51 protein-coding genes and 1 pseudogene (2 of these 52 running past the window's edge) are annotated in these 57,671 nt (G+C 41.3%); 35 read left to right on the top strand and 17 right to left on the bottom strand.

Going from position 1 to position 57,671, the window contains the following annotated elements; all coding sequences use genetic code 11:
• From MHZ95_RS05220 to MHZ95_RS05210, 3 genes are all read left to right on the top strand, one after another.
• A protein-coding gene (locus MHZ95_RS05220) for an AAA domain-containing protein (protein WP_239389466.1) crosses the window boundary here: on the top strand, window positions 1-601 show its end. The gene continues 3,260 nt to the left of window position 1, outside the view; only the last 601 of its 3,861 coding nucleotides appear in the window; its start codon lies beyond the left edge, outside the window; it ends in the stop codon at window positions 599-601.
• Between the two features lie 8 nt (window positions 602-609).
• Complete coding sequence (locus MHZ95_RS05215; RefSeq protein WP_239389465.1) at window positions 610-1,371, top strand: hypothetical protein; 762 nt, start codon at window positions 610-612, stop codon at window positions 1,369-1,371.
• 202 nt (window positions 1,372-1,573) lie between these two features.
• Entirely contained in the window at window positions 1,574-3,160 is a 1,587-nt protein-coding gene (locus MHZ95_RS05210) for a hypothetical protein (RefSeq protein ID WP_239389464.1), read from the top strand.
• Window positions 3,161-3,224: 64 nt separating this feature from the next.
• Here the strand turns inward: MHZ95_RS05210 and MHZ95_RS05205 are convergent, their stop codons facing one another.
• A complete protein-coding gene (locus MHZ95_RS05205; protein WP_239389463.1) occupies window positions 3,225-3,434 on the bottom strand; it encodes a small, acid-soluble spore protein tlp in 210 nt (69 codons plus the stop codon).
• A gap of 221 nt (window positions 3,435-3,655) precedes the next feature.
• Between MHZ95_RS05205 and MHZ95_RS05200 the strand changes: the two genes are divergently transcribed.
• Window positions 3,656-4,468, top strand: coding sequence for an alpha/beta hydrolase (locus MHZ95_RS05200; protein WP_239389462.1), 813 nt, complete (start codon window positions 3,656-3,658; stop codon window positions 4,466-4,468).
• 472 nt (window positions 4,469-4,940) lie between these two features.
• Window positions 4,941-6,293 carry an amino acid permease gene (locus MHZ95_RS05195; RefSeq protein ID WP_239389461.1) on the top strand — a complete coding sequence of 451 codons (1,353 nt, stop codon included), beginning with the start codon at window positions 4,941-4,943 and terminating at the stop codon, window positions 6,291-6,293.
• Here MHZ95_RS05195 and MHZ95_RS05190 read toward each other — a convergent pair.
• The 4 genes from MHZ95_RS05190 to shc form a co-directional block, all read right to left on the bottom strand.
• A complete protein-coding gene (locus MHZ95_RS05190) occupies window positions 6,278-6,904 on the bottom strand; it encodes a LysE family transporter (RefSeq protein ID WP_239389460.1) in 627 nt (208 codons plus the stop codon). The genes MHZ95_RS05195 and MHZ95_RS05190 overlap by 16 nt on opposite strands.
• Window positions 6,905-7,034: 130 nt before the next feature.
• Complete coding sequence (locus MHZ95_RS05185; protein WP_239389459.1) at window positions 7,035-8,267, bottom strand: MFS transporter; 1,233 nt, start codon at window positions 8,265-8,267, stop codon at window positions 7,035-7,037.
• Window positions 8,268-8,388: 121 nt separating this feature from the next.
• Entirely contained in the window at window positions 8,389-9,015 is a 627-nt protein-coding gene (locus MHZ95_RS05180) for a LysE family transporter (RefSeq protein WP_239389458.1), read from the bottom strand.
• 257 nt (window positions 9,016-9,272) lie between these two features.
• The gene (gene shc / locus MHZ95_RS05175; protein WP_239389570.1) at window positions 9,273-11,126 is read right to left on the bottom strand and encodes a squalene--hopene cyclase; all 1,854 of its coding nucleotides are present in this window, start codon (window positions 11,124-11,126) and stop codon (window positions 9,273-9,275) included.
• 119 nt (window positions 11,127-11,245) lie between these two features.
• On the opposite strand from shc, the gene MHZ95_RS05170 reads away from it, so the two are divergent.
• The 3 genes from MHZ95_RS05170 to MHZ95_RS05160 all read left to right on the top strand — a co-directional run bounded on the left by MHZ95_RS05170 (window position 11,246) and on the right by MHZ95_RS05160 (window position 14,301).
• Window positions 11,246-12,403: a DUF2515 domain-containing protein gene (locus tag MHZ95_RS05170; RefSeq protein WP_239389457.1), complete on the top strand. Its 1,158-nt coding sequence runs from the start codon at window positions 11,246-11,248 to the stop codon at window positions 12,401-12,403.
• A complete protein-coding gene (locus tag MHZ95_RS05165; RefSeq protein WP_239389456.1) occupies window positions 12,345-12,791 on the top strand; it encodes a CBO0543 family protein in 447 nt (148 codons plus the stop codon). Before MHZ95_RS05170 ends, MHZ95_RS05165 begins: the two co-directional genes overlap by 59 nt.
• Window positions 12,792-12,936: 145 nt before the next feature.
• On the top strand, window positions 12,937-14,301 hold the full coding sequence (locus MHZ95_RS05160; RefSeq protein WP_239389455.1) for an MATE family efflux transporter: 1,365 nt from the start codon (window positions 12,937-12,939) through the stop codon (window positions 14,299-14,301).
• 54 nt (window positions 14,302-14,355) lie between these two features.
• On the opposite strand, the gene MHZ95_RS05155 is transcribed toward MHZ95_RS05160, so the two are convergent.
• Both MHZ95_RS05155 and MHZ95_RS05150 read right to left on the bottom strand, forming a co-directional pair.
• Window positions 14,356-14,652: a YxcD family protein gene (locus MHZ95_RS05155; protein WP_239389454.1), complete on the bottom strand. Its 297-nt coding sequence runs from the start codon at window positions 14,650-14,652 to the stop codon at window positions 14,356-14,358.
• Entirely contained in the window at window positions 14,640-15,101 is a 462-nt protein-coding gene (locus MHZ95_RS05150) for a hypothetical protein (RefSeq protein WP_239389453.1), read from the bottom strand. The genes MHZ95_RS05155 and MHZ95_RS05150 overlap by 13 nt, the downstream gene beginning before the upstream one ends.
• Window positions 15,102-15,298: 197 nt before the next feature.
• Between MHZ95_RS05150 and MHZ95_RS05145 the strand changes: the two genes are divergently transcribed.
• From MHZ95_RS05145 to MHZ95_RS05135, 3 genes are all read left to right on the top strand, one after another.
• Window positions 15,299-17,410 (top strand): transglycosylase domain-containing protein, encoded by a 2,112-nt coding sequence (locus MHZ95_RS05145; protein WP_239389569.1) that lies wholly within the window; start codon window positions 15,299-15,301, stop codon window positions 17,408-17,410.
• A gap of 89 nt (window positions 17,411-17,499) precedes the next feature.
• On the top strand, window positions 17,500-17,802 hold the full coding sequence (locus tag MHZ95_RS05140; RefSeq protein WP_239389452.1) for a YunC family protein: 303 nt from the start codon (window positions 17,500-17,502) through the stop codon (window positions 17,800-17,802).
• A 214-nt stretch (window positions 17,803-18,016) separates the two neighbouring features.
• On the top strand, window positions 18,017-18,874 hold the full coding sequence (locus MHZ95_RS05135; RefSeq protein ID WP_239389451.1) for a YitT family protein: 858 nt from the start codon (window positions 18,017-18,019) through the stop codon (window positions 18,872-18,874).
• 123 nt (window positions 18,875-18,997) lie between these two features.
• Here the strand turns inward: MHZ95_RS05135 and MHZ95_RS05130 are convergent, their stop codons facing one another.
• Window positions 18,998-20,182 (bottom strand): IS110 family RNA-guided transposase, encoded by a 1,185-nt coding sequence (locus MHZ95_RS05130; protein WP_239389450.1) that lies wholly within the window; start codon window positions 20,180-20,182, stop codon window positions 18,998-19,000.
• A 441-nt stretch (window positions 20,183-20,623) separates the two neighbouring features.
• Between MHZ95_RS05130 and MHZ95_RS05125 the strand changes: the two genes are divergently transcribed.
• From MHZ95_RS05125 to MHZ95_RS05105, 5 genes are all read left to right on the top strand, one after another.
• Entirely contained in the window at window positions 20,624-21,574 is a 951-nt protein-coding gene (locus MHZ95_RS05125; protein WP_239389449.1) for an MBL fold metallo-hydrolase, read from the top strand.
• Window positions 21,575-21,714: 140 nt separating this feature from the next.
• Window positions 21,715-22,704 carry an SEC-C metal-binding domain-containing protein gene (locus MHZ95_RS05120; protein WP_239389448.1) on the top strand — a complete coding sequence of 330 codons (990 nt, stop codon included), beginning with the start codon at window positions 21,715-21,717 and terminating at the stop codon, window positions 22,702-22,704.
• A 398-nt stretch (window positions 22,705-23,102) separates the two neighbouring features.
• Window positions 23,103-24,551 (top strand): purine-cytosine permease family protein, encoded by a 1,449-nt coding sequence (locus tag MHZ95_RS05115; protein ID WP_239389447.1) that lies wholly within the window; start codon window positions 23,103-23,105, stop codon window positions 24,549-24,551.
• Between the two features lie 168 nt (window positions 24,552-24,719).
• Window positions 24,720-25,286: an RNA polymerase sigma factor gene (locus MHZ95_RS05110; RefSeq protein ID WP_239389446.1), complete on the top strand. Its 567-nt coding sequence runs from the start codon at window positions 24,720-24,722 to the stop codon at window positions 25,284-25,286.
• Window positions 25,264-26,910: a DUF4179 domain-containing protein gene (locus tag MHZ95_RS05105; protein WP_239389445.1), complete on the top strand. Its 1,647-nt coding sequence runs from the start codon at window positions 25,264-25,266 to the stop codon at window positions 26,908-26,910. The genes MHZ95_RS05110 and MHZ95_RS05105 overlap by 23 nt, the downstream gene beginning before the upstream one ends.
• A gap of 80 nt (window positions 26,911-26,990) precedes the next feature.
• On the opposite strand, the gene MHZ95_RS05100 is transcribed toward MHZ95_RS05105, so the two are convergent.
• On the bottom strand, window positions 26,991-27,890 hold the full coding sequence (locus MHZ95_RS05100; protein WP_239389444.1) for a LysR family transcriptional regulator: 900 nt from the start codon (window positions 27,888-27,890) through the stop codon (window positions 26,991-26,993).
• A 119-nt stretch (window positions 27,891-28,009) separates the two neighbouring features.
• On the opposite strand from MHZ95_RS05100, the gene MHZ95_RS05095 reads away from it, so the two are divergent.
• Window positions 28,010-28,555, top strand: coding sequence for a flavodoxin family protein (locus MHZ95_RS05095; protein WP_239389443.1), 546 nt, complete (start codon window positions 28,010-28,012; stop codon window positions 28,553-28,555).
• A 376-nt stretch (window positions 28,556-28,931) separates the two neighbouring features.
• Window positions 28,932-29,096 carry a hypothetical protein gene (locus MHZ95_RS05090; protein WP_239389442.1) on the top strand — a complete coding sequence of 55 codons (165 nt, stop codon included), beginning with the start codon at window positions 28,932-28,934 and terminating at the stop codon, window positions 29,094-29,096.
• Between the two features lie 331 nt (window positions 29,097-29,427).
• Here the strand turns inward: MHZ95_RS05090 and MHZ95_RS05085 are convergent, their stop codons facing one another.
• Window positions 29,428-30,051, bottom strand: coding sequence for a LysE family translocator (locus MHZ95_RS05085; RefSeq protein ID WP_239389441.1), 624 nt, complete (start codon window positions 30,049-30,051; stop codon window positions 29,428-29,430).
• A gap of 298 nt (window positions 30,052-30,349) precedes the next feature.
• On the opposite strand from MHZ95_RS05085, the gene MHZ95_RS05080 reads away from it, so the two are divergent.
• From MHZ95_RS05080 to MHZ95_RS05065, 4 genes and pseudogenes are all read left to right on the top strand, one after another.
• Window positions 30,350-30,748: a VOC family protein gene (locus MHZ95_RS05080; protein ID WP_239389440.1), complete on the top strand. Its 399-nt coding sequence runs from the start codon at window positions 30,350-30,352 to the stop codon at window positions 30,746-30,748.
• Between the two features lie 42 nt (window positions 30,749-30,790).
• Window positions 30,791-31,372, top strand: a complete 582-nt coding sequence (locus MHZ95_RS05075) for a DUF4256 domain-containing protein (protein WP_239389439.1) — start codon at window positions 30,791-30,793, stop codon at window positions 31,370-31,372.
• A gap of 811 nt (window positions 31,373-32,183) precedes the next feature.
• Window positions 32,184-33,371 (top strand): RNA-guided endonuclease InsQ/TnpB family protein, encoded by a 1,188-nt coding sequence (locus MHZ95_RS05070; protein WP_239389438.1) that lies wholly within the window; start codon window positions 32,184-32,186, stop codon window positions 33,369-33,371.
• 176 nt (window positions 33,372-33,547) lie between these two features.
• A pseudogene (locus MHZ95_RS05065) lies at window positions 33,548-34,228 on the top strand (NAD(P)-binding domain-containing protein); the annotation flags it as partial.
• A gap of 126 nt (window positions 34,229-34,354) precedes the next feature.
• On the opposite strand, the gene MHZ95_RS05060 reads toward MHZ95_RS05065, so the two are convergent.
• Window positions 34,355-35,563: a YhgE/Pip domain-containing protein gene (locus MHZ95_RS05060; RefSeq protein ID WP_239389437.1), complete on the bottom strand. Its 1,209-nt coding sequence runs from the start codon at window positions 35,561-35,563 to the stop codon at window positions 34,355-34,357.
• A 178-nt stretch (window positions 35,564-35,741) separates the two neighbouring features.
• On the bottom strand, window positions 35,742-36,956 hold the full coding sequence (locus MHZ95_RS05055; RefSeq protein WP_239389436.1) for an MFS transporter: 1,215 nt from the start codon (window positions 36,954-36,956) through the stop codon (window positions 35,742-35,744).
• A 143-nt stretch (window positions 36,957-37,099) separates the two neighbouring features.
• Between MHZ95_RS05055 and MHZ95_RS05050 the strand changes: the two genes are divergently transcribed.
• Together MHZ95_RS05050 and adhP are read left to right on the top strand one after the other, a co-directional pair.
• Entirely contained in the window at window positions 37,100-37,657 is a 558-nt protein-coding gene (locus MHZ95_RS05050; RefSeq protein ID WP_239389435.1) for a helix-turn-helix domain-containing protein, read from the top strand.
• Between the two features lie 317 nt (window positions 37,658-37,974).
• Window positions 37,975-38,985, top strand: a complete 1,011-nt coding sequence (adhP, locus tag MHZ95_RS05045) for an alcohol dehydrogenase AdhP (protein WP_239389568.1) — start codon at window positions 37,975-37,977, stop codon at window positions 38,983-38,985.
• A 119-nt stretch (window positions 38,986-39,104) separates the two neighbouring features.
• On the opposite strand, the gene MHZ95_RS05040 is transcribed toward adhP, so the two are convergent.
• The 4 genes from MHZ95_RS05040 to MHZ95_RS05025 all read right to left on the bottom strand — a co-directional run bounded on the left by MHZ95_RS05040 (window position 39,105) and on the right by MHZ95_RS05025 (window position 44,946).
• Window positions 39,105-40,526, bottom strand: a complete 1,422-nt coding sequence (locus MHZ95_RS05040) for a sigma-54-dependent transcriptional regulator (protein WP_239389434.1) — start codon at window positions 40,524-40,526, stop codon at window positions 39,105-39,107.
• A gap of 4 nt (window positions 40,527-40,530) precedes the next feature.
• Window positions 40,531-42,165 (bottom strand): GAF domain-containing sensor histidine kinase, encoded by a 1,635-nt coding sequence (locus MHZ95_RS05035; RefSeq protein WP_239389433.1) that lies wholly within the window; start codon window positions 42,163-42,165, stop codon window positions 40,531-40,533.
• Between the two features lie 8 nt (window positions 42,166-42,173).
• Window positions 42,174-43,316, bottom strand: a complete 1,143-nt coding sequence (locus tag MHZ95_RS05030; RefSeq protein ID WP_239389432.1) for an iron-containing alcohol dehydrogenase — start codon at window positions 43,314-43,316, stop codon at window positions 42,174-42,176.
• Window positions 43,317-43,590: 274 nt separating this feature from the next.
• Window positions 43,591-44,946 (bottom strand): D-serine ammonia-lyase, encoded by a 1,356-nt coding sequence (locus MHZ95_RS05025; protein WP_239389431.1) that lies wholly within the window; start codon window positions 44,944-44,946, stop codon window positions 43,591-43,593.
• Between the two features lie 149 nt (window positions 44,947-45,095).
• Here MHZ95_RS05025 and MHZ95_RS05020 point away from each other — a divergent pair, with 149 nt between their 5' ends.
• Window positions 45,096-45,641 carry a helix-turn-helix domain-containing protein gene (locus tag MHZ95_RS05020; protein ID WP_239389430.1) on the top strand — a complete coding sequence of 182 codons (546 nt, stop codon included), beginning with the start codon at window positions 45,096-45,098 and terminating at the stop codon, window positions 45,639-45,641.
• 99 nt (window positions 45,642-45,740) lie between these two features.
• On the opposite strand, the gene helD is transcribed toward MHZ95_RS05020, so the two are convergent.
• The gene (gene helD, locus MHZ95_RS05015) at window positions 45,741-48,077 is read right to left on the bottom strand and encodes an RNA polymerase recycling motor HelD (protein WP_239389429.1); all 2,337 of its coding nucleotides are present in this window, start codon (window positions 48,075-48,077) and stop codon (window positions 45,741-45,743) included.
• 229 nt (window positions 48,078-48,306) lie between these two features.
• On the opposite strand from helD, the gene MHZ95_RS20970 reads away from it, so the two are divergent.
• The 10 genes from MHZ95_RS20970 to MHZ95_RS04970 all read left to right on the top strand — a co-directional run.
• Entirely contained in the window at window positions 48,307-48,351 is a 45-nt protein-coding gene (locus tag MHZ95_RS20970; protein ID WP_156177705.1) for an erythromycin resistance leader peptide, read from the top strand.
• 330 nt (window positions 48,352-48,681) lie between these two features.
• A complete protein-coding gene (locus MHZ95_RS05010) occupies window positions 48,682-50,136 on the top strand; it encodes an Msr family ABC-F type ribosomal protection protein (RefSeq protein ID WP_239389428.1) in 1,455 nt (484 codons plus the stop codon).
• A 300-nt stretch (window positions 50,137-50,436) separates the two neighbouring features.
• Entirely contained in the window at window positions 50,437-51,693 is a 1,257-nt protein-coding gene (locus tag MHZ95_RS05005) for a benzoate/H(+) symporter BenE family transporter (protein WP_239389427.1), read from the top strand.
• 189 nt (window positions 51,694-51,882) lie between these two features.
• Window positions 51,883-52,218, top strand: a complete 336-nt coding sequence (locus MHZ95_RS05000) for an ArsR/SmtB family transcription factor (RefSeq protein WP_239389426.1) — start codon at window positions 51,883-51,885, stop codon at window positions 52,216-52,218.
• A 44-nt stretch (window positions 52,219-52,262) separates the two neighbouring features.
• A complete protein-coding gene (locus tag MHZ95_RS04995) occupies window positions 52,263-53,204 on the top strand; it encodes a cation diffusion facilitator family transporter (protein WP_239389425.1) in 942 nt (313 codons plus the stop codon).
• 270 nt (window positions 53,205-53,474) lie between these two features.
• Window positions 53,475-54,116: an NAD(P)/FAD-dependent oxidoreductase gene (locus MHZ95_RS04990; protein WP_239389424.1), complete on the top strand. Its 642-nt coding sequence runs from the start codon at window positions 53,475-53,477 to the stop codon at window positions 54,114-54,116.
• A gap of 121 nt (window positions 54,117-54,237) precedes the next feature.
• Window positions 54,238-54,525, top strand: a complete 288-nt coding sequence (locus MHZ95_RS04985; RefSeq protein ID WP_239389423.1) for a metal-sensitive transcriptional regulator — start codon at window positions 54,238-54,240, stop codon at window positions 54,523-54,525.
• Between the two features lie 80 nt (window positions 54,526-54,605).
• Window positions 54,606-54,806: a copper chaperone CopZ gene (gene copZ / locus MHZ95_RS04980; protein ID WP_239389422.1), complete on the top strand. Its 201-nt coding sequence runs from the start codon at window positions 54,606-54,608 to the stop codon at window positions 54,804-54,806.
• A 280-nt stretch (window positions 54,807-55,086) separates the two neighbouring features.
• Complete coding sequence (gene copZ, locus MHZ95_RS04975; protein ID WP_239389421.1) at window positions 55,087-55,293, top strand: copper chaperone CopZ; 207 nt, start codon at window positions 55,087-55,089, stop codon at window positions 55,291-55,293.
• Window positions 55,294-55,366: 73 nt separating this feature from the next.
• Window positions 55,367-57,671 carry the 5' portion of a heavy metal translocating P-type ATPase gene (locus tag MHZ95_RS04970; RefSeq protein ID WP_239389420.1) on the top strand. Its footprint extends 113 nt past the window's final position, so 2,305 of the gene's 2,418 nt are visible here — the first part of the coding sequence; it begins with the start codon at window positions 55,367-55,369; the stop codon falls past the right edge of the window.

The following is a 57,671-nucleotide window of genomic DNA, read 5'->3' as shown; positions in this document are numbered from 1 at the left end:
AATGCGTGATCATTTGTTGGAATCCCGTTATGTAAAGCGGAATGACCATTTACTGTGGTTCGATATGCCAAATGAACCTGAATTCTTCGAAGAGAAGATGAAAGGCGGCACAAGCCGTTTCAACCAGTCCGAATTGAGTCGGATCCGAGATCTTCTACAGGATTTGGATATTGCCACTGAACGGGCAAAGGCAGCAGGTAGAATGGCGCCAGAAGCACAAAAGAGCGTAGGGGTCATCAGCTTTTATGGCGAACAGGTCAAGCGGATCGATCGGTTGATTCATCAAGAACTACTGCCGCAGCATCTGCATTGCAGAACGGGATCTGTGGACAAGTTTCAAGGGATGGAAATGGACGTCATCATTTTAAGTTTTGTACGGAATCATTCCGATAAGAGCGGAGACATCGGTTTTGCAAAAGACTATCGAAGGCTCAATGTCGCTTTATCCCGTGCGCGGGAATTACTCATCATTGTCGGGAGCTCGGAAATGTTCACCGAGCGGACAAAACATATCGGTTCGAGGGAAATGTATGGCCGTTTACTAAATGATGTGCAAAAGAAAAATGGCTTAAGGAATGTAGAAGGGAATGTGCAAGGATAATGGATGATTTGAAAAGGCAGTTAACAAGGGAACTTCAACAGGATTTGAATGTGACACTCGTCAGGTCTTTGACATGGCGTTTACCTGTCCATTCCATTGAAATTGCATTCCAAACAGTGAAGCGGACGAAGATGGATATTTTGATGAAAATGATGCTCATCGCTTTCCAAAAGGGGACTATTGAAACTGCTGAGGAGCTAAGTGAACTTCTACTTGTGGATCCCCTTTTTATCAACGATTTGATCAGCCTGATGACAAGAACGAAAATCATTGAAAAAAAAGGACTGACATTTGGATTGACGGAGAAAGGTGTTCAGCAACTTGCAACGGGTATTTTTGTCCATGAACCGGAAAGCGCCACGAAAAAGGCGCTTTTCAGTCCTTGCCATCAAAACTTGCTGCAAGGAGATATAAAGCCGGATCCTTTAAAAGAACTCGAAGTGTATCGCTGGAATGATGAATTCAACAATTGGGAAATCGACTCGCTAGAAGATTCAGCACTGCGTAATGCACTTCAAGCGATGGATGTGGAATCTGACGAAGGCAATACCCAAATTGTCGTATCAGATATTACATCCGCAACAGCCGAACAAACCGTTCATATACCTTGTCTTGAATTTCAATTGTATGACAAATCCGAGGACTTATTTTATGTCCGTGTTTGGAATACGCTTTTGCAGCGTTGGGATGAAACGCTTGAAACCCAGTTGAATGACAAAGAACGGAAACAGTGGCGGGCGGATTATCTAGAGAAGTATGATAAAAAGTGAAAAGTCACCGTAAAATTTACATGAAAATAAACTCCACCCATCCAGCAATTGCTGAATAGGTGGAGTTTATTTGTTTGAATAGAAAGATAGTTGCTTGACTAGTGAGAACATATGTTCCGCTATGAGGGGAGAGTAAATGTTGTTGTCTGTTGTAGAGGTTGAGAAATCCATTTTGAAAATTCAGTAAGGGAGGAAATCTCAAATGGGTGTCATGATTTTTCTAGATATTATGCCGGATCATATTGACGCATCAGAGTGGGAAAAGGTGTATGAAGAAACGCTTGAAATCATAAATGGCTATCCATTTTTGGACAGTATTTTTGATGATCAAACCTATCATTGTAATTGGCAGTATGTTACGCGGACTGAAGAAAGAGCGATACCGTTTGCAGATAATCAGATCGGGTGGCATACAATTGGCGATGAACAATCACTAAAAATAGCAGAATCATTTGTGCTTGTAAAAGATCTTCAATATTATCGGGAGTATTGTGGACGAGGTGGGAATTGTGAGGATATCTTGTTTTCATCCATCTATGATTATCCTGGGATAAATGAGCAGCTGAAACAGTTAAAGGTAAATAAGGTTCATGTATTTGACGCAAAAACGCAAGGCGAGCCTTTTCATATTCCACTGCTTGCCATCGCTTGTCTGATTGAAAGTCGGTTTCCGCAACATGCGATGGTATACGGGGATATCTCGATTGGTCAGATGGAAAAAGCGTTGAAATGGGCAAATTCGATTCTGAAAAAACCGATCGAGTTGACCGAGCGTGCCAATAATGGAAAGCTATTGATGAGAATAAAGCAAGAACTAAAAGATGAAGCCGCTGCATTGGAAGTTTTCATGGATTTGACAATGCGGGAACAAGATAGGGAACTTGGTGAGTTGGTCCGAATGCACTTCAGCTATGAAACGATTGCTACTTATTATCTTTCCCAGTTTAAAAAATACAAGATCGGAACATTTGGATTCGCAACAGAGCTTTCCAATTATCTCGATCAAGGATTCCGTTTAGAGGATGCCTGTGAATTATGTGTACTTGATCCCGCTGGCTGTAACTATGACGCCCAAAAGTTTGCAAAATCAGTATTGTCGATGGAGTGGCCAACAAACGATAGAAGTCTAACTGACTTGATACCTACAAAGATTAACGCTCCAAATTCGGACGAGCCTGAAACCGTCAATTCTATGTTAGGGAAGACACTGTTACAAATGTCAGGTTTTCGAGAAGAGATGAAATCTAATTTAACCTTCGAAGAGGTGGTCTGTATTTTGCGTGATCAGCTAGGGCACCTTTGTAATATAGATCTGCTCATTGATAAAGTAATTGAGAAAGATAGAGATTTAACTACTTTGTTAGAAGATTTCCATGCAAAGTTTGATAAGGATTCAGAGGATGAAGAGGTGAAAAGGATTCACTATGCGATAACAGCTGTAGAGGATTTGATCTTGTGGAAACATGGGGACAAGATTCATCCGAATTTGGAAGATGGAATCGTAATGGTAAAAGAATTTGTTGAAAAATTACTGGAAAGAGATAAAGAGTTTTTCGCCGCTTTTCAGAATATGACTGCAAAAGAGAAGATGAGGAAATTGATACAATTCAATCAGTTTTTCTATATTCATAAAAGAGTTTGGGATGAAATTGTAATAAATCTTAATGATTCAGAAAGAACAAATAAGATTCTAGGTGTATTATTGATTCAAGCTGATGAAATAACTATCAATAAGTTATGTAAATATTCCGTTAATAATCAAGCGTTATTTAAAGCTTATTTTTTGTGACTTCGGTATAAGTTTTGTGCCAGGTACCTGCACAATTCGAGATTGTCTTGGTACCCGGCAAGTTTTATTTCAGGGAATCCTTTTCCTCACGAATCTCTTCTTGCATCCCTTCGATGCTCTCTTTCCGTCGTTCGTTTTTCGCTTTGATGGCGGCGCGTTCTGTCCCTTCCGCAAATTCCATCGCTGCTTCTGCAGCTTCCATATTACTGATTGTTTTCTTCATCCGATTGACAGTCGTGTCCGTATCGTTCGGTCTTGGGGTAAATTTAGGCATTGTTGTCCTCCTTCATTTTTTTAGGAAACCTTCATGAGATAGCATTCCCGAATTTATATGAACTATTTGTTACAATGGAAACAGATGATGACACCCAAAATGGAACCGCATTTTGTTCATCAAACACAATTTGATTGACGGTTCGGTTATCATTACGTATAATACCTAGTAAATAGATATGTTTAATTTAAATTGAAGATAATATTGAAAGGAAGTTGAATATGATCAATCAATCCGTTTCAATTAACCATAATCATCTACAGTTATCTGGTGTGCTTCATCTGCCGGAAAGAAAACAGCATGAAAAGGTGCCGCTCATTGTTCTATTGCACGGGTTTATTGGGAGTAAGGTTGGAGAACATCGGTTATTTGTCAAAGCAGCGCGTTATTTCACGGGAAAAGGATTTGGGGTTTTCCGTTTTGATTTTAGCGGCTGTGGGGAAAGTGACGGTGATTATGTCGATGTGACGGTCACGAATCAGTTGGATGAAGTACAAACGGTTTTGAATTATGTATCGAAATTGAACGCGATCGATGAGCAGAACATCATTTTGATCGGTCATAGTCTTGGCGGAGCGGTCGCTGCGTTAACGGCTTCTCGGGATCGACGGATTCGCAAACTTGTTTTATGGTCCGCTGTCGGTATTCCATACGAAGATATTACAGAGATTTTAGGTGAACGGGCAGTGAGCATTGCAAATAGAAGCGGGAAAGTGGATTATCAAGGCTTCTATGTCAGCCGTTCCTTTTTAAATGATTTGAAAAACCATCAACCTCTTGAGGCAATCCGTTCTTATGATGGCGAGGCATTGATCATCCATGCAAAAGAAGATGAAGATATCCCGAAAGAACATACTGTCCGTTATTTGAAATCCTTACAACAAAGAGGACAATCCAAAGAAGTGAGCACACATTATATTGAAAATGCTGATCATACATTTTCAAGTTACCGATTCGAGGACGAGTTATTCGCACAATCCGCCGAATGGTTGGAAAAATGGCAAAGACAACTTAATTTAAAATCCGTACTTTAATCCATAATAAAAAATCAATTACGCATCGGCGTAATTGCGTCCAGATTTTGAATTGCGCTTATCTAAGTGCCTTAATTTCTCCAAAAAACACAGAAATACGGCAAATCGAACCCTTCGTTGTTCGATTCGCAATTAACTCCTTTCAAAATCTGTGGCATCCGCCGGAGGCTTGGGCCAACAGGATGTTAGTCACTCAGGCGTTGCCGCAGGACGCGGCGACCTTAGCCTGAGTTCCTCTATTCAGCAAATCCTTTTGTACTGTAAGCGAAGCGTCAGCTACAGGGAGTTTGGACTCCCTCTGATTAAAATGCCTTCTGGCATTCATCCCGCCACTTATGGAAATGGGGAACTTCTGCTGAATCAAGTTAAAAAACACTGGAATCCAATCGTCGGGTTTCCAGTGTTTTTGTCGTTGCACTCACACATAAATCCATTTGCTTGTGGAAGGCTACTTTTATGTGGAGGTGTAGGAATGGGGAAAAAAACGGCAGATGGTCAAGACGAAACAGCAAGTCTTGCCTGGTGGCAATTATCCCTTATTGGTGTAGGTTGCATTATTGGTACAGGGTTTTTCCTAGCTTCAAGTATCGCGATTAAAATGACGGGACCTTCTGTCATACTTGCCTTCATCCTGGCTGCAAGTGCAACGTATATTGTGTTTGAAGCATTGGCGAAAATGTCCGCGAATGACCCGCAGAAGGGATCCTTTCGCACATATGCCAAAAAAGCGTATGGACGTTGGGCCGGCTTTAGCAGTGGGTGGGTATACTGGTGTTCTGAAATATTGATCATTGGCAGTCAGCTTACTGCAATTTCACTTTTGTCTAAATTTTGGTTTCCTGATGTAAAATTATGGATTTTTGCATGCATATATGCCGTGTGCGGCCTCATTGTTCTGTTTATCGGTGCAAAAGCATTCGGGAAGTTGGAAAGCGTCTATGCGGTGATGAAAATTGCCGCCATTTTTATGTTTATTGTCATTGCCATTTTAGCGCTGACCGGGGTGCTTGATGGTAATCCGAAGGAAGGGATCCCTCGGTCTGTCGATGAATTTTTTCCAAAGGGAATCATCGGTTTTTGGAGTGCCCTCATTTTCGCCTTTTATGCACATGGTGGAATCGAAGTGATGGGTGTCATGGCCATCCATTTGAAAAAGAAGGAAGATGCCCCTAAATCGGGAAAAGTCATGTTAGGTTTGCTTGCGATCATTTACGTTACCGCACTGTCATTGGCGTTATTGCTGTTGCCTTTTGATCAGTTCAGGGAGAATAAGAGTCCTTTTGTCGAGGCTTTGTCAGGTGTAAATGATATCAGTTTTTTTCCCCATGTATTCACGGCTGCCATCATTATTGCCGGATTTTCAACGATGTCTGCATCCCTTTTTTCGGTTACGACGATACTTGTAACCATATCGGAAGATGGAGATGCCCCTAAAATATTCAGTAAACAAATGAAAAAGAAACTTAAAATGCCGTTACCGGCGATTGCACTAACTTCAATCGGGCTTGTTCTATCCATTGTCACTTCCTTATTATTGCCTGACAAAGTGTACGAATATATAACGACTGCAGCAGCATTAATGCTTCTTTATAATTGGCTGTTCATTTTAGTCATGTATCACAGGTTGATCGAACCAACGACGGTAGATAAAGTGAAAAGAGTCATTGGAGTGCTGTTGGTGCTAGCAGCGGTCAGCGGAACATTGCTCCATAAAACAAGTCGACCAGGATTTTTTATTAGCCTAATATTCCTGGCGATTATTGGGGGTATTGTTTTAATTTTAAAGAAAAAATGGAAGAAAGAAGAGACTCAAAAAAGTGCATGAAATGCCTGAATGCCAAAGTATATTCCGAACCCGATAATAGATAGGGAAGAAATGACAGAGATGATTTTCAGGAACTTGGTGGACAGTACTTTACGGGCACCACTCGATATCGTGGCCATTATGGTATCCCATAGAATGATACCGACTATAATGGCCACGCTATTCATGAGGATTTGATTGCCAGAAAAGGTTACCGTTGCTTCTGCAAGCACCGATCCATAAATCCCAAGCCAAAAGAGAATCGTCAAAGGATTTAAGAGCGACATGAAAAATCCCGCTGTAAATGAACGCTTTAGCTGAACCTTTTTACCGAATCCGACATCCAGCTCGATTTTATGTAGCGAAAGTAAACTTTCAATGCCTGTATATGTAAGTACAAAGCAGCCGAATGACCAAAGAATGATTTGAACAAGGGGATACTCAATGACTTGACCGATCCCGAAATATACCATCATCATATACAATACGTCCGCGGTTAAAGCGCCAATGCCAAAAATCCAAGCATGAAAAAACCCGTTCTTAATGCCTGTATCTAACTGTGCAGCGTTAACAGGACCAATGGGCGCAGCTAACGATACGCCCAAAAAGATGTAGGCGGCTATTGAATGCATAAAAGTCCTCCTTTAAAATGACGTCTTTGCATCATATTCAAAGGGGGTTACTTGTACAACTGCATGAAGGAAAAGATTGGAGAATTTCACAAAGATAAAAAGACCAGTTCAGCATTGAACTGGTTCTTTTTTAGGTGGTTTTATTTGTTTTTTCGATTTCATCGACTTTGATGCATTTAAAAACAATAAATAATAATATTGCGCCGAGGACACCTGCTAGGATATAGCTGGCATTCAAAAAATTCTTCATGGCGAGTGACATGATAGGGGGACCGGCTGCTACGCCGATAAATCTTGCCGAACTATAAAAGGAAGAGATTGTGCCTCTTAATTCCTTTTCGATATTCTCTGTTATGATGGCGTCAAGCGCAGGTAGTAATGCACCAATCGCTATTCCCACAATGCTCGTTACGACTAATAGAAGGATCAGTTTTTTGCTCGTAAATCCGACGAAGATGACGCTAATGGACATACCGATCAAGCAAAAGACCATGTACTTTTTAATCGTCTTCAGATTGCCTTTAATTTTCCGACCGGAAATAAAAGAAGCAATACAAAGTAACAACAGCGGAATGGCTAGAACAAACCCTTTTTTAATGCCTTTAATATCATGAGCACTTTCAAGATTTTCCGATAAAAAAAATAGCATGCTGAATAAAATCAGCATAACAAGGACTCCATTTAGAAATACGGTATACAACCATTTACCTTCCACTTTGAATACTTTTTTTGTGTTACTTAAAAACTCCTTAAACTTTACGGGCTCATCTTCTTCTTTGGGTGCTTTTACAAAGAAAAAGATGAGTGCAATGGAAATTAAACTGAGTGCCGAGATGGAGAAGAAAGGCAGAAACCATAGAAAAGCGGCAAATACTGAACCCAGTATGGGGGCTAACACTTTTCCAAAGGTATTCGATGTCTCAATAATCCCTAAACAGGAACTCGTTTTTTCATCATCATCTTTGTAGAGATCTCCCACGAGCGGCAAAACGATGGGCATGGCACCAGCCGCCCCAATACCCTGAAGAATCCTTCCGACGATGATCATCATGTAGGGCTCATCCATTTTCCAGGAAGCAAACCCGGCAATGAGCCCCCCGATCAAAGCGAAGATCAGGCTCGGCAAGATCACTTTTTTTCGCCCGAACCGGTCCGATAAATAACCGGCAACTGGTATAAGAAAAATAGCTGCAACTGAATAGCTCGTAATGATCATACTCGATTGGAAGGAAGTGATTCCGACTTTATCTTCGAGTATTGGTAGAACAGGGATAAGCATGGAGTTCCCAAGTGTCATGATGAGAGGGATTGAAGCCAAACTCACGATACACCATACACTGACTTTATTAACGCTTTTTTCCATTAATACACCACACCTCGACTCACCCTCATTTTGACGATCAAAGGTATGGTTTCCTTGCTTAGACTTTTTATGCATTCAATGTGATAGTGCAACTCTCTTCTTTTCGCAGTTTGCCGGCATATCAAAATAACGCCTGAAATGCCTGGATGCCAAAGTAAATTCCGAATCCGATCATGGAAACGGATGAAATAATGGAGACCCATTTCAAAAGCTTGGTGGATAATAATTTTCTCGCTCCACCGGATAGAAAAGACATGGTGAGATCAACGATACTAATGCCAAACAATATCGCGGCACTGATCAAAATAATTTCAAAGCCCGTAGCGACTCCAGCATTTTTCGCGAGGATGGACCCATAGATCCCCAGCCAAAAAAGGATAGTCAATGGATTTAATAAAGACATTAAGAAACCGGACAAAATGGATTGTCTAAGCCGGACTCTTTTTCGGGATTTCGATATCATGTCGATTTTTTGTTCGGAAAGTAAATTTTCTATGCCTGTATACAAAAGTACAAAACAGCCGAATGACCAAAGAATGATTTTTAATAAAGGTGATTCGATAAATTGGCCTACGCCAAAATAGACAATGAGCATATACATGATGTCTGTTGTGATTGCCCCAAGACTAAAAAACCAAGCATGAAAAAAACCATGCTTCAACCCCTTGTTTAATAGGACACTCTTAACGGGGCCAATCGGCGCAGCCATCGATACCCCTAAAAAGATATAGGCAAATATAGAACTCATGTATTGTCCTCCGCTCGTATGACGTCCATGCATTTTATCTTTATTCAGCAGAAAAATCCCATCTCTATAGGTGGCGAGATGAATGCAGTTTTGTTTCCTGTTCAGCGGGTTTCTAAACGCCGCTGAACAAAGATAAAGCCTCCGGCGGATGTCACAGATTTTGAAAGGAGTTAATCGAGCAAGCTCGATTCAAAATCTGGACGCAATTACGCCGAGGCGTAATTGATTCACCACAACCAACTTATACGACTTGCAGGCTAATACTCTTGGAATTTCTTTTGATAACGAGCAAGCGCAAGCAAAGGAAAAATAATGTGATAGCTATGATAGTGGATATAGAAAGCGCCTCCCATCCCTTGCCCAACCGGATAGGAAAGGGTCCAATCGTTTTTATGAATGGACTCTAGAAGATAGGCGATCCCTGCATTTATTTCCGGTGTGATCTGTTCTGAAACAGCCATAAGTGCGTCTAATGCCCAAGCTGTTTGAGTGGTATTGCTGGAACCAAGCGGCACGTATGAAAAGGCGATATCGCTTTTACAAGATTCGCCCCATCCACCGTCGGGGTTTTGGATGGCAAGAAGCCAGCGGACAGCTTTTTGGATCACTGGATTTTCTTTGCTTACGCCTGAAGCAATAAGCCCGGTAATGGCTGCCCATGTGCCGTATATATAACAAATTCCCCAGCGGCCGTACCATGATCCGTCTTTTTCTTGGTGATGCGCGAGCCATTCAATTCCATTTTTCATAATTCCATGATTGTGAGGCAAATTCGTGTACCCACCTAGGAATTCAAGTGTTCTGCCGGTTAAATCGGCACTGCTAGGATCGGTCAATAAAAATTGTCCACCTTCGATCGGCAGTAAGTTTAAGAAGGGAAGGTCCACATTTTTTTCAAAAGAAGACCATCCACCGTCCTTGTTTTGCATCGAAATGATCCAATGGACACCTCTGTTCCATGCTTGATGAAAGTGGGGATCCGATTGGGCCAGTCGGACAATCGCCCTAAGCGAAGCGGTTGTGTCGTCTACATCCGGGTTCATCGTATTACTGGCTGAGAATCCCCATCCTCCGGGAAGTACACCGGGATTGTGAATCGCCCAGTCACCATAGTTAGACTGCTGCCGATGGATTAAGTATTGATTTGCCTTTTGGATGACCGATGCAGAAGCAGGAACGTTTGCAAATTGAAGGACGTGGCTGATTAAAGCGGTATTCCACACTGTAGCAGTTGTATATTGCATATGCGTATGTCCCTGAATCGTACATTTCATGGCTTTCAATCCTTGGACAGCTTTAACAATGATCGGATCTTTAGTGGAATGCCCAAGAGAGAGCAGCGCAAAGATCATCAGGAATGTAGAACTGAAATAACTGTAAAGGGTTCCGTCCGGCTCGATATGCCGGAGCATATATTGTTTGGTCCGACGGATGGCGAGCGATTGGATCATGTGAGGCAGGCCGAGTAACTGTTTAAGACCTTGATCAATCAACGAAAAAATTTCTTCGATGTCTTTCTTGTCAAAGAACTCATCGGTTTCATTTGAAAGGAGAAGGTCAGATAAATCGGGACTTCGTTTAGTTGTTTTGATGTATTTCTTATTTGCCAATATCATGATCGGCGCGATGTTCGCCCTTCCATACACGGAAAAATCATAGAAATTGATCGGGAAGTGAAGGGGCAGAAGAATCATCTCAATTGGTATCGGAAAATAAGCGGGCCACGGATATTGGCCGGTTAACGCCAGCATGATTTTTGTGAACAGATGCGATTTTTCAAGACCGCCGTTTGCTAGGATGAACTCTTTTGCGGCTACAATTCGATTGTCTTCTTTGCTCACATAGCCAGAGTAGAGAAGGGAATAGTAGGCTTCCACCGTCGCAGAGACGTTTCCTCTATCTTCATCGTAAAAAAGTTTCCACGCACCGTTTATCTCCTGTTTGTTAAAAATTCTTTCTGTCAATTGGACAATTAAGTCTTCGTCATTTATTTCCAACGTTCTCAATAAGATAATCATATAGGCATCTGTAGAGATACCGGTTTCAAAGGGGTAATCCCATGAGCCGTCTGCTTGCTGCTCATGAATCAGTTGTTGTATCAATCGGCTCATAACGGGTTTCGTATCGTATTTCAACGCATCCTCATCTCCCTCTGTCAAGATCGTTCATATACATATATACAGCTGTTCATTAGGATGTATGACGGTATAACGCGGGGCGGAGGAGACCGATGTTTACAAGTTTTAAAAGGATAGGTGGAAAATGGAGGCTCCCGGAAAAATATCTTGCCATTAAAGCGGATTTAAAGAATGACAAACGTCAACCACTTCGAGATGAACAAGACTTGTCCCGTGACGATCGGTCGCTTCTTCAATCGATTCGTTTCCAAACGGAGCGGCTGAATAGCAATAATAAGACAAGAACGAAAGCTTATCTTGATTTCTATTCGCTTCATCCGGAAATTCACTGGGCATTTCTCGGTCATATGGTATCCAGGAATGGCGGATGGAATATGACGGATTTAAATGGAGAGTTCCTTTCCAAGCTTATGCAGAAACAGACGAAACGAGATTTTTTCTCTTTTTTGGAGCGGGGGAACTGGCTGATATTCCAAGATGCTTACCCTCAATTTTTACTCTATGCCGAAAGTAAATCCCGAAATCGGAATTTGTTTTATTTGTTGCCTTATTTGCATGTCTCTCGATTTATGGAAGTGATTTGGAATCATTTTTGGAGAGAAAGAGATTGTTATTTGCTTGCGATTGCTCTTGTGATTAATGAACAAAATTATTTGGAAAACAGGATCATTCAAAATCCTTTATACAAGAAAAATGTTTTTCAGACATTGGAGTTCGTGTTACAAGATTTTCTATCTGTTAATCATATTTTGTTTCCATACCATGATCATCGTGAGCCGGAAGGAAGGGCTTCGCTTATTGGGCTGACGCTCCATCATTTCGGTTCCCTTCATGAGCGGATTATGCTAGGAAAGAGGCTCTATCAATTGTTGTTTGGCGAAAGGGATTTGTTTGAGGCCGTTTATCGCTGGGCAATCGCTCATCCACATACAGGTTCGCGGAAGGATTATTGGCCGGAAGTCTTTAATGATTTAAACGAGGGAGTACCTGGAGCTTCTCTATCAAGAAGGATAAAATCTTGCCAAATAAAAAAAGGCGCGCTTCGTTTATTCAGCCCGAAGCTTGAGTATGCATGGAAGAATGTCAACCACACCGAGGCCGAACAGGGTGATTGGTATGAACACTGGTATATGATTGAATATCTGAGGGAAGAAAAAATAGCGGTGAAGGGCAAGATAGAGGGGGAGTATTGTGAAACACTTGAAAAGCTCGAACTTGCGGCAATCGCCAAAACGACGATTTTCCCGTAATGTCCTTTTATACTTGCCTGCTTTGGTCGTTGCTTGTTTGCTAGGAACCTATTTAGATTTAATTTTTGTTGGGATAAATATGTATAGCTTTCCGGTACGTCCTTTTCCAGATATTTTTTCGATTAATATCGCCTTTACATTATTGATACTTCCTTTTTATACGTGGTTATTCCTTTTCATTATCGACAACATGCCGAAATGGGGCAGACTTGTTTTTATTTTCCTTCTTGCAATCTTCGCGGCAATCATTGAGAAACTTGCGGTGCAATGGGGCTTTTTCAGCCATACCGATCAATGGAACTCTAGCTATTCGCTTGTAGGCTATTTTTTGTTTCTTATTTTAATGTGGAAGATTTTCAACTGGAGTAAAGGAAGAATAGGAAACTAAGTTTACCCGAACGATTGTGATTTTTACTGTGGAGATTTTAGTTAGAAAAAGGAAGTGCCTCCATCTAAATTTTTTATAGTCGCTGTTCAAATTCTATGGTAAGATATTTTTATTTGAATACGGATTGGAAAAAGAAGGAGTTAGTATGGCAGCGACTGCAGGAAAACAAGACATCGGCCAAAAGTTAAATTTATTTCATTTGACGTGGCCGATCTTTTTGGAAGTTTTTCTTTTTATGTTAATGGGCATCGCGGATACATTCATGTTGAGTGCATTGTCTGATGATGCGGTGTCGGGTGTGGGAGCGGCGAATCAGTATATCCATATTGCCATTCTCGTGCTTGAAGTGGTCGGGAATGGGGCGGCGATTGTCGTCTCACAATACTTGGGATCGAAAAGATTTATCGAAGCATCCAAAATTTCAGCACTGGCAGTTACATTGAATTTGATTGTTGGGCTTTTGATGAGTGTACTTTTTGTTATCTTTTCAAGACATATTATGATCGCCATGAATTTGCAAGGTGATGTGCTGGACTATGCCACCAAATATCTGATCATTGTAGGTGGGGCGATTTTCCTGCAAGCCATCATCAATTCATTGGCTGCGATCATTCGTGTCCATGGCTTTACGAAGCAGACGATGCTTGTTTCGTTAGGGATGAATATTTTTCACGTCGTGGGGAATTATTTGCTCATTTTTGGGAAGTTCGGGTTTCCGGAACTAGGTGTGCAAGGGGCAGCGATTTCTTCGGTCGTTAGCCGTTTACTCGCGATGATTGTGTTTTTCTGGCTGCTTTATCGAGTGATGGAGTACCGTGTGGAGTTGCGCTATTATATTACGTTGTCAAAAGAATATATAGGGAAAATATTACAGATCGGCATACCATCCGCGTTTGAACAAATTATGTACCAAGGCTGTCAAATTGTCTTTTTGTATTACGTCACTTATTTAGGGGCGGAATCATTGGCAGCTAGGCAGTATGCCGTGAATATCTCGATGTTTACGTATTTATTTGCTATTGCAATCGGGATGGGTACTGCCATTATTGTCGGACGTCTAGTGGGCGGTGATGAAAAGGAAGAGGCATACAAAAGTGTCTGGAAGAGTGTGAAGTGGGCATTGCTATTCACACTATGTATGGTCGCACTTGTCATGATTTTCCGCTATCCGTTATTGAAACTGTTTACGGATAATTCGACCGTCGTTGAAATAGGAGCGACCGTCTTGTTGCTCAGTATTGTACTGGAAACGGGGCGGACGATGAATATCGTCATTATTAATTCATTACGTGCAGCGGGGGATGCAAAATACCCTGTCATCATCGGAGCTTTTTCGATGGTCGCCATGAGTTTACCATTAGGTTATCTGTTAGTTTTCCAATTGGACCTTGGACTCGTTGGTGTATGGCTCGCCATTGCGGCAGATGAATGGGTACGCGCAACCATTATGTACTTCCGATGGAAAAGTAGACGATGGGAAAGATATGCGCTCGTTTCACCAAATAAGTGATAAAGAAAAACAGCCATGCAAATTGAATGGCTGTTTTTTTCTATGGAAGTCGCTTTAATCGATTGCTGCGACAATCCCTTCTTCTTCATCGAATTGTAGATCGATGCTTGTTGCGAAAGGATCTTTGTTCATATATTCCTCAATCCATAAACGTAATGCCGCAATGATGTCCGAAGTCATGAACACTTGTTGCTGTCCGTTTACCGTAGCTTCTGCAGAGAAGGGTTGTGCGTCCTCATCATCGTAGAAAAGCTCCACTTCCACATCTTCAGGTAGGGCATATTTTTTACGGGCGTAATAAAGGCAAATGGCATTGATAATGTCTTGTTCCGGAATCATTAGCTGTTCCATGGGTTAACTTCCTCTTTTTTCTTTTTAGCTTTCATCAGGTCAAAGATTTTCTTGATGATGACGACAATCAGGATAATCGCGATGGCATTGATTGCAAAGCCAAGGATCGATCCGAGCATGCCCATATTGGCAAAAAGACCACCGAATAGCAAGCCGGCAAGACCACCGATGAATAGGCCTTTCATCAGACCGCCATTCATGAAGCCGCCGCCTTTATTGTTCGTATTGGACGATTTGGCAGCAGTCGTCGAAGAGTCGTCCTTTTTTGTTTGGCTGTTCGATTTGTTGATTTGGTTCGTTTGGTTATTGTTGCTATTATTGGTGTTGAAGCTTTTCTTCCCTGATTTGTAGCGTTTTGCTTCTGCAGTCGGGTGATCATTGAAAACATAGTTTCCGATCGGTGATACAAGAAGCGTTAGCACGAGTAATGCCGCAAATAATTTTTTCATGTTCTATACCCTCCATCAATTTCGTATGAACTTAAAGTACATCCATCATACCTAGTCTAACCTATTTTACGATTGAAGCCAAAGAAAGTTTCACTTTTTGATGCGAATAATATGCTAAAATGAAGTTTTGTATTGAAAGAAGCAATGGCTTTCTTCAATTATTTTGCGATGAAAAAGGTGGAATTCATTTGGGAAGAATGGAACAAAGGCAACAATGGAAAAGGTTTGATAGATTAAGGGGATGGTTTAAAACTAAAAAGCTGATAAAGTTACTTTTCATCAGTGGTATTGGCGTACTTCTGTGTGGTCTATTGATCTTGAACTTATTCATTCGTTCAAGTGATGTCAGTAAATTGGAAGAACCGGAACCAAGACCGACCTTTATTTATGATCAAAACGGTGAGATTGCTAGTAAGATTTCGCATTCTAAAATCGAAGGTGTTCGTTTGGAACAAATTCCAAAAGAGCTGATAGAGGCGATCATTTCTACTGAGGACCAACATTTTTATAGACATAACGGCATCAATTACTTCGGTATTGCACGGGCATTCACGCAAAATTTGTTTACAGGGGAAGTGGTTGCTGGAGGCAGTACAATCACGCAACAGCTTTCAAAAAATGTGTTTTTAACTCACGAACGTACATATAAGCGGAAACTCAAAGAACTGATTCTGACTAAAAAGATTGAGCGGGACTACTCTAAAGATGAAATACTGGAACGTTATTTAAATCAAATCTATTTTGGTGAAGGGGCATGGGGCGTTCAACGTGCTGCACTTGTCTATTTCGGAAAAGATGTTAGCCAATTAACCTTAAACGAATCCGCCACATTAGCGGGTGTGATTAAAGCGCCGTCCCACTTATCTCCTTATAAAAACATGGAGAAATCGATCAAGAGAAGAAATATCGTGTTGTCTTTGATGAAAAGCGAAGGCTATATTACCCAGGCTGATTATGAACGGGCAATCGAAGAGAAAATCTTGTTGGCAGATAAAACATTGCCGAATTATACAGGGAAATACCCGTATTATATAGATCATATCGTTGACGAGGCGGTAACGAAGTATGGTTTGACAAAAAATGAAGTGCTAGCTGGTGGCCTACATATTTATACAGAATTGAATCCTGTCATTCAAGATGCGGTTGAAGAAGTCTATCGAGATGATAACAATTTTCCTGCTAGTAAGCCAGATCAACTTATCCAAAGTGGTGGAATCTTCTTGAATCCAAAAACGGGTGGCATTCAAGCACTTGTCGGCGGAAGGGGAGACTATACGTATGGACGTTTTAACAATGCGACCGAGTTAGTCAGACAGCCAGGATCCGCATTGAAACCGATTGCGGCTTACACGCCTGCATTGGAAAAGGGTTATGAAATTTCTGATTTACTTGATGATGCACCGCTTAATATTGATGGCTATTCGCCACAAAATTTTGATAGACAATTTCGTGGGCAAGTCACTATGTATGATGCGCTCGTCAATTCGTATAATATTCCTCCCGTCCGGCTTTTACATGAAATTGGCATTGAGGAAGGCGTACGTGCTGTTGAACGGTTCGGAATTCCTTTGGATGACAATGATGCGAATCTCGGCTTAGCTTTAGGGGGCTTGCATCAGGGGACATCCCCGCTGTTGATGGCTCAAGCTTTTTCAGCTTTTCCGAATGACGGGGTAATGATGGAAGCCCATGCCATTACGGAAATCAAAGATGCTGAAGGTAAGATCATCGGGAAATGGCGCGAAACATCTGTCCAAGTGACAGAACCGGAAGTTGCCCAGAAAATCACCTATATGTTGCTTGGTGCTGTGGAGACCGGAACAGCCAAGAAAGCGCAAATTTCCGGCTTGGAAGTAGCCGGTAAAACCGGTACAACCCAGCTACCTTTTTCAGGTTCAGATGGTTCAAAGGATCATTGGTTTGTTGGCTATACCCCTGATATCGTAGGGGCGATTTGGTTAGGGTATGATAAAACCGATGCCGAACACTATTTGACGACAACGAGCAGTTACACGGTACCACCAATTTTCCAACAAGTCTTGTCGAAATCCATTAGTGAATACCCTAGTAAAGCATTTGTACTACCACTGGTCGAGAAACAGAAAAAGGAACTGGAAAAACAGAAAAAGAGGATGAAGGAGAGAGAGAAGGAGAAAGAGAAAGAGAAAGACAAGAAGGATAAGAAGAAAGAGAAACGAAAAGAAAAAGAAAAAAAGAAGCACGAAAAGGAAAAAAAGAAAGAGGAACGGAAAAAAGAAAAAGAAAGGAAGAAAGAAGAGAAAAAGAGAAAGCATGATGAGAACAAGTAAAGCAGTTCACTACCCGCGCCCATTCATAAGGTCCTTTTAACAACTTCCTCTCTTTCCCCATATGTATAGAGAGGAAAGGGGTGGCTGAGATGATTTCAATGGAGCCTATAGTACTGGAAGGAAGTATGTATACGGCGGTGACAGTTCGCTTACCGAAAACAACTTTGTTAACCGTTTCGAATGATAAAGGCTATATTATGTGCGGTGCGTTGGATGTCGGGCTGTTGAATACAGTGCTGCAAGATCGAAAAATCATCGCGGGGCGAGCAGTCGGTGTAAAAACCATCGAGCAATTGTTGAAGGCACCGCTGGAATCGGTGACATTGGAAGCGGAACAATTAGGAATCCACGTAGGAATGAGTGGGGAAGAAGCTTTGTTGAAAATGCTGTGAAATCTCGTAATTGCGCCTTCCATCTGATTAGACGGTATGATCAGATGGGGGGCTTTTTCTTTTTGTTGAGATAATCGCTTACTTGGTACTTTTTTGCATTCATTAATGTACCATTTTGATGAGAAATTCGGTACAATAGGTCTCTAAAGATTTACAGGCTGGATGGGCGAAAAATATTTCGATTTACCGTCATTCACACCAGTAGGAGGTAACTATGTTTTTTATTGAAGCAAAGCGGATAGCCGTCGTGATTTTCGGATCATTCTTATTGGCTATATCACTTAACTTTTTCTTGATCAATGCCAATGTCTATTCAAGCGGATTTGCAGGTGCTGCACAGCTGACTTCTAGTGTCTTTGCAGATTATCTGGACATTTCGATTGGCACTGGAATCCTCTTATTCATCTTCAACATTCCTGTGATCATACTTGGATGGTTCAAAGTGGGAAGAGGATTTACCATCTATAGCATTGTTTCTGTTATCTTTGCAACGCTTTTTATGGAAATTTTACCGGTCTTGTCTGTTTCAAACGATATTATTTTAAATGCCGTATTTGGTGGAGTCATTGCTGGAGTCGGTATCGGATTATCGTTGAAATTGGGTGCTTCAACAGGAGGAATGGATATTGTGGCGATGGTGTTATCACGATTGCAAGATAAACCGATCGGCACATATTTTCTCATTCTGAACGGCATCATCATCGTATTTGCCGGAATCGTATATGAGCCCGAAAATGCGTTATATACGATGCTGACATTATATGTAACAACGGCAGTCATCGATATGATTCATACACGCCATGAAAAGGTGACGGCTATGATCGTGACACGTAAAGCGGATGAGTTGCAACAGGCGATCCATCAAAAAATGGTGCGCGGCATTACCATTCTTCCCGCTAAAGGTGCTTACACAGGAGAAGATAAGAGCATGATGTACCTCGTCATTACGCGCTATGAACTGTATGATTTGGAAACGATTATTAAGGAAGTCGATCCGAATGCCTTCACGAACATCGTTCAAACTGTGGGGATTTACGGTTTCTTTAGACGCGAAGGGGAAGAAGTGAAATAAGAATTACCTTTGACAGCAGCCGTTTTATAACGGTTGTTTTTTATTTGAAAGAAACCCGGGAGAAAATGCAAAAAAAGCGAAAAAAAGCACTCCCCATGTTATAATAGACATGCGAAAATTTTTTTAAATTGAGAGATGGCCCTTCGATTGTTGCCGCAATCCGAGGGCTTTTTCTTTGTCATAATGGACTCCTTCTGATAACACTTTATAAATAATCCTCAATAATTTATGCCCACAAGCAACGACTGCTTTCATCTTCGAACCGCGAGCGGAAATGCGATTATATAATGAACTAAAAGCAGGATCTCTTGATCGTCCAGCCATACCGCCACTTGAAAATAGGGCAGTTTTCAGGTACTTATTCCCTTGGGTGATGTGTGAACTTTTTTTCTTCCCTGCACTTTCGTTAGACCCCGGGGAAACCCCAGCCCAAGAAGCTAAGTGCCCAACTGTTTGAAAGGCCTCTACATTTGGGCCAATTTCTCCTAAAATAACAGCGGCACACTGTTTTTTGACACCGGGAATTTCCATCAGTAGCACGTACTCCTCTGGAAAGTGTTCCAAAATATAGAGTTCTATCTCTTGTTCAATTTGCTCAATCTTGCGTGAATAAAAGCGATATTCATCCAGTGAATCGTCTAATAATCGACGATTAGTAGTGCTTAATTTTCCATCCATAGCTGTTAATAAATCTTGGGCAGATGCCTTAACCCGCCCGTGCATACAGGCCTCAATCCGTTCGATGCTTAACACTTCTCCATCGATAAATAATTGAAGTAATGCTTGTCCCGTTTTCGAAAAGATATCGGACAAGTAGCCAGTTAATTTAACGTTGGACCGTTGGAGCACATTGTGCAATTCATTTTTGGATTGTGTCCGTTTTTGCATGTAGGATTGTCTGCGTCTCGTCATTAATCGTAATTCCATGACTTCCAGGTCGGGAATATAAGATGCTTGAATGAGACCACATCGGCCCAATTGGGCAATCCATTCGGCATCTTTCGTATCCGTTTTCCGACCCGGAACATTCTTAATATGTTGAGGGTTGGCGAGTGTGATGTGAAAGGAAGCTTCGGAAAAGATATTGAAGATAGGTAACCAGTATTGTCCGGTACTCTCCATAAAGACGTCCGTTACTTGATGGTCATTCAACCAGTCAAGTGCTTGGCGTAATTCATGGGTGCGGGTGCCGAAAGTTTTTTCATACTTTTTAGGACGATTCGTATCTAAGGGACCATCAAGAATACAACAGACAATTGTCTTTTGATGAACGTCGATACCGCAACACGTTTCGATCATGATTTCCATTTGGAATCCCTCCATCGAATAATAGAGTAGGTAATGGAGCTCCTTATGAAGAATAGAAATTTTATTTCCACGTTCGATGACGTAATCGGCTTACCGCTAAAGATAAGAAGCTCATCCAGTTTTTATGACAGGTTCGGCAAAACCCATTAAAACAACGGATTTGTATTACCTATGTTAATTATACTAGGAAAGCCCCCTTTCCGTCATGGCGTAGATTGCGTAGCAATCATATAGTTTTTATGGCAAATATAGCCTTGTGCATTAGTTTGCATTGATTCGAAAAACCTGAGTTGCAAGCAACACAACAAGGAGTGCAGGCGAATTACCTATGAATGTAAACAAACACAATTTGACTGTAAGCAAAAAGGCAGGAAGTAAGGTGATGTGCTATAATTAATGGAAAGTTTATACTTATCTATCTCTTTAAAGGGGGAGTCATGAATGTCAAAAAAAGAACTGATCCAACTGAACGAAAGAGTCTATTTAATAGATGGCTATGATATGGGGGTTCCGGAACGGACAGGTACGTATGTGATCAATGAAGAAGAACTGACCATTGTAGAAACTGGTCCAAGTCCGTCCGTGAAGCATGTAAAAGATGGGTTGCAAACGTTAGGGTTTTCGCTCGATCAGGTGAAAAATATCATTGTCACACACATCCATTTGGATCATGCAGGCGGGGTTGGACTCTTGCTACAAGATTGTCCAAATGCCCAAGTGATTGTGCATGCGCGTGGAGCGCGGCATTTGGCAGATCCAGCAAGATTGATCGACGGAGCAAAGGCTGTCTATGGAGATAAGTTTTCGGAGTTATTCGATCCTATTCTACCCGTCCCTGAAGATCGACTGCTCATTAAAGGGGAAGGGGATACATTGAAAATTGGTACGGCGTGTACTTTGGAATTTTTAGATACGCCTGGCCATTCCAGACATCATTTCAGCATCTATGATCCAGTCAGCAATGGGGTATTTACGGGCGATACAGTCGGTGTCCGTTATTCGCAATTGAACCGTGATGGTGTCCATCTCTACCTGCCATCGACATCACCGAATCAATTCGATCCAGAAGCGATGCAACAATCGATTGACCGACTGCTAGCGATGAAGCTGGATGCCATTTACTACGGACATTACGGAATGACGGATGAACCGGATCAAGCGCTACGACAAGTTTCCGACTGGCTAACGGTCTTCATGGAAGAAGCGCAAACTGTCCAGGCTGAAGTAGGTGGCCCTGAATTGCTGGCGAGCCGTTTATTAAAACGTGTAAAGAATCATTTAAAAGAGCAAGGTGTGGCAGATGACCACAAAGAAATGGAAATCATTAGGCTGGATATGGAAGTAAGTGCAATGGGAATCGTTGATCATTTCAATAAACTACAAATCAAATAAGATTAAGGAAGCTCATAATGGTAGAATACTTTGATTTTTAAGATAAAATGGATGTCAATCTCCGTATTATTTTACTTAATTTTTATATATAAACATGTTAAGCTTGACTATGATTTTTAGTAGTTAAAGGACGTGTTTGTATGGTAGGTCGTAATGAACCTTGTCCGTGTGGTAGCGGAAAAAAATATAAGAAATGTTGCGAAGCGAAAGCGACATTTTCAATAGAAGCAGCGCAGGCGGAAGAATTGGAAAGAATCTTGCAGGTCTTTTATGAAGAGTATCCGGAACGCCGTGATGTACATGCTTATTTGGATATCGCAAAGCAGTGGAAAGAGAAGCTGACAACCTATTTAGTAGAAGAAATGATTGAAGCCATTGTGCTGGATGAATTCTTCTTCCATCACAAGCCGGACATTTGGACGAATTATTTGGAAAAGCAACGTAAGAAAATTGTCCGTCCATCTGTCTTAGACGTACTGGACACTTGGAACAATCCGGGTGCTTTCATCGGAGAGGTCGTCGAAGTGGAAGATAAGTATCTGACTGTGAAGAGCATTTTTAATGATGGAACGATCTTCCTTAGACGGGAAAGTGAGAAGCCTGTTCCTGTCGGTGTTCATCTCTATTGTTTCATTTTACCGGATGGCACGACCAAGGAAAATCACTATTTGGCGATTTCCAGTTTGATTTTCTTCCCGACGGATCACCAAACAGTGTTCAGGGAGTTTGCGAAACAGTTCCAAACGCAGCAAACTCAATCCGTGAACGTATTTTTAAAAGAAAACGGCATGGCATTTTGGAAGTTGCTTGGTGAGGATGGATACGAAGGTGAAGAATTTACCAATTTCGAGTCGGGCGTCCTTTTGAAAGCAATCGAGTTTTTAAATGAAAAAGAACGGGATTCCGAGAAACTATTGGAAGTTGTCGAAGATTATTTAGTAGAGCAGCAGCCGAATGCGCGGAAAGAGGTAGCGATTGCAGCTGGCGCAATCCGATTCGGTCAGGAGCATGCCTTATTTGAACCGCTTCAACTAACCGTGAAGGAAATTGCCGAATGGTTTGGAGTATCTACCTCATCATTAAATAAGTATTATCAAGATTTGAATGCGTATTATACAACAAAAATGTAAAAGAAAAGCATCCCACTTATTGAAGAAAATTCATTTGAGTGGGATGTTTTTTTATTTTTTTAATCACTAGTTTGACTTTAAAATTAACAGACTTGGATGATGACATACGTTTGCGTGCTAAGCGGAGCTTTGTTAGGTCTTTAGAACGAGTTGGGGCGGAGAGCACAATATTTGCATTAAATTATGTTAAAATAGAAAGTAGAGTGATTTGTGCTGTTCCAACAGTTGTTTGGACGGAAAAGATTCACTGCTCCTTTGTCTCTGGCGAACCAACAGAATGCTGTCCCCTATAGCTTGAAAACTGCCTTTTCCCCACTAACCTAATATACAGCCTAACCCAGTCTAAAATTCCCGGAGACAAAGACATCTACACTTGAAGAAAGAAAGGATCTGGTTGAATGCGATCTGAAATTACTGCAGATCACAAATTACGAGAAAAAGACTTACGAGAAAAAAACTCACGAGAAAAAGAAGTACGCCAAGATGGAGAAACAACGGGTGACTATTCCTTTGACCGTGTCCCGCGTGAAGAACGTAAAATGGGATGGTTAAGTATCACCAATATCACATTCGGTATCGCAACCGCGATTTTCTATTTCCAGATGGGTAGTGTCATGGCACTTCAATTCGGTGCGGCCAACGCCATCATCTCGGCAACCTACGCCATTATCGTTGCAGGTATCCTGGGAAGCATCATTGTTTATTTGTCCGCAAAATCTGGCATGAACGTCAACTTATTATCCCGCGGAGGATTCGGTTATATCGGGGCCTCGTTAACCTCATTAATCTACGCATCGAATTTTATCATGTATTGTGCATTTGAAGGCATGATTTTAGTCGCTGCGGTCCATGCATTTTTCCCCGCCATCCCCCTATGGCTCTTGATTGTCGTCTTCGGTTCATTGGTCATCCCATTAAACTGGTTCGGCATTAAACAATTGGACAAACTACAAAAATGGTCATTGCCGATTTTCGGTGTCTTCTTAATCGTAGCGATTATTATGGCGTTTAACCATCCGTCCCTTTACGAGGGCAGTTTTTGGACCTATATGCCTGAAGGTGTTCAAATTGGTGGAACCGCATTGCTATTATGTATAGGTATGCAGCACGGCATTATGGGACTTACTGCGTTGATCGCCTCGGATTACGCACGTTTCCTAAAACCGAAAGACTTGAAAATCGGATCTATCGCCATTGGCTTTATTCCGCAGATTTTCTGTTTCGGCGTAATGGGCGGTCTCGGTATTTGGTTCGGAGTCACACTCGGAGAATCAAACCCGGGTGTCTACATTGTTGTTCTGCTAGGGCTCGGTGGTGTATTGTTTACTGTGCTGACACAAGTCCGCATCAATATCACCAATATTTACAGTAGCTCGCTGTCGCTGTCAAGCTTTTTTGAAAATATGTTCGGCTTTACGCCAGGTCGCCGTTTCTGGGTAGTGGTGGCAGGAGTCATTGCAATGATTTTGATGCTTGGCGGTATCGTCGACCATCTTGATACAGCCATGACTTTCCAAGGTGTGGCATTGATGAGTTGGGCAGCGGTTCTGGTGACGGACGCATTGGTTCTCAAGAAATGGTTGAAAATTAGCCCACGCTATTATGAATCAAGACAGGAAAACTTATATAAATGGAATCCCGTCGGTGTTGTATCGTTAATCGTACCAACTGTGATCGGAACGATTGCAGCACTCGGTTATATGGGAACATTTCTGCAAAGTACGGCAGCGTTTTTCGCATTAATACTGGCATCGATTTTGACCGTTATCCTTGGAATAGCGACAAAAGGCCGTTACTATATGAAGAAAGAAGCGCATGATATTCCGAAAGAGGATTGGATTGCCTAAAAAAGAAAAGCAAAAGAGAAACATCCCACGCAATGGAGTATCCATTTGTGTGGGATGTTTTTTATTTATTTTCCTAAAAAGTGAAATGATTCGATGCTTCAACCCGTTATACTGGGTGAAGTACCTAAACGAGACATGCGCATGATCGTTTGAGGGAGGAGGTTTACGATGCAAGACGAACAGCAGTGGATCAAAGAAGTGCTAGCGGGAAACAAGCAAAGCTATGGACATATTATTAATAAATACAAGAATCCATTATATGCAACGATATTGCGTATGACGAAAAATCCGCATGATGCCCAAGACCTAGTACAGGAGGCTTTTATCAAAGTCTATGAACAACTTGGAAAATACGATCAGACAGGCTCATTTTCGAGTTGGTTGTATCGGGTGGCCATCAATCATTGTATGGATGAATTTCGTAAGAAGCGCTATAAAATGAAGCAGATTGAAATAGAGGAAGGAACGATGATCAGCGCAGATACACCGGAACTGCTCTTCTTTAAAAATGAGGAGAGTAGAAGACTGGAACGGTTGATTGCAACGCTACCGGAAGACGAACGCGTCATCATTTTATTGCGTTATGTCAATGAACTCAGTTATCAAGAAATCGGAGATATCGTGGATGTTTCACTAGCCACTGTCCGCAATAAACTCCATCGGGCCAAGAAGAAATTGAGAGAGATTGTTAAACGTGAAGGAGGGAATTTTCATGAAGTGTCCGACTGTAGATGAACTTTCAAAATATGTAGATGATCGACAAGCCTATAAGGATATCGCGAACCATGTGAAAAGTTGTACGGAATGCCAGCGTGTTGTCGCGGCTTTTGAAAGTGAGCAGCATTTTATCAAAGAAACTTTACAAACCCCGACATTGCCAGATGATTTCACTGCTATGGTTCTGGATCAGCTGGAGCCTTATGAACAGAAGATGCAATGGAAAAAGAGCAAGCCTTGGAAACGAATTCTCTTATCGGCAGCGGGAGTCGTACTGGCGCTTGGGGTCAGTGCTACACTGAATCCAAGTTTTGCCGAGTGGATCGGAGGCATGTTTTCACCAGAACAAGCAGATTCCAATGCCGCGATTGTCGATGATGGGTTACGAATGGCAACGGAGGCCGGTTTAGCGGAACGTGTCAATCTGGAAGTTCAAGATAATGGCATTACCTTCAAGGTAGAAGATGTTGTCATCGATTCTTCGCGCGTGGCATTATCGTTTCAAGTGCTCAATCAGAAGGGTAAGCCTCAAGATACGCAGCTGAATTTAATTGATTCTGGCAATAAAATTACAGTCATTGATCAAAATGGAGAGCGATTCGATCAGATGGGCACAGGCTGGCAGGAAAATAGCGACTATGGCATCGTTGAAATTCCGATAGGGAAACAGCCTGCATTGGAAAAGGTGACAGTAAATTTTGACCTAGTCGAATTGAATGGCATAAAAGGGAACTGGGCTTTAGAGGTTCCAATTGATGTGACGAAACATAAAAATTTAACAAAGATTGTTCAAATAGAGGATGCTTCAACAAGCCATCACGGTGTGACAATCGATATGAAAGAAATCCGATTTGCCCCTTCGACTACTGAATTGACGTATGAAACAGGTTTTACAAAAGAAGAGCAAGCGCGTGTCTGGAACGAGATTCAACAGCTGGAAGCGCAAATCGGTGGGAAAAGCGTTAAAGATGAACTGGCTCTTCGAAAATACGGAACGGCTTTAGAGTACCATATCGAAAATGAAGATAAGAAAACGATTTACCGGAATATTCATGGAACCCTATTGTATGAGGAAAGACAGCCAGGTGATTTAATACGAACTCAAGGTTCAGGTAATGAGGGAACACAACTTGGGCAAGTGATATGGAACCAAACATTCATCCCGCAAAAAGGGAATCCCAAAAATACATTGGTATTGGATGGAGTGTATAAAACAGTCCCTTCTGATTTCTCTGTCAGCTTCAAACCGAAAGAATTGAAAAGAAATCCCGTGTCATTTGAATATGAAGGGAATTTTATCACAATCAAAAAAGCAAAGAAACAAGGAGAGTATTCGTTACGAAAAGCGCTCATTCCAGTTGAGAGAGAATCGGTCTTTACGATTAAAATGGAAGGAGGCATGGAAGAAACCGCTTCTGATCTTGACACTTGGATTTTAACGGATGGCAAAGGGAATTCCTATCCAACCTATGGAAACGAGAATATCCTTTTCGAAAAAGACAAAAATGGACGTTATAAGACTTCCGTTGATCTCAAAGTATATGACTTGAAAGAAGTACCGGAAGAACTGACCTTGCATCTCGTCTCCGTGACGCGTTATGAAGAAGTCAAGGAGAGATGGGAAGTACCTTTATACGAATAATGCAAACGAAATCAGCCATTTCATATAGATGGCTGATTTCTCGTTTTGATATGCAGAAATACGAAGATACGGGGTTATTGTTAGGCATTTTTATTATGGAAACTTCTTTGAGTCAGTTCGATAAAATCTTCCAAAGGCGGAGTCATCCATTTATCCTTATGCCAAGCAATATGTGTGAAAATAGGGGGAATATCACTCTTCCAATTTAATTCCGCCATAGCTCCCGTTTTTATATCTTGTTTGACAACCATTGTCGGCAATGCCGCAATTCCTAATCCCGAAATTACACATTGCTTGATCGCTTCGATACTGCCAAATTCAAACTTATTGACCGGGTAAACCTTTGCTGCATGACAAGAATTTTCGAGGAGTGTGCGGTAGGAGCAACCCGTTTCGGTTAATAGCAGTGTTTCATGCTCAATATCTTTCAGATGCACCTCTGATTTCGAAGCTAATGGATGGTTTGAAGCAGCCACCAACTTAATATCTTCTTGTATTAACGGTTTGATTGTCAAAGCCTCTTCAGATTTTGTTATATCCATAATGAAGGCAATATCAAGCGTACCATTCATCAGTTCCTTTCTAGCTAACTCATCAGAATGGGCGGGTTTAAACAATAGTTTTACGTTCGGGTATTGATCTTTAAATTCTTTTAATATGGTGGGGAGCCTATACGTACATTGACTCTCTTGTGCGCCAATGACAAGTGTTCCAAAGGGTTCTTTATTTCCACTGATGGCCATTTTTGCTTCTTCATTGAGTTTAATGATTTTTTCTGCATATAGTTTAAACTCTTTTCCTGCCTCTGTCAGTGTTAGGCGTTTACCTAAACGTTCAAATAACGGTTTTTCGAGCTCTTCTTCCAATGCTTTTATTTGAGCTGTCACACTGGATTGAGCAAAGTTCAATATGCTGGCTGTTTTGGTGAAGTTAAGCGTTTCAGCGGCCGTTTTGAAAGTGATTAGTTGTTTATTATCCATATTCGCTTCTCTCCTTAATCGGAAATATCGATTGAATCAAACGGAATAATCAGTTTTACTGCTTTGTATATGTAGTCTACACTATTAATTGTAAACAATCAAAAAAGGAGTGGAAGATTATGAGTATTGCAGTTATTTATGGAGGTACCCGTCCAAACGGGAATACAGAGACGTTAACAAAACATGCCATTAAGAATCTAGATGTAGATTCAATTCATCTAAACGAATTCCATATTAAACCGATCGAAGATATGCGCCACGATGAAGCCGGTTTTCAAGACGTCGGTGATGATTATGACACCCTCATCTCTCGAGTAATGCAACATGATATCCTCCTGTTTTCTACACCGGTTTATTGGTACAGCATGTCAGGTACAATGAAGAACTTTATTGATCGATGGTCCCAAACGATGAGAGAGCCTCAATACAAAGACTTCCGAAAAAGAATGTCTGAGAAAAAAGCCTATGTAGTTGCTGTAGGAGGAGATTCCCCTTATCTAAAAGGATTGCCGCTCATTCAGCAATTCAATTACATCTTTGACTTTGTCGGTCTCCCTTTTGAAGGCTATATTATCGGAGAAGGGAATAGACCAGGGGATATATATCAAGACAAAAAGGCTTTTTATGCGGCTGAACAATTACGTGAAACACTGAATTCTTTGTAGCTTTCTTTTTACGCTGTTTTTGTCAATCAATGAACACGATACATTATGGATTCGCTATTCTGTAAAAAAGAAGTGAAACGACAATGGAGAAACCTTTTTTCTGATCACCGCATGAACCTTTGATAGGCCAAGCCTTTCAAGGGTTTTTGCATATTTTATGATGAGGTCAATGATTTCTTGAAAAAGTGAACTGGAATGGCGGCACTGTATCATAAAGTTATTGAGAAATAGAGGAATTTAGCGTCCGGCGACGAAATAATCAGATAATGAATAGGGAAAATCGAAGGGAACTTTTATAAAGGATTGTCGCATCGGTATTTTTTTAAACGATTTGAAGAGGATTTTGCGAACACTTCATTTGGAATGGAGGAGAGGAATGTTGGTGGCAGCTTACCAAATGTTTTTGATTTTGTTAATCGTTGTTTTTGGAATGATATCAATTGGATTGAAAGAAGAAGAGCATTGCAAAATAAAAAATCATTTTGCACAATTAAGTGGCATCGGGATAGTAGGCTTGCTTGCAACATTTTGGCTGACATGAAATGAGGCGTATCTAACAGCGCTGCGTGGATTTTACTCGTGGAGAATACTTGTGCATTACACAATTAAGGAACTGCTTTGAATTGTGTCCGAATCGTACCATGCGCAGGAATGTTTTTTTTTCATCGGAGGGCAAAAGAGTAATTTGCTCATCTGGTTGCTGAATTGTCTGGTTTAGGGAAGCTACTGCATATAAGGGCGTGAGTACATTTCATCTTATACAGATGAAATTCTCAGACTTTCCTATGGATGATGCGCAGTTAGAAGGAAAAACATCTGAAGTGTTTGCAAATAAAGAGTAGTCAAAGACTACTCTTTGAATGAAAAGATTCTTATTTTTGGCTGAAAGCGATTTTTAGACCTATAACCGTGAACAGAGTCCCTTGCACCATGTTAATCTTTTTAGATAAGGATGTATTTTTACGCAGGAAATAACCAACTTTCCCAGCGAATATACTGATTAAAGTGAAAATAACTAAAGTTTGGATCAGAAATAGGAATCCATAGACAAGCATTTGAATGGAGACATTACCATTTTCAAAATTAATAAACTGAGGGAAGAAAGCCAGGAAAAACAAGGAAACTTTTGGATTTAACAGATTCATGATAATTCCTTTTTTGTATAAGGATTTGTAGTCTAAAGAATCCGCGTTATCCAGGTCAAAAGCCGATGTTTTTTCTCTAAACGACTTATAAGCCAAGAACAACAAGTATGCGGCCCCTGCATATTTGACGATTGTAAATGCTAGGCTTGATTGATAAATAATTGCTGAAATGCCGATGGTCGCAGCTGCAATGTGAACGAGTAATCCTGTACATAGCCCAAGAGTCGTAAAAATCCCTGCATTTTTCCCTTTTGCTATACTTTGTGCTAAGGTAAACAAGTTATCGGGTCCTGGCACAAGGGTAAGAACGATTGCCGCGCCCAAAAAAGAGATAACAGTTAGCAGTTCCACATTAAATCCCCCCACTTTTTTGAAAACTCATTATAACATAATTGTAGAAGTGGTATATCAAAAACTTAGAACTAAACGGTTTTAAAACGATGACATTAAATTATCATGTAAATCGTTATCGAACGTTGTTCAATTGGAAAAACTCTTGCATAAGGCTTATTCGACGTTTCAGAAGGGGTGAGGGCAGCCGTGCTTTCATCGCTAAATGGCTACTGTTATCGTATAATAACCGGAGGGGATCCCCATTTCTCCTTTTGGAGGCAAGCTTGAAACAATTGACTGGAAGGAGTTGGAAATAATGAAAAAGGTTACCCCGTTTTTAATGTTTCAAGACGGCAAGGCAGAAGAAGCGATGAATTATTACACGTCCCTAATTGAGGACTCAGAAATTAAGAGCATTAATCGCTATGGTTCGAATGATGGTGGTAAAGAAGGAACCGTGATGCATGCAACATTCTCCTTGAAGGGACAGGAATTTATGTGCATTGACAGTGTTATTAAACATGAGTTTACGTTTACCCCATCATTCTCCCTTTTTATCACTTGTGATTCTGAAGAGGAAATTGACAATCTGTATGAGAAGCTGAAAACTGACGGAGCAGAACTTATGCCGTTAGGGGATTATGGTTTCAGCAAAAAATTCGGCTGGATAAACGATCGGTTTGGCGTGTCTTGGCAACTCGATTTGCCAAACTAATGGATGATGATAGAAGGTAAATGAAATATGGAGGAAACGAATATGACAAAGGAAAATGAAATCAGTACTAACAAGGAGTTGCCACTTGAGCAACGAGAAGAATTACTTAGCGTATTGAAAGCTCGTTTTGAGAAATATATGAACCGACATGAAGGGCTTGAATGGACTCAAATTCAAGCGAAGTTGGAAGCAAATCCCGAAAAACTATGGTCGCTTAATGAAATGGAAACTACTGACGGTGAACCGGATGTTGTTGATTACGATGAAGAGAAGGACGAGTATATTTTTTATGATTGTTCAGCGGAAAGTCCTAAAGGACGCAGAAGTGTTTGCTATGACCGCGAAGCGCTGGAGTCAAGGAAAAAACATAAACCGGAAAATAGTGTGATGGATATGGCGACTGCTATGGGCATTGAACTTTTAACAGAAGAACAATATCGGGCGTTGCAAAAGCTTGGGAATTTCGATATGAAAACATCGAGTTGGGTGCAAACCCCTGACGCTATTCGAAAACTCGGAGGGGCTCTTTTTTGCGATCGTCGCTACGATCATGTCTTTTTGTATCATAACGGTGCGGATTCCTACTATGCTGCCAGAGGTTTCCGCGGCTCGCTAAGGGTTTGAAGCCAATTATTATAGAGCCTGCTTTTGAACAGTTTTGTCAAAAGCAGGCTCAGTTTTTTTTGCGCTATAAGCTATTATGATCAAACATTATTTTTCTCGTTCCATTCCTTGATAAAATGCATCATCTTATGAACGGAAGGTGTTTGCAAATGTTTTGCCGAATACAAAATCCCAACTTGTCTGGAAAAATGATCTTCCAAGTCCTTTATCACTAAACCGTCAGCACATCGATTCAATAGTAACTGAGGTATTTATTTAGGCGCTATTACTTTATTTTCGATCATGACGTTGGTTAATATTCATTTACAAATGAAAAATATGGACTTGATGGATTTTCGGATTACACAAAAAAGTGCCATCACCGGTGCATTTGGCGCGGTTATATTAGTCGGTACAATCTTTATATTGACGAATTGGTTGAAACCTTTACATGCTGTCCTTTGTGCAGTGGTCATTTATATCATCTATATGATAGGTTGTAAGTTCCTTCTTTCTTAACAAAAACAACAACTTGATGCTAATAAATAGCAGCTATCAGATTTTCTGACAGCTGCTATTTATTATTATTCATTCATAATGAAAGGATTGAATGGAAGAGGTTTCTGTGAAATAGTGGAGAAATATCTAATTAGAGGAAGAAATGAGGCTATCTTTAACAACTTAGGGCAGAAGTCTCCCACCTCGACACGAAGCGTAGGTGGGAGATGAATGCTTGCCCTTCTATTTTTATCACCACGACAAGAACGTACGTTTCGTTAAATGGGATTCGTGGTATAATAAAGTATACGACTACCTAATTGGAGGGTTGACAATGATTCGTTGTATGAAGACATCGTTCCGGGCAAGCAAGGAAACGATTGACCGATTATTCGAGTGCAACCGGGTTTCGGGTGAAGTTTGGAATCGTTGTTTGGAGCTTGCGAAAGAAACCCATTTGAAAACAGGAAAATGGATTACCAAAAGTGCGTTACAGAAAGGCACGAAAGGGATTTTTCCGATTCATTCCCAATCTGTACAAGCCGTTTGCCATAAGTATCTATTTGCACGTGATGCGGCAAGAAAAGCAAGAAAAGCTGGGCATCCAAATAAATATCCGTACAAACGAAAAAATCATTTCAATACGAAGTGGGCGAACAACGGCTTCAAGGTCTTTGAAAATGGCAAAGTCCAATTATCGATGGGAAAACTTGAAGGGAAGCTACAAGCGCCACTCATTCTCTGGATCAAAGAGTTGCCCAAAGGTCAAATCAAAGAAATCGAACTAATTTTTAACCGACAACTTATGCTAGCCATCGCTTATGAAGACGGTCAAAAAGTAAAAGAAAACACCTTTGCAAACCGCTCGGCAATTGACGTCGGAGAAATCCATACCATTGCGGCAGTTGCGGAGAATGGTGAAAATATCATGATTACCGGTCGTAAAATCCGCTCCATTCACCGGTTGCGTAATAAAAAGCTGGCAGAACTCCAGCGGAAAATGAGTAAATGCACAAAAGGCTCCAAGCAGTGGAAAAGATATAACCGAGCGAAACGCTATGTGCTCTCGAAAAGTGATAAACAACTCCAAGATGCCCTGCATAAAACAACGAAACAATTTGTTGATTGGTGTATCGAAATTGAAGTCAAAGAAGTTGCATTTGGTGATGTGGACGGCGTTCAACGCAACACATCTCGCCGTAAAAAGAAAAAGGTCCGACGAAGAACGACGAACCAAAAGCTATCCAATTGGTCTTTTGGAAAAGTCTATGCCTATCTGACCTATAAACTGGAAGCGGAAGGCATGAAAATCGACAAACACGATGAAAGCGATACAACGCGGCAATGCCCTTGCTGCCCGAAGAAACGCAAAGTCTCTTCTAGAATCTATACATGTCCTTGCGGTTATACGAATCATCGCGATCTTCACGGGGCATCCAATTTCTTCGCAAAAACCTTTTACGACGAAATCAGAGAACTCGATTTCAGCCTAAAGCCTACAAAGTATCTACGGATTGCCTAAGGGCAGGAAGTAGTAGATGGTCTGTTCCGACCCTGCTTATCTTCGGATAAGTTGTTCCCTACTGTAGTGAATGAAACCGACTCCTACGAATTCTCGTAAAAAGAACGTGTCACCCACATTCTTTGTTGGAGCATTTTCATTCATTTGGTAGGAAACCTCCACTTCAAAAACGGAACGTTTTAAGTGGGGGAGGTTCATCAATGACTAGAACGGGTGCGATATCAGGTGTAGCAACGAAATATTTATCGCGCGGTGATTCAAAAAAATTATGTGTTATCAGAACAGGAGAACAAGCAAAAGGTCTTGTTGAAACGATACTAGCTGTTCGAGACATTGAAGAGATTCTTCTTTATAACAGAACTGAACAGAAAGCAGTTGAATTTGCTGAATCTATTAGAAGTGATTTTGGTAAACGCGTACAAATATATTCAGATTCAAATGAAGCAGTACGTAAAGCAGACATTATTGTTACGACAACAAACTCATCAACACCGGTATTTACTGAAGCGTTAAAACCTGGCGTTCATGTTAATGCAGTAGGATCATTTAGACCTACGATGCAAGAGGTGCCGTCCAATGCCATTTCTTTAGCGGACAAAGTAGTGGTTGAATCAGGTGAAGCGGCTCTGGAAGAAACAGGTGATTTATTAGTTCCCATAAAAGAAGGAATTTTTAAGGCAAATGATATCTATGGAGAACTTGGACAAATTGTAAAGGGAGAACGAAACGGAAGAGAAAGTAACGAAGAAATTACTCTATTTAAATCAGTAGGACTAGCAGTTGTAGACATTGTAGTTGCAAAGTATTTTTACGAAAAAGCTATTAAAAATAAAGTTGGGACTCATATTAATCTTTAAGAGAATAATATTTTGCCACCCTAAAAGTATGCTGACAGAGCTTTGTTGAAAAGTAATTTGTTTGCAGAAATCGAAAAAGCCGATTCCAACAAGGAAATCGGTTTTTTGATGCTATAAAATACCTCTTCACCTTTTAGCGAGTTCTTGACGATGAACACGGTATGCGACAACTAGGCAGATACCAAAGAAAATAACAAAGTAAACGAGAATGATGAATAAAGCGACCCCAAGACCAGCCTGTATTCTTCCGTTGTAATAAAGCATCACCCTCAAGCCGTCGACCATATAGCGTGCGGGTAAGAAATTGCTGAAAAAGTGATGGATGAATGGCAATGTTGCAATCGGAACGGCTCCTCCACTGGAGAAGATGCCCAAGATATTAATCGGGAACATGACTAACATTCCCCATTTTCCTAAAAATAGTGAAATCATTTTAAACTGGAAATGCATCGTTAAGCAACACAAAAATGTAAATAAGAAAATGAGCCAGATGCTCGTCGAATGGGAGCTCCCGAAAACACCAAATATAGCAATTTGCAATACCGCAGCTACAAGTGCCGATAATAGTACACCTAATAACATACTAGTGCTCATGACGTCCGTTTTACGTAAAGGATAGCCGTTACTTTTAATACCCGCGCTACTAGTTTTTAAATAGCCATTGATCATATTTACACCCATGATGCCAGAAATAGAAGTGATGAGAACAATCATAAAAGGGGTCATCCCATTATTTGTACGTTCGGGAAGTCCTAATGCATTTGTCAACGTGTATTGTATCGGATTGGCTAACAAGATTGCGTTTTGTGGTGATAGTTGGCTATTGTTATGGATTAATTCTTCTTTTAAATGGCCACTAATCGTGGTAGAAGCGGTCGTTACGAGCGTTTCCAGTGCATTTGTCGCAATCATTGTTGTTGTACGGCCTCCACCTTCATTAATGAGTAATTCTAAATGAGCAGGCTTCACTTCCGTTTTACCTGTTATCAGGGCATCACGTAATTCAATAATTTCTTTGGAATAATCCGTTGGAATAACCAAGGCACCGTATGCTTGGTTATTTTTCAATTCTTGTATAGCGGCTTCCTTATTCGCTGCCACTTTCCAGCTAAATGTATGTCCATCTTGTTTTTTTATCAAATGATCAGCAATTTCTTTACCTGTAATGAAAGAAGAAACGCCTTCATCTTCATCTACAATAATGAGAGGGAAATCAGTCAAGCGGGGGCTTGTACTGCCAAAAACAGGTAGGTAAATACTAATCATACATAGCATAAGGATGGCAATGATCCAAATAGGTGTCCAGGTAGACGGTATTTTCAATAACTTTTTCAAGGCATCATTCCTCCTCGCATCGCTAGGTTATCCTTTGAAATATGCCCAAACTTGTATATGAATAAACGATAAACGCTTAAGAACGTGCTGTAGAAGGAATCTGCTTTTTATAACCGAGGAAGTCGAATTAACGAGAAGTCCTAATTTGAAACAGATAAAAGAAATGGAATGATTTCTTTTATCTGTTTTCTTGTACACCAGGTGTAAGGAGATCGAACTCCCGCTTTTTCCTAACTTTTGACGACAAGAATATGAGGAGCAATAAAATAAACAGTAATACGATAAATGCATCGTTATAGGTATTGGTAACATCTTTTACGACGCCCACAATCATGGGAATTACACCACTAATGAGGTAACCACGAAATTGAATCATCGCAGTCCATTGGCTGGCATCAATTGCGGTAGTAGTCTCGTCTAAAGGGAGGATCATAGCTAATGGAAATAATCCACCAGCGCCGATTCCCATTAAAACAGCCGCAATGATCGGTGAAAAGCCTCCAGTGAGTAATAAGATAATCCCAATGATAGAACAAGAAGCTGAGAGAATAAGCCAAGGCTTTCGATTCACGCTTTTATTGATTAAAATGGGGATGATTAGACTACAAATCATCTGCATGATGGAAAAAATAGTAACGACGGTTGCTGCATATCCGGCATTAAAACCAATTTCTTGTACTTTTGGAGCTAACCATGTTGCAAGAGAATAGTATACGCCAGATTGAAGCCCGAAAATGATCATAAGTAGCCAAGCATATCGATTTTTCCAAGGCAAATGCGTTTTTGGATTGACAGATTCCCCTGTTTCATTTTTCTTTTGAGTAGATCGCTTAAGGATTGGAAGCCATGCGATGATCCCGATGACTGCCAATAAGGCCCATATTGCTAAAGCAACGTTCCATGAATGATGGAATGTATGCATGACTGGAACGACCAATCCAGCACTTAAGGAAGCCCCGATCCCCATGCCGGCCGAATAAACTCCAATCATAGAAGATGTCGCTTTAGGAAAATGATTTTTAATATAGCCAGAGATAAGTGGACCTGTAATGGCAATTCCAATTCCGGCAAATACAGCTGTCAATAATAACAACAGAGGAAAGGTCGCAACGAGGCGCAAAGCTGTGGATACCCCAATGACTAAAACCGATATTGCAATCGTCATCTCACGTCCCCATCGTTTACTCAGCGTTCCAGCAATAGGGGCAAAAATGCCCATACAAAAAACAGGAAGGGCAGTAAGTAAACTAATCGAGACGCTGGACATATGCAAATCCGCTTGAATACTTTTTAAAACGGGTGAGATTGACGTAATCGATGCCCGCAAGTTCATGGATATAATAAATAAAGCAAAGATACTCCAAATCAGATATAGATTTTTTGATTTTTTCATTATTGCAAACACTCCTTTTTGTATAGCATGAAGATTTTTTGGTATACTATAGTTAACTTTTTCAACTTATTATAAACTATGGTTAACTATTTTGTTTACTATAATATACTTTAGAGGTGTGGTCAATAGAAAGGTGTGGCAATATGAGTGAGGAAAACATTGACTTATCAAGTCAAGTAGGTAAGAACTTAAGAGAAATTCGAAAAAGCAAAAGGATTAGCATTGAAGAATTGGCGAGTGTAAGCGACATTAGTAAACTAACATTAGGAAAAATTGAAAGAGGGGAGGCAAACCCGACACTTAATATTCTTTGGAAAGTAGCCAGAGGGTTAAATATACCCCTCGCCTCTTTAGTAGATTTCCAAGAAGAGAGCGAAATATACCGATTTGAAACCAATCATCATTTTGCAGGGCAACATAATGATTGGTTTATCACGCCATTATGTAAAGCGTTTGGTAGTGTTGAATGGCATCGGGCGTGTATCGAACCAAATAGTGAGTACAGTGAATATCATTTAGCGGGTTCTGAAGAAATTGTCCTTGTCTTAAATGGTCAGTTAGAAATGGAAGTAGGGGGCAAAAACCATCAATTAAACAAGTGGGATGTTTTAAGATTTAAAGGCGAGGAACTCCACACGTATAGAAATTGTTCTGACGAAAGAGTTTATTTAATGTTGTCTTTAACCTATGCGACTCCGTAAATCGAATGAGAAACTTCAACTGTTACTATTGGTATTGCTTGTCTTTTTGGAAATTATTAAGTCAAAGAAACAAAACCAGACTTTGGATTCTCTTCGTTAGCGCTATCACTGAGCCATTTTGGAGGCAGAATCAGCCGAGTATTCGGCTGATTCTGCCGCTTTTTCGGTCGGTTTTTAGAAAAACAGGTGATGATTGCTTGAATCCCACTTCGGCATGCTTCTTGCAAAATATAAATGCGAATGACATAAACCTAAGGGAGGAATGTTTTATGAAGTCAGCAATTGAAGGCAAGGTCAAAGAAAAAGAGGGACTTTTCATGAAAGCAGCCGTGGTTAGTGAATTCAAGAAAGGGCTAGACGTACAAGAGGTGCCGAAACCGAAACCAGGTCCAGGTCAGGCACTTGTTAAAATTGAAGCATGCGGTGTTTGTCATACAGATTTGCATGCGGCACATGGCGATTGGCCAGTAAAACCGAAGTTACCGCTTATCCCGGGTCATGAAGGTGTCGGTGTTGTGGAAGAGATTGGCGAAGGGGTTACCGCAGTGAAAGTGGGGGACCGTGTCGGAATTCCATGGCTCTATTCGGCGTGCGGAGAATGTGATTATTGTTTGAGTGGGAAAGAAACACTTTGTCTTGATCAAGAGAATGGGGGGTATTCCGTTGACGGAGCATATGCGGAATATTGTCTGGCGGCCGCGGATTATGTAGCGAAAATTCCGGATGGTTTAAGTTCAGTGGATGCGGCTCCGATTTTATGTGCGGGAGTAACAACGTATAAAGCACTTAAAGTGTCGGGGGCAAAACCAGGTGACTGGGTAGCGATTTATGGAATTGGTGGATTGGGGCATGTTGCGCTTCAGTACGCAAAAGCGATGGGCTTCAATGTTGTTGCTGTCGATATTGCCGATGAAAAGCTCACGCTTGCAAAGGAACTGGGAGCTGATGAAACAGTGAATGGGTTAAAAGAAGATCCAGTTGAAGCAATTCAGTCACGTCTCGGTGGCGTGCAGGCGTCGATTAGTGTTGCAGTCACCAAGAAAGCGTTTGAACAAGCATATGAATCGGTTAAGAGGGGCGGTACGCTTGTCGTTGTCGGGTTGCCAAACGATGAGTTGCCAATTCCGATTTTCAATACTGTATTGAACGGCGTTACTGTAAAAGGATCTATTGTGGGTACGCGGATCGATATGAAAGAAGCACTTGATTTTGCAGCACGCGGCAAAGTAAAAGCGCAGATTGAAACGGCGCCACTTTCCGAGATTAACAATATTTTCGGCAAAATGGAGCAAGGAAAGATTAACGGACGAATTGTCTTGGAGTTTTGATAGATTGCTCGATAAATGGCAGTAAGGACGAAAGCGTTCTATTTTTATACAAAGACCGGGAAGCCGATGGTAGCTTTCCGGTCGTTTTTCATTGTCTAAGCAGTAGCTCTGTGCTTTTCTTATGTTTCGTTTAAATAATAGCGGATTTTCCGCGTTGAAATGCCCAATTTTTCAGCAGCTTTTCTGCGGTTACCGGCCGTTTCTTGAAGCGTTTTTTGAATAACTGCCGTAGCGGTCCGCTTTTCCATCTTTTTCATGGAATCAATGAGTTCGTCAAGATGATGGTCTTCTTGTCCATGGTAAACATGCAGGACTTTTTCGGAAAAACGCATCCATTCATCGGGGAAGTGAACAGCTTCTATTGAAGTTTTTTCTGATAAGGATTGGTTTTGAACCCCTGTTATTTTTGCGGGCAATTGGTTTGGTGTAATGATCGCTCCGTCAGTTGACAGGGCAGTAATTTGGCGAATCATGTTTGCTAATTCTCGCATATTTCCCGGCCAATCATATTGCTTCATCAGTTCGATTGATTCTGGCGAAAATGTCATGTTTTCACCAGATCGTCTTAAAAAAGAGTCGACGAATAAGGGGATGTCCGCACGGCGTTCACGCAATGGTGGAATGACGAGTCGTATGACATCTAACCGGTAATATAAATCTTCCCGGAATGTCCCACGCTGAACAGCTTCTGCAAGATTGACATGGGAGGCGGCGACAATACGGGCAGATGTGCGTTGTGAAGTTGTCCCACCTATTTTCCTGAATTCCCCTGTTTCGAGTACCCGTAGCAGTTTTACTTGTGTAGAAAGGGAAGCTTCAGCGATTTCGTCCAAGAAAAGGGTGCCCGAAGAGGAGGCTTCAAAATACCCGACCCTCTCCGTTGAAGCGCCAGTGAAAGCCCCTTTCACATGGCCGAAAAGTTCACTTTCAAGGAGTGATTCGGGTAGCGCTCCGCAGTTAAGGGCCACACTGGGACCGGATCGGTTACTTGCGGCATGAAGAAACTTTGCTAGCACTTCCTTGCCTGTTCCTGTTTCCCCTTGAATGAGCACGGTAATCTGTTTCGGTGCAATTTTAAAGGCAAGTTCGTACAACTGGTGCATAGAGGGGCTTGTGCCAAGAAAGCAACCGACGTCACGTGCGATTCGTTCATAATCGGCTTCTTCAATCGTTCCGCTTTGTAGTTCACCTAGTAAACGATCAACCAATTGGTCAATGGTGTCAATGTCTTCAAACGGCTTTTCGATAAAATCAGCAGCGCCATATTTCATGGCATCTACTGCTATTTTCACTGTACTGTAGCCGGTCATGATGACACACGGGCAGGCCGGCACTTTTGCTTTCAGCGCTTTTAAAATATCAATTCCGTTTCTGTCCGGTAGGCGCACATCGATAAATGCAAGTTTGAAGGAAGATAACTGGAGCTGATCAAAATCATGTCCGGTCGTTACTTGTGTTGTTTTGAAGCCTTTTAGTTGAAGTAACCGTGACAAAAATCGACCGAGTTCCATTTCGTCTTCGACAATCAAAATATGTCTCATCGTTTCACAACCCTCCATGAGATAGTGGGATCTTTAAGATAAATGTCGTTTCATCAAGCTGGCTCGTCTCAACGAACAGTGTACCTCCATGCGCTTTCGCAATCCCGAAGCTGACGGATAATCCAAGTCCGGTGCCGCGATCGGTATCCTTTGTTGTGAAAAAGGGATGGAAGATATCGTCCAGTATGCCCTGTGCGATGCCTGACCCGTTATCTGTTACACATAAAAGGGCAGAACTATCTGTTGTTTTTGTTTGGATCCGAATTTTTTTGGGAACTACTTGTTGTTCTTCAAGTGCATCTTTTGCATTCATCAATAGGTTGACAGCCACTTGACTTAACTGTTGCAAATTACCGCTCAAAGTTGGGAGGCTGGAATCAAGAACAATGTCGATTGAAATCTGCTGTTTTTCAATTTGCTGGCGGGTTAAATGAAGTGCCTCGCTGACGGCTTCATTCAAAGAACAAGGTTTAAATGAAAAATCATCTTGGCGGGAAAAGGCTAACAGACTGCGGATAATCGTCCGGCAACGTTTACCACAGCGATCGATATCTTCGAGTAGTGGCTTCATTTCTACGTTATTTGATTGGGTTCTAAGCAATAACTGAGAATTGCCAATGATGGCTGTTAGCGGGTTGTTTAGTTCATGTGCCACACCAGCCGCCATCTCCCCGATAGCGGCAAGTTGTCCGGAATGCATCAGTTGCACTTCCATTTGACGTTTTTCGGTTACGTTTTTACGGTATAAGATGACAGCGTCAATGGATGCATCCATTCCCAAAAGTGGGTACCAAGAACAGTCATAAATTTTATTTTCATGATGAAGTTCAGCAGAGTAGGGCCTTTTCGTTTCAATCGTTTTCTGAAAAGGATCTTCTCCGGAACGGGTAGCTTTTGCGATAGCCGTTCGTATGTTCTGACCGACTTCAAGCGGCCAGTCCAACTGAACAGCGTCGTTTCTAGATACAACCGTGCCATCGGGAGCGATAATCAAAATGGCATCCGAGACTGCCCGAAATGTTTCTTCCCACCGTTGTTTTCCAGCCAGTACCTCACTAAAGAGACGTGAATTTTCCACGCAAACGGCAACCTGATCGGCTAGATTGAAGAAGAAAGCTAGATCTTCTTCGATGCACTGGAAATGGGTACGACTACCAAGTGACAACACGCCAATCGTTTTTCCATTACTCTTCAATGGGAACAAATGGACAGAGGCTAGTCCCAGCCGCTGAAAACCTTCTTTTTCAAAAAATGACACACTGTTGTCGTCGTGGTAAACCGTATGGTGGCCGAGTGTTAAAACGTCATGATAAAGCGAGTTGTTTTTGGGGAAACGGGTGCCTCTTGCAAGATACATGTCGCTCTCCGGGTACACATAGCTTAGGACAAGTTCGTGATCATTCTCAAGCGCTGTGCTTACACGGTCAATCGGATACACACTTTTTAATTTTAAAAGCATGTTTTGCAACATATCCGATACCGAAAAATTTGAGGTAAAACTGCTCATTACTTCATTGATAATTTCAAGCTGACTATTTTTCTTTTTCAATTCATCGACTGTCGTTTTCAGTTCTGAATAATAATTTCGCTTGGATGATTGGACGCCTGTCAATAAATCGATCATTTCATGTCTTTCCAAAATATCACCTACAAAGCCCGCCGGAGAAGAAGGGTGACTTCTTCCGCGGAAATATCTCGTGGATTTGTAATCATGCAGGCGTCTAGTAAGGCAATTTCACTAATCGCAGGAATAGCCGATTCCTCAAAACCCATTTCTGAGAGTGTAAGGGGCGCACCGATATCAACCGCAAGTTTGCGGACATGATGAATTGCCTTTTCACTGGCCGCTACCGTACAGAGCGTTCGAACATCTTCACCCATCAATTCAGCCATTTCTTTAAACTTTACAGGTGCCGCCAATGCATTGAACTCCATGACATGTGGAAGGAGGACCGCGTTGATATCTCCGTGTAAAAATGGATAGCGACCACCAATCGTATGGGCCATCGCGTGCACGGCACCAAGGATGGCATTGGAAAAGGCAAGTCCGGCATGAAGGCTCGCCATCGCCATCATTTCTTTTGCTTCCTTATTGTATCGGGAAGCAACGGATGGACGTAAAAATTGAGTAGATAGTTTCAATGCATTTTTGGCGTGAACATCCGTTAGCGGAGTAGCAGCTACACTGACAAATGATTCAATTGCATGTGTTAACACATCGAGTCCTGTGGAAGCCGTTAGTCGGGCACTCTTTGTGGCAAGTACGTCGGGATCGATAATCGCGATATCGGGTACGAGAGACTTTGAAACAATTGTCATCTTTATTTGCCGTTCTGTATCAACAATAATGGAAAATTGTGAAACCTCAGAACCTGAACCTGCTGTTGTAGACACCATGACAAGTGGGGGAAGCGGTTTTGAAATCCGATCCACACCTTCGTAATCACGGAGATGGCCTCCATTCGTTGCAAGAATGGCCGCGGCTTTAGCCGTATCAATGGCACTGCCGCCACCGATTCCGATTAGCGCATCACATTCATGTTCGAGATAGCGCTGCGCACATTCCTCCGCTTCCGACGCTGTAGGGTTAATACTGACATTGGCATAAATAATTGATGAAAGTCCTGCTTCCCGACAGCTTTTTTCGGCATACGTAGCCCAACCTGCATCGATCACTCCTTTGTCCGTAACAATCAACACATTTCGAGCACCCAGACGAGCACAGCTTTCACCGACTTGATGGATTGAACCACTTCCAAAAATCACTTCAGGCATGACAAATTTAAACATCCCAGCACACCACCTTCATTAACAGTTATTTCAACTATTGTAACACTCTCTATCTTGAAAAAACATGATATCTAGTAAGTTATTACCGCATGACCATTCAAGAAAATCGCATCGTTTTACAGAAGAATATGCGTAATATGAGTTCGGTGAAGCAATGAGCGCCGCTGATTTCTTTTACTGTTCTTTTTTGTCATATACATTTCCCGATTGTAAGTATTGACCTCTGAATTTGTATAAAAAGACACGGGCTAATTCGCCCCGTGTGTCATCATTTTTATTTCTCTAACGCTAATTTCATTCCCTTTTGATAATATTCGTTCATCATCTCTTCGGGAACCATGCTTCCGCCAGTTCCCCAAACAATATGTGTACCCTTATTCATTTTTTCTGTTAAATGATGCTTCAGTAAGTAATCGGTTCCTTCTTTACATAATTTACTTGGTCCAATCATGCCCGCCAGTGCGGAAGGTTCTAAACGGATGCTCTCTGTATCGACTAATCCCTTTAGCAGCTTATACAATTGTTCATCGCTAACCGTGTAATTCCCACTTAAAAATGGTTCCATGGTTTTCCCTACAAATCCAGATGGTCTTCCCACAGCGAGCCCATCCGCGTCTGTCACATTATCAATACCGAAATCTTGTACAGCAATTTCATCATGAAGACCCGTCATCAAGCCGAGTAACATACATGGAGAGTGGGTAGGTTCCGCAAAGAAACAATGCACATTGTCCTGGAATAATAACTTCAAGCCGAAAGCGACGCCACCAGGACCACCACCTACTCCGCATGGAAGGTAAATAAACAAAGGGTGATCGTTATCGATTGTGATCTCTAATTCTTCTAGTTGTTTTTTTAATCGGGATGCTGCTACTGCGTATCCTAAAAATAAATCATGGGAATTTTCATCATCCACAAAATAGCATGTAGGATCTTTTTTCGCTTGCATCCGACCTTCCTCTACCGCTTTACTATAATCCGCTTCATATTCAACGACTTTGACATTTTTGCTTCGGAGCAAATCTTTTTTCCATTGTTTTGCATCAGCTGACATATGAACGGTTACATTAAAACCGAGCTTGGCACTCATGATGCCTATACTAAGCCCTAAATTACCGGTTGAGCCTACCGCGATGGAATATTGGGAGAAGAAAGTACGAAACTTGTCACTATCGAAAATTGAATAATCCTCCTGAATCGTTAACAACTGATGTTGAAAAGCGAGTGATTCAGCATGTTTAAGGATTTCATAAATGCCACCTCTTGCTTTAATAGATCCCGATATAGGAAGGTGACTATCGCACTTTAGCAATAGTTCGCCTACTAGAGGTTGTTGAGAATCTTGTTCCAAGAATTGCTTCATGGAAGGGATTCTCACCAAAGGAGATTCAATAAGACCGTTCATTTCTTTTGTTTCAGGAAAGACCTTGGCGATATAAGGAGCGAAACGCTTCAACCTTTCCTCCGCATCTTTTACGTCTTCTTGAGTGAGAGGGGATTTGTCCATCCCACTTTGGAATTTTTCAATATGGGGATTGATCCAAAATACTTCCTTCAATGAAATGAGCTCGTTTAAAAGTGGGTGTTGATCTTTCCACGCTTGTATATCTTTACCTTCAAATTCCTTCATCTGTCTGATCCTCCTAATATCTTTGTGATAAGTGACATGTTAAAATACGATTTAACAACATTAAATTTATTTTAACACACAAGCTCTTTCGTGTTAATTTAAATTTAATTTATTTAATATTAATTAATAATCCGAGGGGAGCTATGATTATGGAAAACATAGATATTGGTAATAAAGTTAAAAAGTATAGGGAAGCTAAAGGGTGGAGTAGTAGGGAATTAGCAAAGCAAGCCGACATTACACCTTCAATGTTAAGTCAAATTGAACGAGGTTTGGCGAATCCTTCCATCCAAACCTTAAAGATTTTAGCTAAAACGCTTGACGTTCCAACTTTCAGTTTTTTTCTCGAAGAAGTGAATACGGGCGATTTAATCGTAAGGTCAGGTCAACGTAAGAAAATGATCATTGGTAATCTGTCTTATGAGTTACTGTCATCTGATTTTACGGGGAATCTGGCCACTGCGATTATGAACGTTCCTCCGAATACTTCTTCATCAGAAAAGCTACTAGAACATAAAGGAGAAGAAGTCGCTTTTATTGTAGAGGGGAAAATTAAAGTCTATTTGGGCGAAGAAGAATATCTATTGGAAGCGGGTGATAGCGTGAAAATACCAGCAAATTTGAAACATAAATGGGAAAACAATTTTACACAACAGGCAGTTGTATTATTTTCAGTTACCCCACCTGTATTTTAACGCCTTGGAATTCTTGTAGATACAATTGAAAGAATCGAAAAGCCGGCATTCTGTAAGTGTTAATTCACGACTTACAAAGTGCCGGCTGATTTTTTAAAATCAAGCTTGACTGAAATGATTCTGTGGAATGTTTCTCAATAATGGGGTCGGTTCACCGACACTGTACAGTTGCAATTCATGCATCGCTCTTGTACAAGCGGTGTAGAAAACTCTGCGTAGGCTTTCATCTCCGTATACATGCTCCGAAGCATCATAAATGAGGACCGCATCAAACTCAATGCCTTTAGATAAATAGGATGGTACGACGACCACTCCTTGCTCGTACTCCATTGAATTGCTTTTCAACAGTTTGATATCTGCGATGTCGGATAGGGCTTCATAAGCACGCCTACTTTCCTCGGCGGATTTACAGATGATTGCAATGCTATTGTAATTACGGTTTCGCAACTGGGCGACTTTAGTGATAATGCAACGATGCAGTTCTGCATGATTGCTCAACCTCTTCAATGCAGGCCGTTCGCCGTCGCGATTGAAGGGGATAATTTCTTTTCCGTTGGGGATGAGACTTCGTGTAAATTCGATGATTGGTTTAGTGGAGCGGTAACTTCGGGCTAGATTGATCACTTCCGTCTCAGCAGGCCCGTATAGATTGGTGAGCGTGCGAAAATCAATCATTTCGCTTGCATGAGCGAAGATTGCTTGATTGAAATCGCCTAGAACTGTCATCTTGGCTGCCGGAAACAAACGTTTCAAAAACTCGAATTGAAAAGGTGAATAGTCTTGCGCTTCATCAACAACGATATGTTTAATTGAACGATTCGTCTGAAAGCCTTGAATGAGTTCGTTCAACAGTAAAAATGGGGTAGCGTCTTCGTAAAATAATTTGCCTTCGTCCACCGTTTTCAACGTTGTTTCACAGATGATGGGCCACTCCTTTGGTATCTCGCCATCAATCCATTGTTGAATATACAGTGGGTCAGTAAAAAGTTGCTGATAGATTTCTTTGATGTCAATAAAATCAAATGCTCGGATCCATTGTCGTAAAGGCTTCAATTTCTGTAGAACAATCAATAGGGCAAGGGCTGCAGGCTCCATCTCGTAATCGGCAATCGCATCCCTTTTAAACCCTCGTTTTTTGGCTAAGTAAGCATGCGCTTGATCGTATTCCTCCTTGCTTAGTAATTCAATTTTTTCCTGTACCCACGGTTTCGCCCGTTCAACCTTTTGGATTTCCTTTAATTTCTCCAACAGCCATTCTTTTATCTTTTCAAGTCGATTATGAAAGCGGAGGGAAGGGGTGTAACTGTAAAATTTTTCGGCTATTTGTGCGGCAGTGACAATCGATTTTCCTCTGAAAATCATATCGCTGAATAGCATACCGGAGACCTCTAATGATTTACGATAGGCTTCCATCGCTTCGAAAAAGAGTGGCGATGCTTTGAAGCGGATGCTTGCCAGTCTTGAACTGTAAGAAGGGGATTGACTAGCCGATGAAACGTACTCCAATTGGTCGTAAGGATTTTCAACTTGAAACGCATGACCAAGTCGATGATTTATATACTCCTGGAAAGTGACTTGTTGCATATTTTCTTCACCGAGTTCCGGCAACACATTGGACACGTAACTGTTGAACAGCGTATTGGGTGAAAATAAAATAATTTGATCCGCATTTATATTGTCCCGATGTTTGTATAGCAAATAAGCAATCCGCTGGAGAGCGGCTGATGTTTTCCCACTGCCCGCCGCACCATGAACAATTAGAAGTCTGCCTTGTTCGTGGCGGATGATCCGGTTTTGATCTTGTTGAATGGTGGCTACGATATTATGCATATGTTTGTCGGTGCCTTTACCCAATACTTGCTGTAAAATCTCATCTCCAATTGTGAGACTCGTATCGAACATCGATTGCAGAACGCCGTTGCGGATGAGGTACTGCCATTTTTTCTCCAATCTGCCTTGGATGACACCGCCAGGCGTGGCATATTGAGCAAAACCGGGTTGGTAATCATAGTAGACCGTCGAAATCGGTGCTCGCCAATCATAGATCAGGAAATCTTCGCCACTGTCATTTGTCAGTGTAGCGATGCCAATATAAATGGTTTCTTCAGTGGAAGTACCATCTTCGATAAAATCGATCCGACCGAAGTAAGGGGACTCTTTCATACGGCGTAGCGTGGACAATCGTTTGGATGCATGCCGATGTGTACCTTGGCTTACAGAGAGTGCCTGCGCCTCTTGTCTTAATCCAATGATGGTTTCAAGATAATCGTCAAAGGTTTCCACATTCACCTTAACCTCATCCCAGAAATGTTTGCGAATTTGAACTACTTCATTGCGCTGTCGGGTAGTATCTGTTTCCAACTTGCTAATTTGTTCTTGAATAATCTCCATTACATCGTTTACTCGCTCTTGCTCTTGTTGAAATTTTGATTCCATAGCAAACACTCCTTAAAAAAATGATGAAAAGGGTTGACTAACAGATAGATTACATCGTATAATTAAAATAAGGGGATATACAAAATAATTTATACAATATGTCTATCTATATAAATTTATCATAAGATGTGCTTCTTTTCAATAGAGAGAGCACTTTTTAACTTGCCGTTCTATTGGTGATTTGATTTCTGAAAATGAGTTTTTGAATATCAAGGAGGATTATTAAAAAATGACACACAGTATGCGACTTCGTTTCCCAACTTTGAACCGATAACTGAATACGTTCAAAGGCTCTGTCTGTATAGAAAGAGTAAACGGGATAAGTTTGTCCTTTTTTAATAATCTTCACATTAGAACCACTCTTTTGGGTTTAGTAAAAGATTGGTTTGTTTGATGATCGTAATACAGGTTTAACCCAACTCAAATAGAATGGGTCATTTTCCATTTACTCTAAAACACAGGCAGATAGCTTGTGTTTTTTGTTTTGGAATCGGAGGGATTTTTATGATGATGTTATTGTTCTATTGATACGAGCTGAATGATAGAAAAGCTCGTATCGATCCTAGCTATCGATACGAAATCACAAATTTCGGAGGTAGCGAATATGGAACAAATTTGTTTTGAAATAGAAAATATAGAAATGACATACTTGGATAGAGAACTATTGAAGATTAACCGATTAACTGTCCATCAGTTCGATCGCATCGGTATTGTCGGAAGAAATGGCGCAGGTAAAAGTACATTGTTGAAGTTACTTGCCGGCAAGATTCAACCGACTCGCGGAAAAGTGACACGCCATGTAGAGAGCGGCTATTTTGAGCAACTTGAATTGCCTTCTGTTGCAGAAGCGGACCCCGCATTGCTTGGGAGATTGGCTGTACCGCAATATTTCGAGGGGATGAGCGGTGGGGAGCAAACAAGATTAAAGCTTGCACAATTGTTTGCACATTATTATGGAGCATTGCTCATCGACGAGCCGACAACACATTTGGATCAAGAAGGTATTTCGTTTTTACTTGATGAACTGCGTTATTATTACGGCGCGCTCGTGTTAATTAGCCATGATCGGGCTGTTTTAGACGAACTGGTCAACACGATATGGGAAGTCGGTGATGGTGAAGTGCATGTCTACACGGGAAATTATAGCGATTACCATGCACAAAAACAGCTCGAACGTGAACAGCAAAGCCATGCGCATGAACAATTCGTCAAAGAGAAGAGCCGCCTGGAAAAAGCGGCGCAAGATAAAATGAAAAAGGCCGAAAAGATTGCACAAGCGGCAAGCATGTCAAAAAAAGAAGTCAAGTCGAAGCCTAATCGGATGATTGAGACGAAATCGAAAGGCACCAGTCAAAAAGCGATTCATCGTGCAGCTAAAGCAATTGAACAGCGGCTGGGAAAACTTGAAGAAATCGAAGCTGTTCAGGAAGAGAAGCCAATTATCTTCCGTCAATCGAAAACATTGACCTTGCACAACAAATTTCCAATTATGGCAGAACAGCTTACGCTTCAAGTTTCACATCACGTACTATTGGATAACGTGAATTTCCAACTGCCACTTGGTAAAAAAATTGCGATTACAGGTGCTAACGGTGTGGGGAAAAGTACATTGCTTCACCATATTGCAAACAAAGGTGAGGGATTGACGATTTCGCCAAAAGCGAAAATCGGCTACTTCCGGCAAATGAGCTATCGATTTACAACGGATGAAACCGTGCTGGACTTCCTTAAAAATCGATCAGACTATGATGAAGGATTTTTACGAAGTGTGTTGCATGCGATGCAATTTGCCGGAACCGATCTGCAAAAAAGCGTGAAGTCATTGAGCGGCGGAGAAGCGATACGCCTGCAACTATGTCAGCTATTCTTAGGTGACTATAATATTTTATTGCTGGACGAACCGACCAACTTTTTAGATCTTCATGCAATCAAAGCATTAGAACGATTTATCGTTGGCTATGAAGGAACGATTCTATTTGTTTCTCATGATCAAGTGTTCATAAAAGCTGTCGCGGACTTACGCTTTCAGATTCAAGCGAAAAAATTAGATCAAGTATGATGTCACGTATAAGTCGCCGAAACCAGCGTTCGAATTAAAAAATAAGCGTGCCTTCCTAGTTCGCATGGCAAATAGGGGCTGTCTGATAAGTCCTCAAAATAAATCGGGTGGAGAAAAAGGATACGTTTTTCTCCACCTGGTTTTGTACCTACAGAGATGCTTCAATGGATAACTCGTACCAGTTCTTCATACAACTCCGACTCAATTTTGAAAACAGTTCCGGGTGTTGTATGCGCAATATTGGGAATATTGTTGTATAGTACTAGGAGAAGGGGTCATTGAATAAGGGGGATTGCTGGAATGAAAGAAAATACGAGACTGACAAGCATTAAAGATTTACGTCAGCATCTCGATGTACATACGGTCAGCGCGGGATTAGTTGCGGCAATCTTTGGGTGTACAGGTCCTGCTTTGATCATCATTGGGGGCGCAACAAGCGGTGGATTGTCGTATGTGGAGACGATTAGTTGGATATTTGCCGTTTATTTTTTTAGTGGATTACTTGGCCTATTTTTATCATTCAAGTACCGTCAACCGATCGCGGGTGCACATTCTATTGCCGGAGCAGTTTTAGTGGCCGGTGCTTTGACGCATTTTTCATTACAAGAAGCAATCGGGGCTTATTTAGTTGCCCATCTCCTTGTCATTTTGCTAGGTGCGTCCGGCTTAATCGACAAAGTGATGCAGTGGATCCCGGTTCCGATTGTCATGGGTATGATTGTTGGTGTGATGATTCGTTTTTCGACGGAAATGATTACATCCGTTACGATTTCGCCTGTGCTGGCAGGTTCTGCGATCCTCGCTTTTTTATTCTCTACACGTTTTTTGAAAAAAGTTCCACCTGTTTTATCTGCTTTGCTCATCGCGGTTCTGTTGGCCATCTTGATGAATGAATTTCAAATTCAAGACACGCAGCATGCATGGATCCTTCCACAACTGATTGTACCGACATTTAGTTTTGATGCCATTGTATCGATTGGAATTCCGCTTGCGTTATTGATCATCTGCACCGAAAATGCCCAAGCATCCGGTGTGTTAATGGCTCAAGGATACAAGCCGCCAAATAATGCGATGGCGATGTACGGTTCCATTGTTGGCCTGATTGCTTCGTTTTTCGGTGCACATGCCATTAATATTGCTGGACCGATGACGGCAATCTGTTCCGCGGAAGAGGTAGGGAAAAAAGAAAGTCGGTATGCTGCTGCAGTTGTAAGCGGAGGATTATTTTCGACTTTTGGCTTGCTTGCGGCAATCGTCGTTCCGCTTGTCATTGCGATGCCTGGTGTAATTGTGAGTGTCATTGCTGGACTTGCCATGCTTGGTGTTCTTATAAATTCCCTCAAAACGGCTTTTTCGGACAACCAATTTCAAATGGGCGCTTTTTTTGCTTTAATTATTGGGATGTCAGGTGTGACTTTCTTCAATATCAGTGCACCTTTATGGGCCATTGTTGGAAGCTTATTCGTTTCTTTTGTGGTGGAAAAAGAACATTTTGTCCGAAGAGCAAAAGTGGAGAAAGCAAAGAATCCAAAAATAATAGAAGCAACAGAAAAATAAGGAAGATTCTACTGGTGGTTGAGGTAGACAATGAAAGCGGCTATTCATAGGATAGCTCGCTTATTTTTGTATCAAAAAACAAATTGGCAAAGGCATTCGGTTTGACATTCACCAAATCAGGTAATACATTAAATATGAACATATACTCATATAAGCATATATAATAGATAAATGGAGGTGGAAAAGCAAATGAATGAAGGCAGTCAAAATGAAGAGACGTCTGTTGGAAACACGCAAGATTTAGATGAAGAAACGTTATTTGTTGTATCCCAAACCTTTAAAGCACTTGGCGATCCAACAAGAATCCGTATTTTAAACCTATTATGCAAGCAGGAACATTCCGTGAATGATATTGCAAATACTTTAGGTTTGAGCCAATCGACTGTATCCCATCAGTTGCGTTTCTTGAAAAATTTACGATTAGTTAAATTTAGAAGGGAAGGGACAACGATCTATTATTCAGAAGATGATCACCACATTATGAATTTATTAAAGCAGGCAATTGAGCACGCAACACATAATTAGGAAATTCCCTTTTTACAAGTACTGACAATTGAGGAGGAACTTTAATGGGGCATGAACACGACCATACACATGGCGCAAATAAAAAAGTGTTATTTATATCTTTTTTCATCATTGCAACTTACATGATTATAGAAGTGATAGGGGGCTACTTAACAAATAGCCTTGCTCTTCTAGCAGATGCCGGCCATATGCTAAGTGACGCACTTTCATTGGCGATTGCGTTAATCGCATTTAAATTAGGCGAAAAGGTAGCGAGTGAAAGTAAGACATTTGGCTATAAACGATTTGAAATCTTGGCAGCTGTCCTAAATGGTGTAACGTTAATCATCATTGCTTTGTTCATTTTTTATGAAGCAATCGAACGTTTTGCAAATCCACCCGAAGTGGCAACTACAGGAATGTTGATTGTCAGCGGTATTGGCTTGGCCGTTAATATTCTTGTTGCGTGGATAATGATGCGCGGTGGGGATGTAGAAGAGAACTTGAATATGCGAGGGGCATACCTACATGTAATCAGCGATATGCTTGGTTCTGTCGGTGCCATTGTCGCTGCACTGCTGATCATGTTCTTTGGTTGGGGCTGGGCTGATCCGTTGGCAAGTGTTCTCGTAGCTGCGCTCGTTTTACGGAGTGGCTACTATGTGTCGAAATCAGCTCTACATGTACTGATGGAAGGTACACCGCAAAATGTAGATTTGAACGATGTGATTCAAACGATTGAAAAAACAAAAGGGATTCAAAGCGTTCATGATTTACATGTTTGGTCGATTACGAGTGGCTTAAATGCGCTTTCTTGCCATGCTGTAGTAGATGATGAAATTTCAATTGCAGAAAGCCAAAAATTGCTCCATAAAATCGAACATGATCTTGGCCATAAGGGTATTCATCATGTGACGATCCAATTAGAATCATCTGCACATAAGCATGACAATTCGATTCTATGTAAAGTGAAAGCTGAATCATCCGGCCACCATCATCATCATTAAAACAAAGGTTGAGGTTCAAGGCATCAGTCTTAAAAAAATAGGAAATAAAAGAAAACTCTTTGAATACCATAGAAGGGTATGGTAAAATTCTTTTTAAGTAGATAAAAGGAAAGTAAATCTGTTTTACGACCATCATGGGGGAATATAATTATTCCTTTAAGGATGGTTATTATTTTCGAAATCTACATACCCTATACATGTATATGGTAATGGAAGACTGTCGACGGAATAAGGTAGCGAATTGTATATATAGAAAGGATGTGTACTTGTATGGAGCAACAAGAAAAAATGGTTAAATTAGCTGTGAACGGCGGCATATCATTTGGCTCAAAATTGAATGCCAAACAGCTTGTTGTCATTGCGGAATATATGAAAGAAGGGGATGAACTCGAGTTAACGACGTTTCAACAACTGTATGTCGAGGTGCTTGAGTCTGATCTTGAGTTCGTTCAAAAAAAATTCGAAGCGGTCGGTTTATCATGCTATCCAGTAGGAAACTTTGTGAAGAGTTTAAGGACCTGCAACTTTTGTAAAGGTGCAGAGCAAGAGGGAATGCCTGTTGCGATTGAACTTAATCATCGAATCGCTGGAAAAGCAGTCCCGGTAACACTTCGACCCGCTTATACAGGGTGCCCGATTGGATGCGGCGAACCACTCGTCAATGATATCGGTGTCATGAAAATGAAAAATGGGTATAACTTGTATGTGGGGGGCAAGGCAAAAGGATTGGACGCACAAGCAGGTACAATCGTCATGGAGCAGGTACAGCCTGAGCAGTTGTATGAAGCTGTTGATAAAATCATTGCCACTTATGCTGAACATGGGAAAAAAAGAGAGAATTTCTTTAAATTCGTGAACCGCTATGGTGTAGAAAGTTTGAAAAGTCAACTTGCAGACAACACATTTGAATAAGAGTAGGGGTATCCTTCCACCTCGATGTTCATTTACTTAGGCGCCATAATTATTGACCTGTTGAGAAGAAATTGTTAATATAGGGGTATGGGGTATCTAAGAACTTTGAGAGGTGAAAGATATGTCAGAAACACCAAAAACAACTGTCCAGCCAAACAAGCAACAGCTTCTTAATCGATTAAAACGCGTTGAAGGTCAAGTGAGAGGAGTTCATCAAATGGTTGAAAATGACCGTTATTGTGTAGATATTCTACATCAAATTAGCGCCATCCAATCCGCGATGAACAAAGTTTCTTTAGCATTGCTAGAAGATCATACACATCATTGTGTAGTGAACGCGATTAAAGGGCAAGATGGTGAGGCGGCAATCAAAGAGTTGATGGATGTCATGAAAACAATGACAAAATAAAAATAGCAACACTTTCAATTTGACATACTACTACGGGGTATGGTAAATTGACACTAACAATAGAACAGGAGGCGTTTTATATGAAAGAAATCTTAAAAGTCGAAGGTATGTCATGCAACCACTGTGTGAATGCAATCGAAACGAATGTCGGGGAACTTGCAGGTGTTTCTGCAGTTAAAGTAGACCTGAACAATAATGAAGTTGCAGTGGAATACGACAATACAGCGACACTAGCTAAAATCAAAGCAACAATTGAAGATCAAGGCTATGATCTTGTCTGAAATGTAAATAGGAACTTCCGCTCCCGACGCGCGGGGGATAAAACTGTAAATGTGATTGTACCTATAGGTATAATCTTTCTTTTTCAAAGTTATATACCCCCAATGCGTATGGAGAGGCAAATGGCAACAACGGAAGGGCCATTACAAATTACGGGTATCAGTTGTTCAGCTTTTGTGAATACGAAATCGATTTGGATTATATTAAAAATATTTTTTTGATTTTAATATACCCCTATAGTGTATACAGGGCTAAAAAAACATAATTAAAGGAGAAGAAAACATGGGAAATTTGACTTTAAACATACAGGGTATGTCATGTGGGCATTGTGTGAGCGCAATTGAGACTAGCGTTGGTGATTTAGCGGGTGTTAGCCGAGTAAAGGTAAAATTAGACGATGCCCAAGTGGAAGTGTCATTCAATGAATCGCAAGTATCGCTTGATACGATTAAAGAAACGATTGAAGACCAAGGATATGAAGTAGGATAAGAGTGCTTCCAAAGCACTCTCTAATTTTCAATTCAATATACCTCATATAGGTATGGAAGAGGTGGAAAGCATCATGAGTACAGAAGTGAAAGAAGCGAGTATCCAAATTACAGGGATGACTTGTGCAGCGTGTGCGACACGTATCGAAAAAGGGTTGAACAAAATGGAAGGTGTCGAGCAAGCAAACGTCAACTTAGCGCTCGAAAAGTCATCGATCAAGTATGATCCGTCAAAACTGAGTGAAGCAGATTTTGAAAAGAAAATCGAAGCACTCGGCTATGGTGTTGTGAAACAAAAAGCGGCATTTGATATTACCGGAATGACTTGTGCGGCGTGTGCGACACGTATTGAAAAAGGATTAAACAAAATGGAAGGTATTGCTTCCGCGAACGTCAATTTGGCGCTTGAAAAAGCGACCATCGAATTTAATCCGTCAGAAGTGACGATTGCAGATATTATTGCGAAAGTGGAGAAGCTTGGTTACCATGCACACCAAAAGCAAGATAATAAAGCGCAGGTAGACCACCGTGAAAAAGCCATTCAAGACCAGAAACGTAAATTTATTATTTCAGTCATTTTATCGTTGCCTTTATTATGGACGATGGTAGGGCATTTTTCATTTACATCTTTCCTGTACTTGCCGGCTATTTTAATGAATCCGTGGGTACAAATGGTACTTGCAGCACCCGTGCAATTTATCATTGGAAAACAGTTTTACGTCGGAGCTTATAAATCATTACGGAATGGCAGTGCCAATATGGACGTACTTGTTGCCATGGGTACATCCGCCGCATACTTCTATAGTGTGTATCAGGCGATTGTCACGGCTGGTACCGAACATGCGCCGCACCTTTATTTTGAAACGAGTGCGGTACTCATTACACTCATTGTGTTAGGGAAGTATTTTGAAGCGAAAGCCAAAGGACGTTCATCAGAAGCGATTAAAAAATTAATGGGCTTACAAGCGAAAACCGCGACTGTTGTGCGTGATGGTGTAGAAAAAGAAATTCCATTGGAAGAAGTCATGATCGGGGACACCATTTTAGTGAAGCCGGGCGAAAAGATACCGGTTGATGGGGAAGTACTGGAAGGTCATACCGCGGTTGATGAATCGATGTTAACAGGGGAAAGTCTCCCGATCGATAAAAAGCAAGGTGACGCTTTATTCGGTTCAACGATCAATAAAAATGGTTTTATTCAAATGAAAGCGACGAAAGTTGGACGCGATACTGCACTAGCGCAAATTATTAAAGTTGTTGAAGATGCGCAAGGTTCCAAAGCGGAAATCCAGCGACTAGCGGACAAAATTTCAGGTGTTTTCGTGCCAATCGTTGTAGGGATTGCGATCATCTCATTCCTCGTGTGGATTTTAATGGTTCAACCTGGCGAAGTAACACCCGCATTGGAAGTTTTTATTACGATACTGGTCATTGCATGTCCATGTGCGCTCGGTCTTGCAACGCCGACGTCCATTATGGCAGGCTCAGGTCGTTCAGCTGAATTCGGTATTTTGTTCAAAAGCGGCGAACACTTGGAGCAGACCCAAAGTATTGACACGGTTGTAGTGGATAAAACAGGGACTGTCACACACGGTAAACCTGTATTAACAGATGTTGTGCTAGCATCTGATCAAGAAGAAGGAAAATTCCTATCCTTAATCGGTGCGGCGGAGAAACAATCGGAACACCCATTAGCGGAAGCAATCGTGCAAGGCATTCAAGAGAAAGGCATCGAACTTGGTAACGTCCAATTTTTCGAAGCAATCCCGGGTTATGGTGTGCAGGCAACCGTTTCGGGTCAAGCTGTTGTCATAGGTACACGTAAATTGATGCAGCAATATGGCATCGACATCCAATCGGTTCTTCCAACGATGGAAAAATTAGAGAGTGATGGGAAAACGGCAATGTTAGCTGCTATTAATGGACAATACGCGGGGCTAGTTGCCGTAGCAGATACGATTAAAGATACATCTCGGGAAGCTGTACGCCGCTTACAAGAAATGGGCATCAAAGTCATCATGATGACAGGTGATAATGAGCGAACAGCGCAAGCGATCGGGAAAGAGGTAGGCATTGACGCTGTCATTGCGGAAGTTCTTCCTGAAGGGAAAGCGGAAGAAGTGAAAAAGATCCAGCAACAAGGTAAAAAAGTTGCGATGGTCGGTGACGGTATTAATGATGCACCTGCACTCGCCACAGCTGATATTGGAATGGCCATAGGTACAGGAACAGATGTAGCGATGGAAGCCGCCGATGTGACACTTATTCGTGGGGATTTAAACAGTATTGCCGATGCGATCATTATGAGTCGTAAAACAATGCGCAACATTAAACAAAACTTATTCTGGGCATTTGGCTACAATACGCTCGGGATTCCAA

Source organism: Sporosarcina sp. ACRSM (assembly GCF_022346545.1).
In the GTDB taxonomy this organism is placed as follows: Bacteria; Bacillota; Bacilli; order Bacillales_A; family Planococcaceae; genus Sporosarcina.
Note: the sequence above shows the minus strand (reverse complement) of the source record. Positions and strands in the feature narration are given on the sequence as shown.

What these genes read in the sequence shown, in the direction of transcription:
- MHZ95_RS05185 (WP_239389459.1), bottom strand. Translation starts at nt 8,267, where the DNA reads ATGGAAAAAAGCGTTAATAAAGTCAGTGTATGGTGTATCGTGAGTTTG.
- MHZ95_RS05070 (WP_239389438.1), top strand. Translation starts at nt 32,184, where the DNA reads ATGATTCGTTGTATGAAGACATCGTTCCGGGCAAGCAAGGAAACGATT.
- MHZ95_RS05145 (WP_239389569.1), top strand. Translation starts at nt 15,299, where the DNA reads ATGGAACAAAGGCAACAATGGAAAAGGTTTGATAGATTAAGGGGATGG.
- MHZ95_RS05005 (WP_239389427.1), top strand. Translation starts at nt 50,437, where the DNA reads ATGAAAGAAAATACGAGACTGACAAGCATTAAAGATTTACGTCAGCAT.
- MHZ95_RS05010 (WP_239389428.1), top strand. Translation starts at nt 48,682, where the DNA reads ATGGAACAAATTTGTTTTGAAATAGAAAATATAGAAATGACATACTTG.
- MHZ95_RS05160 (WP_239389455.1), top strand. Translation starts at nt 12,937, where the DNA reads ATGGCAGCGACTGCAGGAAAACAAGACATCGGCCAAAAGTTAAATTTA.
- MHZ95_RS05040 (WP_239389434.1), bottom strand. Translation starts at nt 40,526, where the DNA reads ATGAGACATATTTTGATTGTCGAAGACGAAATGGAACTCGGTCGATTT.
- helD (WP_239389429.1), bottom strand. Translation starts at nt 48,077, where the DNA reads ATGGAATCAAAATTTCAACAAGAGCAAGAGCGAGTAAACGATGTAATG.
- MHZ95_RS05125 (WP_239389449.1), top strand. Translation starts at nt 20,624, where the DNA reads ATGTCAAAAAAAGAACTGATCCAACTGAACGAAAGAGTCTATTTAATA.
- MHZ95_RS05150 (WP_239389453.1), bottom strand. Translation starts at nt 15,101, where the DNA reads ATGAAAAAATTATTTGCGGCATTACTCGTGCTAACGCTTCTTGTATCA.
- MHZ95_RS05130 (WP_239389450.1), bottom strand. Translation starts at nt 20,182, where the DNA reads ATGGAAATCATGATCGAAACGTGTTGCGGTATCGACGTTCATCAAAAG.
- adhP (WP_239389568.1), top strand. Translation starts at nt 37,975, where the DNA reads ATGAAAGCAGCCGTGGTTAGTGAATTCAAGAAAGGGCTAGACGTACAA.
- shc (WP_239389570.1), bottom strand. Translation starts at nt 11,126, where the DNA reads ATGAGCCGATTGATACAACAACTGATTCATGAGCAGCAAGCAGACGGC.
- MHZ95_RS04990 (WP_239389424.1), top strand. Translation starts at nt 53,475, where the DNA reads ATGGAGCAACAAGAAAAAATGGTTAAATTAGCTGTGAACGGCGGCATA.
- MHZ95_RS05095 (WP_239389443.1), top strand. Translation starts at nt 28,010, where the DNA reads ATGAGTATTGCAGTTATTTATGGAGGTACCCGTCCAAACGGGAATACA.
- MHZ95_RS05195 (WP_239389461.1), top strand. Translation starts at nt 4,941, where the DNA reads ATGGGGAAAAAAACGGCAGATGGTCAAGACGAAACAGCAAGTCTTGCC.
- MHZ95_RS05210 (WP_239389464.1), top strand. Translation starts at nt 1,574, where the DNA reads ATGGGTGTCATGATTTTTCTAGATATTATGCCGGATCATATTGACGCA.
- MHZ95_RS05115 (WP_239389447.1), top strand. Translation starts at nt 23,103, where the DNA reads ATGCGATCTGAAATTACTGCAGATCACAAATTACGAGAAAAAGACTTA.
- MHZ95_RS05200 (WP_239389462.1), top strand. Translation starts at nt 3,656, where the DNA reads ATGATCAATCAATCCGTTTCAATTAACCATAATCATCTACAGTTATCT.
- MHZ95_RS05135 (WP_239389451.1), top strand. Translation starts at nt 18,017, where the DNA reads ATGTTTTTTATTGAAGCAAAGCGGATAGCCGTCGTGATTTTCGGATCA.
- MHZ95_RS05025 (WP_239389431.1), bottom strand. Translation starts at nt 44,946, where the DNA reads ATGAAGGAATTTGAAGGTAAAGATATACAAGCGTGGAAAGATCAACAC.
- MHZ95_RS05055 (WP_239389436.1), bottom strand. Translation starts at nt 36,956, where the DNA reads ATGAAAAAATCAAAAAATCTATATCTGATTTGGAGTATCTTTGCTTTA.
- MHZ95_RS05110 (WP_239389446.1), top strand. Translation starts at nt 24,720, where the DNA reads ATGCAAGACGAACAGCAGTGGATCAAAGAAGTGCTAGCGGGAAACAAG.
- MHZ95_RS05090 (WP_239389442.1), top strand. Translation starts at nt 28,932, where the DNA reads ATGTTGGTGGCAGCTTACCAAATGTTTTTGATTTTGTTAATCGTTGTT.
- MHZ95_RS05190 (WP_239389460.1), bottom strand. Translation starts at nt 6,904, where the DNA reads ATGCATTCAATAGCCGCCTACATCTTTTTGGGCGTATCGTTAGCTGCG.
- MHZ95_RS05030 (WP_239389432.1), bottom strand. Translation starts at nt 43,316, where the DNA reads ATGTTTAAATTTGTCATGCCTGAAGTGATTTTTGGAAGTGGTTCAATC.
- MHZ95_RS05140 (WP_239389452.1), top strand. Translation starts at nt 17,500, where the DNA reads ATGATTTCAATGGAGCCTATAGTACTGGAAGGAAGTATGTATACGGCG.
- MHZ95_RS05000 (WP_239389426.1), top strand. Translation starts at nt 51,883, where the DNA reads ATGAATGAAGGCAGTCAAAATGAAGAGACGTCTGTTGGAAACACGCAA.
- MHZ95_RS05155 (WP_239389454.1), bottom strand. Translation starts at nt 14,652, where the DNA reads ATGGAACAGCTAATGATTCCGGAACAAGACATTATCAATGCCATTTGC.
- copZ (WP_239389421.1), top strand. Translation starts at nt 55,087, where the DNA reads ATGGGAAATTTGACTTTAAACATACAGGGTATGTCATGTGGGCATTGT.
- MHZ95_RS05120 (WP_239389448.1), top strand. Translation starts at nt 21,715, where the DNA reads ATGGTAGGTCGTAATGAACCTTGTCCGTGTGGTAGCGGAAAAAAATAT.
- MHZ95_RS05180 (WP_239389458.1), bottom strand. Translation starts at nt 9,015, where the DNA reads ATGAGTTCTATATTTGCCTATATCTTTTTAGGGGTATCGATGGCTGCG.
- MHZ95_RS05205 (WP_239389463.1), bottom strand. Translation starts at nt 3,434, where the DNA reads ATGCCTAAATTTACCCCAAGACCGAACGATACGGACACGACTGTCAAT.
- MHZ95_RS05020 (WP_239389430.1), top strand. Translation starts at nt 45,096, where the DNA reads ATGGAAAACATAGATATTGGTAATAAAGTTAAAAAGTATAGGGAAGCT.
- MHZ95_RS05075 (WP_239389439.1), top strand. Translation starts at nt 30,791, where the DNA reads ATGACAAAGGAAAATGAAATCAGTACTAACAAGGAGTTGCCACTTGAG.
- copZ (WP_239389422.1), top strand. Translation starts at nt 54,606, where the DNA reads ATGAAAGAAATCTTAAAAGTCGAAGGTATGTCATGCAACCACTGTGTG.
- MHZ95_RS04985 (WP_239389423.1), top strand. Translation starts at nt 54,238, where the DNA reads ATGTCAGAAACACCAAAAACAACTGTCCAGCCAAACAAGCAACAGCTT.
- MHZ95_RS05050 (WP_239389435.1), top strand. Translation starts at nt 37,100, where the DNA reads ATGAGTGAGGAAAACATTGACTTATCAAGTCAAGTAGGTAAGAACTTA.
- MHZ95_RS05105 (WP_239389445.1), top strand. Translation starts at nt 25,264, where the DNA reads ATGAAGTGTCCGACTGTAGATGAACTTTCAAAATATGTAGATGATCGA.
- MHZ95_RS05170 (WP_239389457.1), top strand. Translation starts at nt 11,246, where the DNA reads ATGTTTACAAGTTTTAAAAGGATAGGTGGAAAATGGAGGCTCCCGGAA.
- MHZ95_RS04995 (WP_239389425.1), top strand. Translation starts at nt 52,263, where the DNA reads ATGGGGCATGAACACGACCATACACATGGCGCAAATAAAAAAGTGTTA.
- MHZ95_RS05080 (WP_239389440.1), top strand. Translation starts at nt 30,350, where the DNA reads ATGAAAAAGGTTACCCCGTTTTTAATGTTTCAAGACGGCAAGGCAGAA.
- MHZ95_RS05100 (WP_239389444.1), bottom strand. Translation starts at nt 27,890, where the DNA reads ATGGATAATAAACAACTAATCACTTTCAAAACGGCCGCTGAAACGCTT.